This is a genomic window from Meiothermus hypogaeus, from assembly GCF_003574035.1.
Classification (GTDB): Bacteria; Deinococcota; Deinococci; order Deinococcales; family Thermaceae; genus Meiothermus; species Meiothermus hypogaeus.
Genome location: NZ_QWKY01000011.1, coordinates 1 through 54,728, shown reverse-complemented (window position 1 = coordinate 54,728; position 54,728 = coordinate 1). Strand labels below are relative to the sequence as shown.

Genomic DNA, 54,728 nt, shown 5'->3' with positions numbered 1-54,728 from the left:
AAGCGGGCGAAGTGTTGGTACGCACCACCCTCACGAGCCTTAACTACGCCGACGTGCAGGCCCGGCGGGGCGGCTACGAGGCCGGCTCGCTGCCCCCATTCATACCGGGACTGGATGCGGTGGGGGTGGTAGAAGCCCTGGGGGAAGACGTGGAGGGCCTGTGGGTGGGGCAACGGGTCGCGGTGTTTACAGCAGGCGGTTCATATGCCGAAAAAGTGACTGCTAAAGCGGCACTCACCTACCCCGTTCCCCCCCAGCTTCCGGACGAGGCGGTATCGGGCCTCACCGCGCTGGTCACGGCCTACAACACCCTGACCTGGGCCGGGCGGCTACAAAAAGGCGAGACCGTGCTGGTACACGCCGCTGCCGGAGGGGTGGGGAGCCTGGCAATACAGATAGCCAAAGCACTGGGCGCCGGACGGGTCTTCGGAACCGTGGGCAGCCCCGCCAAAGCCGAGTTTGTGCGCAACCTGGGGGCCGATGAAGTGTTGGGCTACGAGGACTTTGCGGAAAAGGTACTGGGCCTCACCCAGCAGCAAGGCGCCGACCTGATCCTGGACTCGGTGGCCGGCGAGGTCTTCAACCAGGGAATGCAGTGTCTGGCCCCCTTTGGCCGACTGGTGGTGTATGGGCACGCCAGCAGACAGGCTGGAACCTTCGAAACCCGCCCTCTGCACCGCCAGAACAAGGCGGTCATCGGCTACAGCAGCGGACACTACCGGCGCAGCCGACCCGAGCTGCTAAGGCCCACGGTGGAAGCGGTGTTTGAGCTGCTTAAGGCCGGGAAAATTCGGCTAGAAATTGGGGCCCGGTTCAAACTGGAAGAAGCCCCCAAAGCCCACGCCCTGATGGAGCAACGCCAAAGTGTGGGTAAAATTTTGCTTTATCCCCAAGCGATCCCATATAACACATAGATGCTGCTGTTGGAGCAAATAGCCAGGCCAGAAGCGGTCTGAGCTTCACGGGCGAGTAAACAAAAAGTCCTTGGCTTGCACTCCGGTATGACAGCCCACACAGAGCTGTTGTCCATTGGGGCCACCAAATTTCAACACATATCTACCGCCCTCGGGGAAATACTCTTCGTAGTACCAGCCACTCCGGCGCTTTTCCATGGTGGCGATCAGGGTGGGGGCGCGGGTGGGGCCAGCTGTTTTGACCACGATGCTACCTACTGGCAAAGCCCTGCCCGATTTCCATTCCTTGAGGGCAGCCGGGTTGGCATACACCACCTTGGCCTGGCCAGCGTGGGGGCCGCCGGTAGGCAAGCCGCTGGTAGCCACTTTCTCCCACTTGGCGAAGCCTGCATAGGCCGCTGGAACCCCGTTCAAGCCCTGTGCAATGGCTACACCCAGTAGCCCTGCAAGCAAAACATACTGCTTCATGCCCCACCTCCCTTTGCGCTATACTTACCACCAGAATCTATCGGCTGTGTCCGATAGCTTACTAAGCAGCGGGTTCATAATCCGCTCACGGTAGGGACACAACATAAGCACGGACATCCTGCGCTCTAACGGTCTGACCTATCAGATCTCCCGCTCGGTGCGCGAAAGAGGCCAGCTCGACACTTCGGCCAGCGCAGCTATCTCCTCCGGGCTCAACTGCAGGCGAACCGCAGGCATCAGGTCTTGCAGTTGTTGCACGCTGTTAGCCCCAATGATGGGCGCGGTCATGAAGGGACGGGAGAGGAGCCAGGCCAGTGCTACCTGCGCCGGGTGCGCCCCACGCTGCTGAGCGATTGCCAGAATCTTGTCCAGGATGTTCCAGTTCTGCTCACTAAAGCGCCCATTGGCAATGCCCTGGGCCCGCACGCTTTCGGGCAGGGGATGGTCGCGGCGGTACTTGCCGGTCAGGAAGCCACCGGCCAGGGGGCTGTAGGGAATCACCCCCAGGCCGTAGGTTTCGCACACCCTGGCCAGTTCCCGCTCGAAGTTCATGCGGGTGGGCATGGCCAGGCTGTACTCGGGCTGGATGGAAACAAAGCTTTCCAAGCCATGCTTGTCCGAGGCCCACAAAGCCTGCATCAAGCGCCAGGCCGAGAAATTGGAGCAGCCGATGTAGCGCACGTAGCCCCTGCGTACCAGGTCGGTCAGGGCCGATAGGGTTTCTTCGATGGGGACCTGGTTGTCTACCCAGTGCACTTGGTAAAGGTCTATATAGTCGACCTGCAAGCGGCGCAGGCTGTCCTCCACAGCCCGCATAATCCAGGCCCGCGAAAGCCCTTCACGCTGCAAGGGATGGTTGCGCCCTTCGGAACCGCCGGGCCCCATGGCCCCGCGCACCTTGGTGGCCACAATCACCCGGTCACGCAGCCCCCGGCTCTTGAGCCAGCGACCAATAATTTCCTCCGAAACCCCGCCGGGATTGCCAGCAGCCCAGGTGGTGTAGATGTCGGCGGTGTCAATCAGATTGCCCCCCGCTTCCACAAAGGCGTCCATAATGGCAAAAGCCGTGGGCTCGTCGGCGGTCCAGCCAAATTGCATGGTGCCGAGGGCGATAGGGTGAACAAACAGGCCGGATTTTCCCAGTCTACGGTAGCTCATAGGGTTCGATTCTACGTCGGCCGTGTTCTTGGTAAAGGGCACTGGCTGATATACCCAGAACGGCCTTGCAATGAGCGTGTATCTAGTGCAGCTCGTTCTTCAGCAGCGCAGTGCATGACGTACACCCGCCTCCACACCGTAGGGGTGTTTGTCCATCGTCAAAATCATCTTCGGTCAGGTGGAGGCTGGCAGGGTATGGGCGTTGGCCCGCAAGCGTTCGATAAGCGGGCGCAGCAGATCGCGCTTGAGCTTGAGGGACTGCCGGTTCACGATGAAACGGGCGGTGGAGTGGGCCAGCACCTCGAGCTCCACCAGACCCGCCGCCCGCAGGGTGGCCCCGGTCTGCACCACGTCCACCACGGCATCGGCCAGCCCGGTAAGGGCGGCCAATTCGACGTTGCCCGCCAGTTCGATGATGTCGGCGGCTAAACCCCGTTCGCGCAAGACCTGGGCGGTAAAGCGCGGATACTTGGTGGCAATGCGGCGGATGGGGCCGGTGGCCTGGGGGTGGCGAATCAGCGAGAGGCGGCAGGCCCCTGTGCCCAGGTCTACGGGCTCGTAGACATCGCGCCCCGACTCCAGGAGCACGTCGTTGCCTACCACGCCGACATCGGCAATGCCCAGGTCTACGTAGGTGGGGACATCGTGGTTGCGGAGCTCGAGGATCGCAACGCCCCCCTCCTGACCGTGCAACAAAGCCCGCTCGTTTTCGAGGGTCGGTAGGGCCAGGCCCGCCCCTGCCAGGGCGTTGTAACCATCGGCAAAATTGCGCCCTTTGGGCAGGGCTACGACCAGCGTGAAGCGTCCCCTTATCATTCAAGCTTTCTTATATCACAAAGCGCTCAATCCAAGCGTTGGGAAAACGTGGCAAAACCAGAGACTGCCCTGCATAACCTTGACGCATAGCGCATAAGACCATATACTTTTACTATCAGCCCCGAAAAAGCGGGGGTTTTTTATTTAACATGGCCAAAGAACGCCTCGACAAAGTGCTGGGACACCTGGGGGTGGGCACCCGCAAGGAGATACACCGGCTGGCTCGAGCAGGCCTGGTTACCATAGACGGCAACATCATCACCGACGCGGCCTTCAAGTTTGACCCCGCCATGTCGCGCATCGAGGTGGCGGGGGAGTTGCTGGAGTACCAGGCTTATTTTTACCTGATGCTCCACAAACCTGCTGGCTACATTACCTCCACCAAAGACCGCGACGGCATCCCCATCACTGCCCTGCTGCCCGAAGAATGGCAGCGCAGCGACTGGATGCCCGTAGGCCGCCTGGACAAGGACACCGAAGGACTCTTGCTGCTTACCACCGATGGCGAGTTGCTCCACCGCCTGACCCACCCGCGCTGGAAGGTAGCCAAGCGTTACTATGTCGAGCTGGCTGCCCCGGCCACGCCCGAAGATGTAGCGGTATTTGCATCGGGCACACTTGAACTCGAGGGCGAACCGCTCCAGCCTGCCGAACTGCACATTGGCCCCGACCCCCGCAAAGTGGAACTGGTGATTCACGAAGGCAAGTTTCACCAGGTCAAGCGGATGTTTGCCGCCAGGGGCAACCAGGTAACCTATCTCAAGCGTGTTGCTTATGGGCCGCTCTCCCTTCCCAGCGACTTACCTACAGGGAAATCCCGCAAGCTACTTCCCGAGGAAATAGGCGCTCTATACGAGGCCGTGGGTTTGAGGGAGAAGTAAAAAAAGCGGTATGCAGGAAACTTGCTTGAAGCGTTCCATAACCGGATTCAAACAGGCGGTCTATTGAGAATTTGCACCAGGTAACGCATGAAAGACGGTAGGCATCGAGTAAGGCCTTGGACGGGCTTGCTCAGCGAGAACGGAATGAGACAGACCTCAGGAATGAGGATGCGGCGGAGGTCATGGGCCAACTGACGCCAGTCTGGAAGAGTGATCTGGTGGATCCGAAGAGCGTGGAGAGGAAGAGGAAGCACGTGACCCTTAAAACCGTGCGTTGGCCAAACTGGTGAGCGGCTCAATGGATCTATTTTTCCTAATTGATTTTTGCTGCGATCAACTAACTTTTAGGATCCATCCTATGGGGTGCAACTGTTCCAAACGCTATGAATTGTAAAGTGTGGCATGGTTGACCACAGAAGATGGGCTACAGTAGGCCTTTATATGGAAGCCGTTAGCGAACGAATTCTCTCGGTCAAAGAAGCTGTACTAACCCGCCGCAGCATCCGCAAGTTCAAGCCCGAACCGATTCCTAAAGAGAAATTGGAAGAAATACTTGCTCTTGCCCTGAAGGCACCCAGCTCAAACAATCTTCAGCCCTGGCGGGTGGTAGTGGTGCAAGACCCCGAACTCAAGGAGCGCTTGCGCGAAGCTGCCAACAACCAGGCCCAGGTGAGCTCAGCACCTGCAGTGTTGGTGGTATATAGCGATATGAAGGACACCCTCGAGCGGGTAGAAGAAATCTTCCACCCTGGGTTTTCCGAAGAGCAAAAGCAAACCAGAGCCGCCAATATGCGCAAGGCCTGGGAGGGCAAAAGCGATGAAGAACGGGAAAACTGGGGCAAAGCTCAGGGCTTTATTTTGCTGGGTTTTCTAATGCTGATGGCCCGTTCGTTTGGTTACGATACTGTACCGATGGGCGGCTTCAATGCTGCCAGGGTTAAGGAACTTTTGGGCCTGCCTTCCTATGTGGCTATTACAGCCTTGTTGCCCATTGGCATTGCGGATGAAGCGGGGCACGAACACCACCGCCACAACCTCGAGCGCGTGGTGCAGTGGCGGTAAAAGCAGCAAGGGTGTTTTTATAGAGAAATTTGCTCTAGGCTAGAAGCATGTACGATCTGCTTCTGTCCGTCCACAACATCACCCGCTGGCTGGTGCTGCTGGCCGCCGTTTATCTGATCTACCGAAGCCTGAGCGGGCTCAAAAGCCGCACCTATGCGCCCGCCGACCGCCAGGCCGGCCAGGTTTATACCGGCTTGATGGATTTGCAACTGTTACTAGGCATCTTGCTGCTCTTTTTGAGCCCTCTGGTACAAAGCGCATGGGGCAACTTGGGCGCAGCCATGCAAAATAGCCAGACCCGCTTCTTCATTGCCGAACACTGGGTGTTGATGCTGGCAGCAGTGGTGCTCGCGCATGTAGGCAGCACCCGCGTCAAAAAAGCTGCCGAAGCCTTGATCAAACAGCGCCAGGCCTTGATCTGGTATGGGCTGAGCCTGGCATTGATGTTGCTGGCCATTCCCTGGTGGCGGCCCTTGTTGCGCTTGGGTTGAATAGCTGATTTCTTGCAGTTTTGCGTTTCGTGCATGAAATCTAACAACTCCGCCGTAGGTTATTCCGAGCGAAGCGAGGAATCTGATACGTCTCGCACAGCAGTAAGCTTCGGCTTGAATTACAAGTTTGAGACAATACCGGATTCAAAAAGACAGTTTACAAAACCAAAAACACTAGAGACTGTCTTTTTGAATCCTAGAGCACACCCCTCCCTTGAGTACCGGCGCTAGCCGGGGGCCGATGGCCCTTCACTGTCGGTCGGCGAAGAAAGCGTCTCCCTTCCAAGGGGCGGTATCGTCCTCCGCTACGCGGATAACTTCGGTCGGGTTGATTCGTTACCATTCAGTAACGAATCAACCGAATCTGGTATGAATCTGTAGTGAGGTACGGTAAAAAGCAATAGAGGAGGCCGGAGCCCCCCTCTATTGGAAGGGACTGCAATTTTATTTCTTGACGGTTTCCTTCAGGGCTTTGCCGGGTTTGAAGGCAGGATACTTGGAAGCGGGGATCTTGATCTTTTGGGTAGTACCGGGCTTCACGCCAGTACGGGCCTTGCGGCTGCGCACTTCAAAGGTGCCAAAACCGGTCAATTGCACTTTGCTACCGGCCTTGAGCGCATCTTCGACTTTGCTGAGGAAAGCGTCCACAGCGGCCTTAGCGTCTTTTTTCTTCAAGCCAGCAGCAGCGGCTACCTGGTCGATCAGGTCGGCTTTGGTTCTGGTTTTCTTGGATCCAGCTCTTGCCATACAGTTACCTCCTTTATTTTCCCTTCAGCACGGAGTGTATCACACCTTATCTCCAAATTGCAAGCACCAGGGCGACGTTGGTAGCCGTTTCGCCCTAGACAGAATGGCTAAACGGTGGGCTTTCTGTGATATTCGGGGGGCAAAAGCGCGGTTACAGCGGCCTCGAGCTGCCGGGTCACCTCTTCTAAGGTCTGGTGGTCGGTCTTTCCTGGGGGCAGGACAATGGGGTCGCCAAACACCACCCGAATGGACCGCCGCAGACGGGGCCCCTTGCCCACCGGCCAGGCTTTATCGCTTCCGATAATGGCGGCAGGGACGATCGGGGCGTTGGTGCGCAGGGCAATCGCAGCCGTGCCGGTCTTGAAGGGTTCGATAAAGCCGGTGCGGCTACGGCGTCCCTCTGGGAAAATGCCAAAAGCCATGCCGTTTTTAAGGGTACGAATGGCCGCTTTGACCGCCCCCAGGTCGCCCGCGCCCCTCGAGACCGGTATTACGTACAGCCGTGGCAAAAGCCAGCGCAGGATGGGGTATTTGAACACATCGTCGCGTGACATATAGCTCACCACCCTAGGGCAGGCCACCCCCATCACCACCGGATCGAGGAAGGACATATGGTTGGAGGCCAGGATGACCGGACCTTCCTTGGGAATTTTCTCCGCACCTTCTACCTCTAAACCAAACAGCACCTGAAGCAGCGCTTTAGCCAGCGCTTTGGTGTTGTAGTAGACCCTCAGACCATACTCGTACATGGCATCCCATAATAAGCAAATAAGCCCAAAGCCAGGAATCCGGCCATGAAGCCACATGGCTTCATGACAACCGCACCACCACCCGCCCCCGCACCTGGCCTTGCAGAATGGCCTGGGCCAGCCCCGGCACTTCCTCCAGGCTTACGGTCTGGATGGCCGCTTCCAGGAGGGGCTTGGGCAGGTCGTGGGCCAGGCGTTGCCAGGCCCGAAGGCGTTTTTCTCTGGGGCACATCACCGAGTCAATGCCCAGCAGGTTCACGCCCCGCAGGATGAAGGGGAAGACGGTAGTCTCGAGCTTCACCCCCCCTGCATTTCCGCAGGCCGCTACGCTGCTGCCGTAGGCCATGCGCGGCAAAACCCCCGCCAGCACCGCCCCACCTACGGTATCCACCGCCCCACCAAAACGCTCGGACTCGAGGGGCTTGGCTGGGGCAGCCAGCACGCTGCGATGCAAAATTTCACCAGCTCCCAATGACTTCAAATAGGCTTCTTCACTCGTGCGGCCTGTAGAGGCCACCACCCGGTAGCCCAGCCGGGCCAGCAGGGCCGTAGCCACGCTGCCCACACCCCCTGCCGCGCCGGTTACCAGTACATCGCGGTTCTTGTCTATGGTGTGGGCCTCGAGGGCCATTACCGCCAGCATGGCGGTAAAGCCAGCCGTGCCGATGCCCATGGCCTGTTGCAGGGTGAGCCCATCGGGTAGGGGCACCAGCCACTCGGCCCGCACCCTTGCCAACTCCGCCAGCCCGCCCCAGTGCCGCTCGCCCACCCCCCAGCCGGTCAGAATCACCGCATCACCCGGCTTGTAATCTGGCGAGGCCGACTCCAGCACCGTTCCGGCCAAGTCAATGCCTGGCACCATGGGAAAACTGCGGATAACCTTGCCCGCGCCGGTAATCGCCAGGCCATCCTTGTAGTTGAGGCTGCTGTAAGCCACCCGCACCAGCACGTCGCCGGGGGGCAGTTCGTCTACCGAAGCCTGCCGAATCTGGGCCGTGTAGGGGTCGCCGGTTTCTACTACCAAAGCCTTGAAGGTTTGCATGGCAACAACATACAGGATGGCACCTGGAGGCGTCTTGAAATGGCCCCAAAGCTGAACGCCCGCTGATCATTACCAAAAGGCGGATAGCCTCAAGCCGGGCACAAAAACACCATCCACCAGAGGCCCTAACCCGCGCTGTGGCCAGCGCCCTCGACCCCCGGCACCCTGCTCTGTTAGGCTGCTGCTATGAATCCCCTGGTCAGTGTCGAATGGTTGCACCAACACCTCGGCCAACCGCAGCTTCGCATTGTGGATTGCCGCTTTTCCCTACAAGACCCTATGGCCGGAAGGCGGGCCTACCAGGCGGGGCACATTCCAGGGGCCATTTTTTTGGATCTGGAGCAAGACCTCTGTGGGCCCGTAAGGCCCGACCGAAAAGGTGGCCGCCATCCCCTACCCACACCGGAGGCGTTGGCCAAGACCCTGGGCCGGGCTGGCATCGGCAACGAGCACTTTGTGGTGGCCTACGACGAACCCCCCGCTGGCGGCATGTACGCCCCGCACCTGTGGTGGCTGCTCCGGTGGCTGGGCCACGACCAGGTGGCTGTACTGGACGGCGGCATAAAGGCCTGGAAAGAGGCCGGCTACGAGGTTTCTACCCTGGCCGTCGAATACCCCACCATCTCCTTCAGGGCCCACCCCCGGCCCGAGATGGTGGTGGATGCCGAGGCGGTGGCCCAGCGTCCGCCGGGCACCATCCTGATTGATTCCAGGGCTCCCGAGCGCTACCGGGGCGAGGTAGAACCCATAGACCCGGTAGCCGGGCACATTCCCGGCGCCATCAACCGCAACTGGCTGGACAGCCTGGATGCCTTGGGGCGGTTCAAGCCAGCCGAGGCCCAGGCGGCACGGTTTGCCGGGCTCGAGGGTGAGGTGATTGCGTACTGCGGCTCGGGCGTCTCGGCTACAGCGAATGTGCTGGCGCTCGAGCTCATCGGCAAACCGGCCAGGCTCTACGCAGGTTCGTGGAGTGACTGGGTATCGGACAACAGCCGTCCGGTGGCGAAAGGCGAGGAGTGAAGAGCCGGGAAAAAGCGATGGAAACTCGTGTTGCCCCTTAGCAAAGGCCCCCACTCCTGCTCATAGCCTGTAAGTACGTTATTCTGGGGTAAATCGGTAAAAGGGCAGCGGCTTTGGCCGCGCCTTCGGGGGGGCGACACCGCGCACAAACAGCCGTATTGACGGACTTAACTCCAAACAGATTTAAACCTGCAAACAGCAGGATAAAGGCCCTCGAGTACGCGGGCAGGTGGTTGGTATGAGTGAGGCAGGTAGTAACCAAGCCGATGTGGTGGTGGTGGGCGCAGGAATTTCGGGGCTGGTGGCTGCACGGATGTTGCAAGAAGTGGGGCTTAAGGTGGTGGTGCTGGAGGCCCATCACCGGGTGGGGGGGCGGCTTTTGAGCAAAACCCTGCCCGACGGCTCGACCTTCGATTTGGGCGGGCAATGGGTCAGCCCGGATATGCCCCGGGTCATGGGGCTGATTCGGGAGTTGGGGCTAACGACCTTTGAACAACACAACTCGGGGCGGATAGACCTGGCCGTCCAACCGCTCTCCTCGATGGACCAGCTCACCCAGGCCGAGTGGGCCTGGGTCAAGGCTCAACTGGATTTTCTGGTCGAGAGTGTGAATGTGGAGAAGCCCTCGGCCACCCCCAATGCTTCTGCACTGGATGTACAAAGCGTGGAGGAGTGGAAGCGCCTGAACCTCGATAGCCCTTATCTACGCAACCTGTTCGACCAGATCATCCGCACCGAGTACACCATCGAGCCCAAGGACTTCTCGGTGTTGCACCTGCTTTATAGCCTCAAGAGCGCGGGCGGCTTTGAGGGGGTACTGGGCCTCGAGCGCGGCAACGAAACCCTGCGGGTGCGTGAGGGGATGCAGACCCTCTGCACCCAGCTGGCCGAGCAACTAGGCGATACACTCCGGCTGAACTGTCAGGTCTACGACATTCTGCACGACACCCAGGGCGTCACAGTCATTGCTGAAGGCCTGAGCGTGCGGGCCGAGCGGGTCATACTGGCCATCCCGCCCAATCAGGTCACCCGCATCGACTTTGAGCCGGTGCTGCCCCGCCGCCGCACCAAGCTCATGCAACGGCTCGAGATGGGCTCGGTAATCAAGTGTTTCGCCCTCTACGACCACCCTTTCTGGCGCCACAGACCCGCCACCCCCATAGACCCCGACCGGCTGCTCTTCGATGACACCATTGACGCCACCCCCTACGATGAACGCAACCCCGCCCTGGTGGCCTTCATCGGTGGGGATGATGCAGTGCTGTGGAGCGACAAGCCGTTTGAAATTCGTCGCCGGGCGGTGCTGGAAGACCTGGCCCTGGTTTTCGGAGAAGAAGCCCTTTACCCCAGACTCTACTTCGACCACGACTGGCTTACCGAGCCCTTTATCGGCGGAGGCTACCAGTGCTACGCCCCGCCGGGGGTAATGTCGGCAGGGTTCGAGGAATTGCGCCTCCCCATCGGGCGTATCCACTGGGCCGGAACCGAGACGGCGGTCCACTACTACGGGTATATCGAGGGGGCCATCGAAGCCGGGGAGCGGGCCGCCAGGGAGGTTCTGGAAAACCGGGCATAGCAGTCCAGCAGTCTGCAAAACCCCCACCTGCCCACATTGCCGGCTGGGCCTCAGGGTAAACTTGGGCAGACATATGGTGGCCCTGACCAGCCGACTCAAAACCTATCTCGATCTGGTTCGTTTCGAACATACGCTGTTTGCCCTGCCCTTCGCCTATGGCGGCATGCTGCTGGCCGCCCGGGGCTGGCCGGGCTGGGAGGTGTTTGGTTGGATTACTGTGGCCATGGTGGGCGCCCGCACTGGGGCCATGGCCCTCAACCGGCTCATCGACCAGCGCATAGACGCTGCCAACCCCCGTACCGCCGGGCGGCACCTGCCCAGGGGCCTGGTCAAGCCAAACGAAGTCCTGGCCCTGGCGGTAGTGGGCCTGCTCTTGCTGACCCTGGCCGCCTTGAACCTGAACCCCCTAACCGCACAACTGCTGCCGGTAGCGGTTTTTTTTCTGGTGGGCTATAGCTACACCAAGCGTTTTACCTGGCTGTGCCACTTCTGGCTGGGCCTCACCATTGGAGCGGCCACCGCAGGCGGCTGGATTGCCGTTACGGGTGCGTTTGAACCCGCTTTGTTTGCGCTGTGGGCCGGTACGGCCTTCTGGCTGGCAGGCTTCGATATCCTCTACGCTACCCAGGACTACCGCTTCGACCGCGAAAACGGTATTTACAGCATCCCGGCCCGCTTTGGCATTCCTGTGGCGCTGCGCATCGCTCAGGTCTCCCACGCCCTCACCTTTGGGTTCTTCTTACTTACGGGGGTTCTGGTCGGGGCAGGTTGGGTTTACTACCTGGGTGTACTGGGCGTGGGCGCGGTGCTCTGGTACGAACATTGGTTGGTAAAACCGGACGATTTGAGCAAGGTAGACCAGGCCTTCTTCCAGGCCAATGTGGTGGTGAGCCTGGGCATGCTGCTGATCATTTTGCTCGAGACCTGGATTTGAACCCTCCTTAAATCTCTTTTCGGCTATCCTCAGGGCTTAGGTCAGGCTGGTGGATTCACCAGTGAGGCTGCAGCACGATAAAAAGAGGCCTCCTAGCCCAGTAGCGAGCGCATCTGACGCTCTATGAAGCGGGTGGCCCAGGCAGGGGCCAGGCGGTAGAGGAAGTCCATCAAACGCGCATCGGAGCCCACCAACACCCGGAAGCGGTTCTGCTCCACGCCGGCGATAATGCGCCTCGCAGCCTCCTCGGGCGGGAGGGGTTTGAGCGAAGAGCGCCCCTGGCTTTCCATCTGGCGTATTTCTACTCCTGAGTTGGCGGTGATGTTGGTAGCGACCGCCCCCGGAAAAACCTCTGTAACCCGCACCGATGTACCCAGCAGTTCGGCATACAGCCCCTCGGTCAGGAGCTTGACCGCCGCCTTGGAAGCCCCATACAGGCTCTGCCCGGGTACCGGCAGAAAGCCGCCCATGCTGGAGATGTTCACAATATGGGCCTCGGGACGAGCCAGAAGGTGCGGCAAAAAAGCTTTGGTCATGTAGAGGGTGCCGTAGAAGTTGACGTTGATGACCCGCTCGATGGCCGCATAGTCCAGATCGTTGATGCGTACAAAGGGCTGGATGATGCCCGCGTTGTTGATCAGGCCATCCACCGCCCCGTGCCGGGCGACGACCTCGGCAGGCAAAGCTTCTACCGACGCACGTTCGGTAATGTTGAGCACGTGGGTGGAGAGGCGCTCCGGGTTTGCAGCCAGCGAAGCGGTTTCTTGTAAGCCCGCCTCGTTGATGTCCACCGCTGCCACCCGCGCTCCCTTAGAAAGCAGGTGTAGCACCAGGTGGCGCCCCATGCCGCTCCCTCCGCCTGTGACTGCTATCACCTTCCCCTGCACTTGCATAGTTCCACCTCTCAAGGCACTTTTACCACAAAGCGGCTGGCATGTTGTCCCAGAGAGTCAAGCAGAAAGCTCGGCCCAAACATCGCGTAGCATCTGGGCTACCGCGTAGGCATCGTAGAGGTCGGAGTAACCCATCAGCGAGAGCCGGAAGACCTTGCCCTTGAGCTGGCCCTGTCCGCCGATGATGGTGGCACCCCGCGCGGCAAAAGCGTTTTTGACCTGGCCATAGGAAACCCCTTCCGGCAGGTAAAAACAGGTGGTGGCAGGGCTTCGCGCCTCGGGCACCACTTGCAGGCCCAGTCCCTGGCCGGCAGCGTACAAAAGGTCGTTCTGGTGTTGCTTGAGGGCGATGTGCTCAGGCAGCCGAGGCAGCAGGTCTTCCAGCACCGCGGCGGTGGCAGCGACCAGGTTGATGGCGGGCGTCCAGGCCGACTCGCCGGTACTTTGCACCTTCAGCTCCGAGGCCAGGTTGAGGTAAAAGCCGCGGGGCTTCAGGCGCTCCAGGGCGCGGGGCGAGAGGGCCGCATAGGCCAGCCCGGGCGGGCACATGATGCCCTTTTGCGAGCCACAGGCGGCAGCGTCGAGGCCCCAGCCCTCGAGGGCAAACGCGCTCACAAACAGGCTGGTGATGGCGTCCACCACCACCAGCGCCTCGGGAAAGCGGGCCTTGAAGGCCTGGGCTAGGGTGCGCACGTCGTTCAGGGCCCCGGTGGAAGACTCGGAGTGGGTGAGCAGCAGCCCGGCAAAGGGGCCTGTGGCGCTTCCCAGATGCTCCGGGCGCACCACCTGGCCCCAGGGGAGGTCAATACGCTCTACTTCTAGACCAGCTTCCTTGGCAATCTTGGCCCAGCGCTCGGAAAAGTTGCCGTGCACCGGCACCAGCACCCGCTCGCCGGGGGCAAACAGGTTCTGCACCAGCGCGTCCATGGCCGCCGTGCCCGAGCCGGTAAGCATAAGCACCTGGCCCTGGGTCTGGAAGGCGGCCTCGAGGCCCGCTTTGGCCTGCAAGAAGACTTGTTTGGCAGCGTCCGAACGGTGGTGAAGCTGCGGCCGGGAAAGAGCTTCCAGGGCTTTGGGATGTAGTTCAACCGGGCCGGGGGTGAGCAGACGAGGGCGGTACATGGGCTCCATTTTAGAGGCCTGCAGTCGTCATACAAGCATTCGGCGGGCTTTTATCGTTTTTCCTATCCCTCTCCCCACTATGGGAGATGGCGGCGATGCCGCACGTTTGTTTGACATCCATTTATTGCCTGCCGCCTGGAACACTCCCAGCAATAACCCGATGCAGCGCAGCTTATACCGGATTCAAAAAGACAGCTCGCAAAATCAAAAAAAACCATAGGTTGTCTTTATGAATCCTAGAGCACACCCCTCCCTACGGTCGGCGAAAAAAGCGTCTCCTTTCCAAGGGGCGGTATCGCCCTCCGCTACGCGGATAACTTCGGTCGGGTTGATTCTTTACCGTTCGGGAACCGAATCAACCGAATCTGGTATTAGAGCGCGGCCAGATCCACCCGCTCGAGCACGTCCAGGCCCCGCAGGGCCTCCAGCACCGCCTCACTGGGGCGCTCGTCAATGGCCAGCACAAACAGCGCCTTGCCGCCGGGGTTGTCGCGGCCTAGCTGCATACCCGCAATGTTGATTCCGTTCTCGCCCAAGAGCGTACCCACTTTGCCCACCACGCCGGGCCGGTCGCGGTTGACACAGACCAGCATGTGCCCGCTGGGCACGGCCTCCACCATGTGGTCATCAATGCCCACGATACGGGGCTTACCGCCCAGCACCGCTCCCCGAACCTTGCGAACTTCTTTGTCGGTCTCGAGGCGCACCTCCAGCACCTGCCGGTAGTCGAGCGACTGCTCGACCTGGCGGGTAACGAGCGAGATGCCTCGGTCGCGCAGGAGGGGTCGGGCCGAAACCAGGTTGGCCGCACCTGCTTCCAACACCTGATCCAGCAGCCCCTTGGCCACCGCCGAAGCGATGGGGTCGGGGTTTTTCTCGAACTCGCCATAATACGAAACCTCGACCGTCTGGGGGCGGCCCTGGGTAATCTGGGCCAGCAGCTTACCCAGCGCTTCGCCCAGGGGCAGCCAGGCCGAGAACATCTGCAAGCCTTCAGCATCGAAGCCGGTGTTGAGGGCGTGGGCCAGGTTGCCCTGCAAGGTCTCGATGACCCGCTCCAGAACAGCCTCGCCCACCCGCTCCTGGGCTTCTTGGGTATTGGCCCCCAGGTGAGCGGTATGTACCACCCTGGGGTGGTGCACCAGGGGGTGTTCGGCGTTGGGCGGCTCATCCACAAACACGTCCAGCCCGGCCCCCCACAGGTGCCCCTCGTTCAGCACCTCCACCAGGGCCTTTTCATCCACAATGCCGCCGCGTGCTGCGTTCACCACCACCGCCCCTTTGGGCAGCAAGTAAAGCTCACGGCGACCAATCATGCCCCGGGTTTCGCTCGTGAGCGGGGTGTGAACGGTCAGGAAGTGGCACTGGCGCAGCATATCGGTCAGGTCATCGAAAAGCTCCACCCCCAGGGTCTGGGCCCGGCTGCGGGGGATGTAGGGGTCGTAGGCCAGCACCCGCATATCAAAGCCCTTGGCAAACTGGGCCACCTGCCCCCCAATGCGCCCCAGGCCCACTATGCCGATGGTCTTGTGGTTGAGCTCCAAGCCCAGGTACTTGCGATCCCACTGGCCCTGGCGAATCTTCTGATCCGACTCCACCAAGCCCCGCGCCACAGCCAGCAACAGGGCCCAGGCCAGCTCCGCTGCCGAGCGGGTGTTGGCCTCGGGTACGTTTACCACCAGGATGCCCCGGCGGGAGGCGGCCTCGAGGTCCACGTTGTCTACCCCCACCCCACCCCGGCCCACCACCTTGAGGTTGACTCCGGCCTCGAGCAGCCCGGCATCCACCTGGGTACGGCTGCGCGTAATGAGAGCGTCGTACTGCCCGATTACCTGTAGGACCTCTTCTCGAGCCATTCCGGGCCGATAATCGAGCCGAAGGTCTGGGTGCTTCACCTCACCCAGCCGCATTTCATCGGTTACAAGCACTTTCCACATAGTTTTGTCCTGGGAGCCAGCCGGTATACCCCGGCATTCGCCCCAACCTTATCACCTTGTCCCAGATGGCACAAGCTCCTGGAGAAGGCGGCAGGCTTTCATCTTCATGGCTGAGGTAGAGTTCCAGACAATAAAACAGGGCTCCAACAAACGTGTAGTGTCGCCCCCTCTCCTACCGTGGGGAGAGGAAAAGGGCAAAAAGATAACACCAAGTTCAATCCCGTACCGTGAGGCCCACAAAACAAACCCTGTGCTAGACTTACGGAACAGGTGTGACCTAACCCAAAAACCCTGGTGACGGGCTGATAGCCCGAACCACAAAGGAGAGACTGCATGAAAATAGCCATCGTAACCGACTCGACCTCCGACCTGCAGGCCCGCGCCGCCGAGATGGGCGTAGAGGTAGTACCCCTCTACGTCAACTTCCAGGGCAAAATCCACAAAGACTGGGTGGAAATCACCCCTGCCGACATCTTTGCAGGGGTAGCCGCCGGAGCGGGAATGCCCAGCACCAGCCAGCCCTCCCCCGCCGACTTCAAGGCCGCCTACGAACGCGCCCTGCAAAAAGCCGACCACGTGCTCTCGATTCATATCTCCTCCAAGCTTTCCGGCACGGTGGGTTCGGCCAACCTGGCCGCGCAGGAGTTCCCCGGCAAAGTCACGGTTTTTGACTCACTGGCCGCCAGCATGGGCATCGGGATGATGGTCGAACGAGCCAAGGAGCTCCTGGACCAGGGGGCCGACCTGAAGCAGGTACTGGTCGAACTCGAGCGCATCCGCGCCGACCACATCGTGCGCTTCACCCTGGCCACCCTGGACTACCTGAAGAAAAACGGGCGCATTGGGGGGGCTCAGGCCCTGCTGGGGGGCCTGCTGGGCATCAAGCCCATCCTGACCGTTAAGGAAGGCAAGGTCGAGGCCGCAGGCCGGGCCCGGGGCGAGAAAAAAGCCCTGGCCGAGATGGTCGAATCCCTCAAGACCTGGGCCGCAGGTCGCCAGAAAATCCGTATCTACTACCTCTACAACGCTGAAGAAAGCGATGTGGCCGCGTTCAAAGCTGCCGTACAAGCCACCGGGCTGCCCCTGGAAGAGCGCATCACCAGTAGCATTGGGGGCGTGATTTCCACCCACACCGGGCCGGGGCTTTACGGGTATTACGCCTACAGCCTGTAAAATCCAGAGTGGGTAGCCCAGATATCCGACCTGCGACAAAGAGCTGGCATCTTCGAGGTGCGGCCACACATAACCCGGCCTCCCTTGAAAGCCGTTGGGCCAGTAGCGCCCATCGCGTAACGCGTGCGATCAATACAACATCAGCTATACTCGGCTGAATCGGGTTTCTGGAAATACAGCAGGGAGGTGAAGATGGAACGTACCGCGTTTGTTGCCGATTCAACCCTGGGTTTGAGCCCCCAGGAAGCCCTCAAGCGGGATGTATACGTAATCCCGCAGCAAGTCATCATCGAAGGCAAGAGCTACCGCGACTATGTGGAGATGACCCCGGACGAGGTGATCCAGGCCCAACTCGCCGGCAAAAAGGTCAGCACCAGCCAGATTTCTGCGGTGGATCTGGAGGCTTTGTACAGGAATTTGCTCGAGAAATTCGACCGCATTGTTTCGGTACATGTCTCGAGCAAACTTTCGGGTACCTGCTCCACAGCCCGTATGGTAGCCGAGAAGTTTGGTAACCGCGTCAAGGTGATAGATGGCCTTACCCTGAACGGCGGGCTTTCTTTTGTGATCGAGGAGGTACAGCGCAAGCTCTCGGCGGGGGTGCCCTGGGACAAGCTGGAGGAGGCTATTGCCCCACTGGTGCAGCGGGTGCGTGGCTTCGTGCTACCGGCCACGCTGGAATACCTGCACCGAGGCGGGCGCATTGGCGGCTTGCAGCACTTCATTGGTTCCCTGCTCAAGCTACTGCCGGTGCTCGAGGTGCGGGATGGGCTGGTGAGGCCCCTCGAGCGGGCCCGGGGCTGGCACAAGGGCTTACAGCAACTTGCCCAGGCTTTCCACCAGGCCTTCCCCGAGGGGGCCCGGGTCATCCTAGCCCACGCCTACAACCCTCAGGGCATCGAAGAACTCCGCAAGCTGATTAGCCAGGAGGGTGTGGTGATTGAAGACTTGCGGGAGTGCGGCCCCGCTGTGGCTGCCCACACCGGCCCCGGCACAGTCGCGCTGTTTGCGGCACCAAGGTAAACCAGGATTCACACACCAGAGCAAGGCTCGAGGGCCTCTACACTGCGCCACATGGCGTTGGTCGAACCCGGGTTGCCCGTCTTCAGAGTGGCCTGACCTCGAGGTATCCCGAGTTGGATGTATTGAATGTAGTAACCAGTACGATGGAAGCACCCCGGCATTCAGCTTTCGGCTGACAACACCCCCCCTTCCCTGTTATCGTCTGGACGTGCGTGCCGTTGTGCAAAGAGTTAGCCAGGCCCAGGTGGTCGTAGAGGGTAAGGTTGTGGGCCAGATTGGACAGGGGTTGCTGGTGTTGCTGGGCGTGGGAAGGGGCGACACCCTGGACGATGCCGCCTACCTGGCCCGAAAAATTGCGGGGCTGCGGGTTTTTGCCGACGCCGATGGCAAGATGAATTTATCCCTGGCCGATGTGGGGGGCGAGGTGTTGGCCGTGTCGCAGTTCACCCTGTTCGGCGATACCCGCAAGGGCAACCGGCCCAGCTTTATCGAGGCGGCAGCACCCGATGAAGGTCGGCAGCTCTACGAGCGTTTTTGCGATCTGATGACCCAGCAGGGGCTTCACGTCGAGACCGGGGTTTTTCAGGCCCATATGGAGGTACACCTGATCAACGATGGCCCTGTAACAATCTGGCTCGACTCCGCCGAACGGTTCCAGCACCGACGTAGCTAGGCCCCAGGCAGTTGACAGGCCGCAATCGGATGGGATATAGTTCGTTCGCTGAACTTACTAAGTTAAGTGCTTTATTTGAGGTGCCATGGCCCGCAACGCACCCCTTGACCAGCAGGCCATCAAGCGGCAGAACCGCCGCCTGATTCTGGAAGCCCTGCGCCGAAACGGCCCCTCGAGCCGGGCGACGCTGGCCCGTGCGGTAGGCCTTACCAAAAGCACGGTCTCTTCGCTGGTTCAGGAGATGCTTGAAGAAGGCCTGCTGGACGAAGGTAACCAGCACAAGCCCGGCCTGGGCCGCCCCGGCACCGAGCTCGAGTTCTCCCCCGAGCACACCCTGGCCTTGGGGGCCGAGCTGGGCGTGGAGAATACCCAAATCGTCCTGCTCGACCTGAACAACAAAATCCACGGCGAGTGGGATTGGGTCGAAAGCCCCTACACCCCGCTGGCCGAGCGGATATCCAAACTGGCCGAACAGGTCAGAATCCGGCTGGTGGACCCCACGCATCTGCTGGGGGTGGGGCTTGCTGTCCCCGGCGTGGTCAGCGGACGAAATCTTATCTATGCACCGGGCCCGGGCTGGCGCAACGAGCGGCCTGCCGATTTGCTCGAGGCCCTGCTAAAAGTCCCCACAAACGTCGAAAACGACGCCAACGCTGCCGCCCTGGGCGAAACCTTCTGGGGCGAGAATCAAAGCCCGCTGGTCTACGTGGTCATGACCACGGGCCTGGGAACGGGGTTGGTGGTGGAGGGGCAGGTTTACCGGGGCCGCCTGGGGGCTGCCGGCGAACTGGGCCACTGGCTCACCGGCCAACCCAAAAGCCGCAGCGGCGGCGGGGATGTCGAAGACGCCCTTTCACTGCGCGCCATGGTACGGCACTACCAGGCTGCCAGTGGCCGGCAGGAAGGCTTTTGGGGCATCCTGCAACGGGCCGAGCAGCAAGACCCGTATGCCCTGCAGGCCCTGCAAAACCTGGCCTACGAGTTGGGGCGTTTTGTGGTTAACCTGTGTGTCACCTTTGACCCCGCTGCGGTGGTGCTGGGCGGGGCCGGGGCCGAGGCCTGGAAGTGGCTCGAGGCCCCCCTGCGCCAGACCATTCGTAACCTGGCTTTTATTCCCGAACACGCCGAAATACCCGTCAAGCCAAGCGCGTTCGGACATCTGGCCCCGGCTATGGGCGCCGCTGCCTTGGTGCTGCAGCGCTTTCTAGCAAATGGTGGAACCAGGGAGTGGAGCCCGCCAATCTCCACCCTGGGGACTCGGCCAACCATTGGCGCCCCATCTATGACGAGGAGGACATAATATGCGAAAGTTTCTCTTAGCCCTGGTAGCCGCAGCCCTTGGCTCGCTGGCAGTGGCCCAGTCGGGGAGGTTGGAAATCTTCTCCTGGTGGGCCGGAGACGAAGGCCCCGCTCTACAAGCCCTGATTGATCTGTACAAAAAACGCTACCCCAACGTGGAAGTCATCAACGCCACCGTGACCGGCGGCTCCGGGGTGAATGCCCGGGCCGTCCTCAAGACCCGCATGCTGGGCGGCGATCCCCCCGATAGCTTCCAGGTACACGCGGGTCAAGAACTCACCGGTACCTGGGTGGTAGCCGACCGCATGGAAGACCTGACCCCCCTGTTCCAGCAAGAAGGCTGGATGAACCGCTTCCCCAAAGGGCTCATTGACCTGATTTCCTACAAAGGCAAGATTTACAGCGTACCCGTCAACATCCACCGCTCCAACGTGATGTGGTACAACCCTGCCAAGCTGCGGGAGTGGGGGGTACAGCCACCCAAAACCTGGGCCGAGTTCCTGACCACCTGCCAGACCCTCAAAGGCAAGGGACTGGAAGCGCCCTTGGCCCTCGGTGAAAACTGGACCCAACAGCATCTGTGGGAGTCGGTGGCCCTGGGGGTGCTCGGTGCCAACGACTACACCAACCTCTGGAACGGCAAGCTACGTTTCAACGACCCCAAGGTAGTGGCGGTGTGGAACACCTTTGGCCGGGTGCTCGACTGCGCCAACAAAGACGCCTCGGGCCTCTCCTGGCAGCAGGCGGTAGACCGCGTGCTGGATGGCACTTCGGCTTTCAACATCATGGGTGACTGGGCTGCCGGCTACATGACCACCACCAAGGGCCTCAAACCCGGCGAAGGCTTCGGCTGGGCCCCGGCACCCGGTACGGCCGGCGTGTTCATGATGCTCTCCGACTCCTTCGGACTGCCCAAGGGTGTGAAGAACCGCGCTAACGTGCTCAACTGGCTGCGGCTGGTCGGCTCCAAAGAAGGCCAGGACGCTTTCAACCCGCTCAAGGGTTCGATTGCTGCCCGCACCGACTCCGACCCCAGCAAGTACAACGCCTACCTGCAATCGGCCATGCGAGACTGGCGCAACAACCGCATTGTGGGCTCGCTGGTACACGGTGCTGTGGCCCCCGAGTCCTTCATGAGCCAGTTTGGCACCGTGATGGAAATCTACCTCTCGGGCCGCAACGCCCAGGCTGCCTCCAATGCAGCCCAGGCCATTGCCACCCAGGTTCGTCTGGGCCAGTAGTTCACCTGGAGGGGCAGGTCTGCGAGCCTGCCCCTCCTTTCTGTCCTTTTTCGCACAATCCACCCTCGGCATTGCTCAACTGGTCGTTTTGCGGAGGCGTAGCCGACGGAGCCTTTAGAACACCCGATTCCTTGCTTCGCCCGGAATGAACCCGGCGAAATAACCCACCACGCTGCCACGCAAACAAAGAACTGCCTTTATAACTAGCGAGGTGCCAACCCCAGAGGTAAAGATGAACTGGCTCAAGAATAAAGACACCCTCTACGGCTTCCTGGTCATCCTGCCCTCGCTGGTGCTGCTGGGCATTTTCGTCTATGGTTTTATCCTCCAGACCTTTTATACCTCCCTCACCGACTGGGGCCGCGACCCGGCCCAGGCCCTCTCGGCCAACCCCCAGATTCGCTTCATCGGTTTTGAAAACTACCGCGAACTCTTTACCGGGTTTGTGGATGCGCGGTTTCGTCAGGATCTGGTCAACACCTTCTTCTTCACGTTGTTCTTCATTCTGGGCTGCCTGGGGGTGGGGCTGGGGCTGGCCATTGTGCTGGATCGCAGTCCTAAAGGCGAGGGCTTTTTCCGCACCATCTTCTTGTTTCCTATGTCGCTCTCGTTCATCGTGACCGGAACCATTTGGCGCTGGATGCTGCAACCGCAGGGCGGTGTCAACCAGCTCCCCACCCTGGTGGGGCTGCCCAAGGGCGAGTTCGCCTGGCTCACCAGCCGCGAGCAGATCTGGCAGGTAAGCTGGAACGACCTGCCCTTCCTTACCGCCCTGGTGGTGAGCGCAGTGCTGGTGTTCATCGCACTCGGGGCTTTTCGGAACGGTGAGCGCCGGCGGGGCTTTATCGCCTCCGGCTCGACGGCTTTGCTGCTCCTGTGGGCCTTCACACTGGGCCGCACCCTGCAACCTCTTCCCTACGACGAACCCCACGGCTTTAACCTGGCCTTTATCGGCATAATTATGGCCGCCGTCTGGCAGATGTCGGGCTACACCATGGCCCTGTACCTGGCCGGGCTGCGCGGTATTCCCGAAGAGTTGCGCGAGGCCGCCCGGGTAGACGGTGCCTCGGAGTGGCAGCTTTACCAGCGCATCATCTTCCCGCTACTGGCCCCCATCACGCTCTCGGCCATGATCATCCTGGGCCACATCTCGCTCAAAATTTTCGACCTGATTTTTGCCATGGCCGGGGCCGACAACGCCCCCACCGACGTACCCGCCCTCTTGATGTACCTGACCACCTTCCGCGCCAATCAAATTGCCAAAGGGGCGGCCATCGGGATGATTCTGCTCTTGCTGGTGGCTGCGGTGATTGTGCCCTACCTGTACAGCCAGCTCAAAAGCGAGGTGCGGCGATGATGGGTCGGATTGTGCAGTATGGGGTTTTGTTCCTGGCCACGCTGTTTTTTTTGCTGCCGGTTTATCTGGTCATCATCACTGCGCTCAAAGAACCCTCCGCCATAACCCTGAAGGACACCTGGCGGCTCCCCGAGCGCTGGTACTGGGAGAGTTTTTCCCAGGCCTGGACGGCCTTTTTGCCCAAGCTGCAAAATAGCTTTTTCCTGACCATCATTGCCACCATTCTCTCGGCCTTGCTGGGTTCGCTGAATGGCTATGTGCTAGCTAAATGGAAATTCCCTGGGGCCAATATCGTTTTTCCCCTGATGCTTTTTGGCATGTTCATCCCCTACCAGGCTGTGCTGATTCCGCTGTTCCAGTTTGTGCGCGATATTGGGCTGGGTGGTACGTTATGGGGGCTTATTCTGGTACACGTGGTGTACGGGCTGCCCATCACCACCCTTATTTTCCGCAACTACTACGCCGAAATCCCCGACGAGATGATCGAGGCGGGGCGCATAGATGGTGCGGGATTCTTTGGTATCTACAGCCGCATCGTGTTCCCGCTCTCGGTGCCGGGGTTTGTGGTGGTAATCATCTGGCAGTTCACCCAGATCTGGAACGAGTTTTTGTTTGCCGTGACGCTGGTGAGCAGCCCCGCCAACCAGCCCATCACCGTAGCCCTGGCCCAGCTTGCAGGCGGCGAGGCGGTGAAGTGGAACCTGCCCATGGCGGGGGCCCTGCTGGCCGCCTTGCCAACGCTCCTGGTCTACATCTTCCTGGGGCGCTACTTCATTCGGGGGCTGTTGGCGGGGTCGGTGAAGGGGTAGGAAGCTATCGCGTTCGCCACAAACACTCCACATGCGATGCGGAGTGTTTTACCCAGAACAGCAAAACCCGTTGTTCTGGGCATTCTTGGGAACCGCTCTAGCACTGCTGCGATACGCTTTGGGTGCAATGCCTATTAGCCGCTTGAATGCCTTGCTAAAGGCTGCTTCAGAGCTATAACCAACCCGTGCCGCGATCTCACCAACGCGCAAAGAGGGGTCTTCGGCCAACCATCGAGAAGCAAGCTGCATACGCCAGCGAGCCAGGTATTCGATCGGAGGTTCGCCAACCAGAGCTGTGAAATGTGCGGAAAACGATGAGCGGGAACAGCCCACAGCGCTGGCCAACGAGGCCACCGTCCAGGCATGATGCGGCTGTGCATGAATTAATCCCAAAGCTTTTCCAATAAGAGGATCGTATAGGGCACCCAACAAACCACTGTTTTTGCCATGCATTTCAACCCAACGCTGAATAATCTGTACAAATAAAATGTCCGCCAGACGGCGCAAAACCACTTCTTTGGCCGGGCGTTGCGCCTGGGCTTCATCTGCCATCAGTTCCAGAACGCGGTTGATGGGACTATCGGCACGGTACGGAATGTGAACGATGCGGGGCAGGTGTCTGAGCAAAGAGGTTGTCCTGGAATACTCAAAATTAAATGTCCCACACAGAATTACTACCGTGGGTGTATCGCTCCAACGCATGAGCGCACATTCACCCCACTGATCGAGTTCAAGGTTACGCAAGGTTGGAGTACCGGGTGTCTCCACAATGGAATGCGCCTGACCATCTGGTAACAACAGCACATCGCCCTCTTGGATGGGCCGTAATTCGGCCTCGTTCTCGAGTTGAAAATAGCCCTTGCCGCGATGCAAGACATGGAAGACTGCACCGGGGTGTGCTGCAAAGTGCAGTCCCCATGGAGAGCCGAGTTCAGAGCGGCAATACACGCTGCTCTTGAGACGGGCCAGATTAAGGATGTGGGTGAGCGAATCCATAATTGTGGACGATTGGCAAAGAAATTAGGACATAAAAACATAGACTGTCCATATTCCTTGGAGTATATTGACGGCATTCCACACCCGTCAAGGAGGTTTCATGCACGTACCCCCTGAAGGCGCCCATCCGTTTTTTTATACCCTGCTCGTCTTTGTACACATTTTTGTCACCATGGTTGCGGTGGGCCTGAATGCAAGTTATGCCATATGGATTTCGCGCGGCGCAAAAGACGCTGCCAGCCTGCCTTTTGCCTTGCGTGGAGTCAAGTTCCTGGATGACTATGTTGCCAATCCCTGCTATCTGCTGGGCGGGTTAACTGGGGTGCTCATGATTGCAATGGGCAAAGCCATTGCGCCTTATTTGTGGGCTGCCATAGGGCTGTACATCGTGGCCATGGCGGTCGCATATGGTTTCTATACCCCGTTGCTCAGTCGACAGATAAGGTTACTGGAGGCGAAAGGAGCAAGCGATGCCGAATATCAGGCCCTCGCACAGCGCTCCAACCGAGTCGGTGTAGCGATGGGTGTGATGGTTGTGCTGATCGTATTGCTCAAAATCTTTGAGCCGAGCTTGGGGTGACTTATTAAGCCAGGAGGGTTTCCATGAATAGCGTCCGGGTTGTTCATCTGGTCTACACCTATGGGATTGGGCTTTTTGCCGGTTTGCTCTACACCTTTGAACAGGGGGTCATTCCAGCCCTGATGACCCTCTCGGCCACAGAATATGCCAAAGTGCAACAGGAGTTGATTCGGTCGTTGGATGCATTCCCTACGGGGGTAATTGTGGTGGCCAACCTGGCCATGTTGCTGCCCCTGTATCCGCTGGGGCGCCTGTGGAAGGAGCGCCACACTGCGTACTGGCGGCTGACTGCACTGGGTTGGGTGCTTTTTTTCTTTGGGGTGGGGGTTTTTACCATAGCTTTGAACGTGCCCATCAACAACACTGTATTGACCTGGAATCCGGCTGCCCCGCCCACTGATTGGGAGAGCGCGCGCAACGCATGGAACAGCTTGAACGCTATCCGGACACCCATAAACTTCTTAAGTTTCTTGCTGATGATCTGGGCGGCCTTTGAAATACCCAAAGGTTAGCGAGTGTATGGCGCATAGCTCAAACACCCGCCTCTCAAGACGGGTGTTTGAAATTGGTTGGGGGAGTGGCCTAAGGTGCGGTGCTGAAGCTTCGGAGCACCGAGTTGGTCTGGAAAAACGACATATCCCAGCCAAACGCAGGGTAGCCCCCAGCCCAGGCGGGGCTGGCAAAGGCGTTGATGTTGTCGAAGGGGCCGTAGCATTGCACAAACCAGTTGTAGGTGCGGTTCGCCTCGAGGCCCGGAACTACCGTGGTGCGGTCGGTGTAGAAGGTGCGGGTGGGCTGGCCTGCGCTGCTCAGGAATAAAAGGCAGGTGCTATCGGCCGGCCGCGACCACTGCAAGGGGGTGTTGAGCGGGAGGCCGCTTTGGTTGTGGTTGGGGCTCGAGAGTCCGGGGGCTACAGGCAGCACGCGGTCAATAAAGCCGCTGGGCCCCAGGCCGTTTTGCTGGAAGCTGAGGGTGCGGCCATCGGGGGCGTCGGCATAGGCGGCGAAGGTGAGGGTTTTGCCCGGAATCACCGGGGTGGCCCAGGACAGGTTTAACGGGCTTTCGGCGTTGTTGGAGGCAATCAGGAAGAGTGAGTGGGCCTCGAGGTTCACATAAAGCTGCCTCGAGCGCAGAGTCAGGCCGCTGGGGTTGGTCAGGTTCACGCTCAAGGCCCCGGTGCTGATGGGGGCCACCGCCACGTTCAGGCTGGCGCTCTCCCCAGGGTCGAGCGAGACCACCCGGCTGCCGTAGGCCAGAAAGGCCTCGGGGGTGCCGGGCAGGCCGGGCACGTACTTCCACTGCAGGGCATACACCCGGCCCTGCACACTGCCGCTGCCGTTCCAGGCCGTGCTCAGGGTGTAGGCCGGGCCCTGGTCAGGAAAGAGGGCCTGCAGGTTGTGACCAGGGGGCACAAACTGGGTCGGCCTGGCCTGGGGCGCCCCAAACACCACCTGCACCCCGGTGTTGGCGGGGTTAGGGAAGGTGATGCCGCTGCCCGATTGGGGCAGTAGGCTACCGCTCAGGCTGGCGGTCTGCTCGGCAGGGGCCCCGCCCAGGCTGGTGAAGAGCAGCAAGAGGGGGTTGGGCCGGCTCAGGCCCAGGAAGGTGTGCTCCTGGGTAGCGGCGGGCCGCACGGTGAGGTCGTAGGGGGGCCGAACGCCGCTCAGGCTAAAGCGGCCTTCGGCGTCGGTGTTCACACACTGGCCACTGCGGCAGACCGGCACACCCACCAGCGGCTGCCCAAAGCGGTTCTTGGCCTGGCCGCTCACGGTAATCTGGTCGCTGGCCGAGACCCCCAGGGTGAGGGTGCGCTCACGCTTGAGCACCTGGCCGTTTACGCTGGCAGTAGCCCGCACCAGCAGGGTGTAGTCGCCCGCGGCCAACTCGCCGGAGGGGTTCAAGGTCAGGGTGCTGCTGCTCTGGATGGGGTTCTGGCTGAAGCTGGCACTGACGCCCAGGGTGCTGGGAACACGCACCAGCGAAAGCTGCACCTCGGCGTCGAAGCCGCCGGTTTTTTCCAGGGTGACCTCGAGGCTTCCAGTAGTACCGGCCTCGAGGTTGAGGGTGCCGGTCGAAAGGGCAATCTGAAAGTCACCTACCACGGGCGGGGATGGGGGTGTGGGGTTTCCACCCGCACAACCCGCAATCAGCAGCAAAGAAAGCAAGCGGTAGCGCATCGGAACCTCCTAGTTGATGCAGGGCGGCAGCCGGAAGTCCTGGGTGGCGACCGTGGGGCGGGCCGGGGGGCCGGCGTTGCCGTCGGTGACCTCGAGGGTCAGTCGGAAGTGAAAACCACAGGTAGCCCCGGGATAGAGCGAGGTCAGGTTGGCGATCATCACCGTGGGCAGGTCGGTGCCGCCGCTGGTAAAGCTAATGCTCCCCGAACCGCCCGGCACGTTCTGCTGCGTGCCGGAGATAGGGTTGCCGCTGCCGTCCAGCCGCTGGATTTTCCAGGTGTAGGTAAGCATCTGGTTCTCGTTGTCCTGCACCCAGCCCTTAAGGGCAATCTGGGTGTAGCCGATCTCGGGGTTGACCCCGGCGGGCTGGGTGATGAGGGCGCTCGGCGGGTAGTTGGCGGGAGCCGGGCTTACATTGACGTTCACCGTGGCGCTGCCCTTCTTGCCCCGGGCGTTGCTGACCTCCAGGGTCAAGGTGCGGGAAGTCGTGCTGCTGGCAAGGGTTATGGTAGGGTTGCCGCAGGCGTTGGCGGGCAGGGTGTCGGCGGCCACGCTGCTCTTCCAGACCGCATTGGCGCAGTTCTGGGTGCTAAGGCTGGGGTCGAGCCAGCTCCCCTGCAGGAGCACCGTCTGGCCGGCATAGAAGCCCTGACCCGGCTTGGGGTTGAGGATCTGGACGCTGGGCGGGGGGTCTTGCACGTTCAGGCTCAGGGTGGCGCTGCTGTTCAGCCCCGCGCTGTTGCTGGCGCTGGCGGTGATGGTGCGGGGGCCTTCGGTGGTGAAGGTGTAGACGAGGCAAGGCGGGTTGGCGTTGGCGGCAATGCTGCCCAGGCTGCCCTCCACGCTGCTGCTCAGGCTCACTGCCTTGGGCCCGTCCTGCGGGTCGTAGGCGGTGGCACAAAGGCTATAGGGCTTGAGGAGCTGCGGCGAGCCCAGGCCTGCTTGCGAGAGCGTTACGCTGGGCGGCTGAGGGGTGGCCTGGGCGATGGTACCCAGGTTTTTGTCGTAGACCTTCTGGTCGTAGTCCAGGCGGAACTCGGTCACCCCCAGGTCAATGCCCAGATGAAGACCCAGATAGGCCTCTACCCCGGCGGAAAGCCGCCAGACGGGATTGCGCGGCACCACCACGTCCATCTCGAGGTAGCCCCCCAGCTTGGCGTAGGGGCCCACAATGCCATAAAGCAGTACATCGGCCTTGCCCAAAAGGCTCCCCCGCGCCAAAGCGCCAATGTTGGCCCCGCTCAAGCTGGCGCTAAAGCTCTCACCAAAGCTGCTGCAGTTGTTGAAGCCGTTCGTGTACTCCAGGCAGGCCTGGGCGTTCAGGCTCTGGGTAGCGCCAAAGCTCAGGCCCGCGCTCACCTGCCCGGAGGCGTTCACCACCATCTTCAGACTGGGCACAAACACCAGCGGCAACGGCCCCACAAAAACCGTGATGGGCGAAAAGTTGAAGCTGGCCAGCTCTTTTTCTTTGTTGATGCTGTAGCCCAGCCCGGAACTCACCTTGACCTCGGCGCTTTGCTTTATGCCGTAGGCCGCCTTGAAGTAGATCCCGTTGGGGTAGGTGGGCACCCCAAAGACCTTCTTCCAGCTTACCCCGGTGCTAAAACCGTTCTGCACGTCGAAGAAGACCTTGCCCGAGACCCGCACCTGGTCGTTTGTGGTGGACGGGTTGTTGTCCTGGTCGTAGAGCACCTCGTCGAAGCTAAAGTCCAGGGTGGCCATGGGCCTTACCCCACTCTGGGCGCTGTAGGCGGTGAGGCCGCCGGCAAAGCGCACGCTCTGGGCCAGGGCCTGGGCCGATTGCAGGTCGGAGGGGGTGAGGGTCTTCTGGAAATCGGCCTCGCCTTGCTCGAGGGCCTCGCCGAGGTCGGCTTCCTCGGTCTGGACGGTTACGGTGTTGCCCGCGCGGCTGATGCCCTTGACCTTTTGCAGGAGGCCGTAGGGTGCCGCCGGGGTGGGCTCGCTCACCAGCACCTGTCCGACCTCGAGGGCCTGGAGCTGGGGGTTGTCGGCGCTAAAGGTGAGGGTGGCCTGGCAGAGCGGGCGGTTCTGGTTGGTGTAGTCCAGGCAGGCGGGGGCGTTGTGGAGGGTGAAGCCAGACAAAGACGCCCGGCTCTGGGAGTTTAGCACCCGGGTGTCGGGGTCGATTTTGGGCTCAATCCGGCTGGGGGGGCCACCCCCGCAGGCCGCGAGCAGCAGGGCTAGGGCTGCGATTTTAGCTGGGTAGCGCATGCTTCCTCCTTTGCGCGCTCGAGGGCCGCCACCAGATCTTCCAGACGGGCAAAGTTGTACCGGGCTCCGCCCCGCAAGAGTTCAAGGCTGTAGCGCCACTGCTGCTCGCCGTCGCTCCACATGCGGAGTACATAGCACTGTTCCTGGTGGCCCTCTGGCATGGCTACCAGTGTAGTAGGGGGGGCGTCAATTGGGTGTCAATTAGGGGCACGGGCGCATCGCCAAGTCATACCAAATCCACGTTAACCCCTTGCTTGCTCAAGGCAGGAGCGAACCACAACAAGGGTAATCCTGGCTTGCTGCTTGACTCTAGCGCAGGCTCCGAGGTAACCCTTCGAGCTGGCTTTGCCAGAGTTCCTGGGCCCTCCGCACCGCGGCAGTAGCCTGGAGGTGTTGCCCCAGGTGGGCATGGGCCTCGCCTAGCAGACGGTGGGCGGGCACGCTCAGGCATAGGGTTTCCAGGGCCAGGGCCCGGGCCAGCGGCTCGGGGTCGGGAGGACGCCGCAGGAGCGAAAGCCGTAGAGCACCCATCTGCCAGGCCAGGTGCTGCACCGGGGTCTGGGGCCGGCAGCAGGCGAGAAGGCGCTCGAGTAAGTTTTCCTTTCGGCCGAGCGCCAGCAGGTCGAACTCGGCCCCCATGGCCAGGTCGCCCAAGCGGGCTTCCCGCAAGCTGGGCAGCAGGGTCTCGATGGGCTCGGTTTCCTCTGGGCAGCGCCAGAGACCCAGCAAGGCCCGGTTGTAGCGGCAGGCCCACAAAAGCCGCTCGTCTTGGGCCGCCTGGGCCAGCCTCGAGGCCTCTTCCAGCCGGCCTTCGGCCTCCGGGAAGACCGCCAAATAGCCCAGCAGCTCGACCTGCACCAGCAAGACCTGGGCCTGCAAACCGGGGCCCAGGGGCCGGGCCAGCTCGAGGGCTTCCTCGAGGGTGTTCCAGGCCGGACCGAACTGCCCCTGCAAAAAGTACAGGTAGCCCAGGTTGCGATAGCTGGTGGTCTCGGTACGGGCATCACCCAAGCTGCGCGACAGCTCAATGGCCTCGGTAAAGCGTTTTGTGGCCTGGGCGTAGCGGCCCAAGCGCAAGGTAGTGGCGGCCAGGTTTTGCAGCAGACTTCCTGCCAAGGCCAGCTGTCCCTCCCGCCGGGCCAGGGTCAGGGCTTCCTCCAAAGAGCCCTCGGAAGCCTCGTACTCACCTCGCAGACCGAACAAGGCCCCCAGGTTACTTAGCGCCCGCAGGCGGGTCTGCGGGCTTTGGGCCCATGCGGCGGCCTCCAGATGGGGCCTGGCCTCCTCCAACGCCCCAGCTACCAGATGGGCCGCCCCTAAAGAAAGCCGGGCCAGAGAGATTCGCTCCCCATCGCCCAACCGCCGGGCCACCTCCAGGGCTTCCAGCGCCTCCAGGGCGGCCTCCTGGGGTCTGCCCTGCCGCAGCCGAAGCCCGGCCCTACGCTGATGGTGTTCGAAGTAGATCGGATCGCTCTGCGTGCGCCTTGCCAGTACACCCAGCCGCTCCACCAGGGCATCCAGCAAGGCCAGGTCGCTCTGCTGCTCGGCGAGCTGGCTCAGGTGTAAAATGGCTTCCACAGCCTCCGCTTCGCCGCTCACCCAGAGGGCCTGAAAGAAAGCAAGTTGGGCCTCGTTTGGCTTTCCCTGTTGCAACGCCATCCGACCTGCGGTCAACAAGTGGGCATAGGCTCGCTCTGGCTCCAAGGCCCACAGCCAGTAGCGAGCAGTGGCCATGGGCTCGCCCCTCTGCGCTTCCAAGGCCAGCGCAATCCGGCGGCATAGATGCTGGCGCAGGGCCTTGGGCAAATGGGGTGGGGGCGGGGCGGCCTCGAGCTCCACCAGTGCGCGCGCAACCGTGTAGGGGTCATCCTCCAGCACCATAGCCCAGAACTCGGGGCGAGCCTCTTCGGGAAAAAGACTTCGGGCCTCCCAGAGGCGCTGGGCCAGTGGGCTCAGGGCTGCGTGCTGGAATAAGGCCGCCTGGGCCTGGGTAGCCGCCAGGGGCTCTACACCCAGTTCCTGCCGCAAGGACTGGCGCAGGTTCTCGTAAAGCTGCCAGGCTGCCTGTACCCGCCCGGCCCTGAGCTCCAGGCGCATGGCCTCGCGCACCGCACTCTCGTGCAGGGGATCGAGCTGGATAAGCTCATAAAGGTACCCCAGCGCTTGCTCCGGCTGGGTCTGTGCAGTCTGCCAAAGCCGCTCGCGGCGCAGCTCTTCCAGCCTTTGGCGCTCGAGGGCCAGCCACTCCCAAAACGCAGGGGGCAGATCGTCCGGCAGACCCCGCAAAAGCGGTGCACGCAGCGCCTCCAGGGTAGGCGCCAGGGCGTCTACCTCGGCGTACAGTGCAGGCCGCTCCCCGTCGAGCAGCCACGTCTTGGCCCCCGGCAGCCGACGCAACAGGTACAGGGCCTGCCGCAGGTTTTGCGCCGCGTTTTTGTCCCACAGCAGTTCGGCCACCTCGCGACGGCTGAGACCCCCGCCCAGCGCCAGCACCCCCAGCAAGGCCCACTGGCGGCCCTTAAGGGAGAGAACTTCCCCCTGCCAGAGGGCTTCGGGCGAGCCCAGGAGCCTGAGGTGCAGCATGGCTTTCATCCTACTGGTGTTTGGCCAAAGTACCGCAAGGCCAGAACTCGAGGGGCTAAAAAAGGCGTTGTACGCTCCGGGAGAGCTCAAAGCCCCGCTTATCTTTGTTGATGCAGCGCAGCCGGGCCTGGGTCACATCGCAGCGAAAACCGCCTTCGCTCCAGACCTTGCCGTAGGCCAGCACCGGCAGGCGGGGGTCGGCCACGGTATCCCCTACGCAGAGCCGGGTGGCCTGGCCCCGCTCGCTCAGGCCAAAGGCATTGCCCCAGTCCAGCGAGCAGTCTTTGGGCTTGGCCGGAACGCGGGCCTGGTTCTGGAGCAGGTCGCAGCGCAGCACCGCTTCACCCGCCACCCGGTCCACATAGGCAAAGCAGTGGATATTGCCCGAGGGGGTCTTAAAGCCCCCCAGCTCAAAGTAGCCCTGGGCCAGGGCCGGAAACAGCAAAAACGCCAGGAAAATCAGGTTTTTCATCGGTTACCTTCGCAGCTTAAGCGAGTCCACAATGGGCTTGATGAGGGGGTCGTAGGTGGCCTTTTCGGTGGTGGGGTACTCGAGGTACACGGTGAAAAATACCCCGTCCCTGAGCTTTTTATACTCGTAGACCACCAAATTGCCCTTAAACCCCGAGACCGCGTAATAGTCCGGCTTCAGCACCTTGTAGGTCACACGCAGGTTCTTCTGGGCCTGCTCGTAGTACTCGGGCAGGGTCAACACGTAAGCATCCAGGGCTCCCGAAACCACCAGCCGGGCCGCTCCCCGACGAAAGGACTGACCATCGCCGTTCTCGGGTGGGGGTTCGGCGCTCATGAAAGCCGGGCGCTGGATGCAAAAACCAAAGCGGGCGTTGCAGTAGTTGGCCCACTCTGGCGCAGCCCAGGCCAGGCCCGTCAGCAAAGGCAGCAAAAACCAGCGGAGCATGGTCTACTTCTTCCCCGGGGCAAAGTCGCTGAAGAGGTTGGCCCAGGTGACCCCGTCCACCACCCCATCGGTACGCACCTTCAGCCCGCTCACGTTGGCCAGACGCTTCTGAAATGCGCTGACCGCAGCCTGGGTCTTAGGGCCAAAAAAGCCGTCGGCCTCGCCCACCTCGCGGTAGCCGAGCTCCAGAAGCCGCTGTTGCAGGCTACGCACCTGCACCCCGCTCAGGCGAGGGTTTTGCAGTTGCAAAGCACGCGAGAAGATGGGGGCTTTGATGCTGCCACTGTGAAACATGGCCACCCAGGTATTGGGCCCCACGATACCTTTTTCATCGCCCTTGATTCCCTGCATCTCCTGAAAGTTGATCACCGCCTGCCAGGTGCGGGGGCCATAGATGCGGTCGAGCTCGCCAACCTCGGGGTAGCCCGCATTGAGGAGGTAGCTCTGCACGCTGTAGACGTCCTCGCCTTTCATTCGGTTGGTTTGCAGGCCCAGGGGCCGGGCGTAGAAGCTGGCCTGGGCCAGGGCTTGCGAAAGCACCAGAAGGCTCAGAGCAACCAGAAAAAAAAGAATGTTTTTTCGCACAGAACTCCTCCTTGTCCGAGGTTAGCAAACCGGCGAAGTAGCCCCGGGTCATTTGCTCCACTTTCGGCCTACAAACGCCGAAAGGCGATATACTCGGGCTACTCGTTATGGTCGGCTATGTGGTTAATCGTCTTCTCGCGGCCATCCCCACCCTTTTAGGGGTGGCCATCATCACCTTTTTACTCATGCGGGCCGTGCCGGGCGATGTGGTCACCAGCCTGGTTGGCCTCGAGGCCAACGTCAATCCCGAGCGCATGGCCGAGCTGCGGCGCCTGTTTGGGCTCGACCTGCCCCTGCACGTGCAGTTCGGGCAGTGGCTGGGGGCTGTCCTGCAGGGCGACTTTGGCAGCAGCCTGCGTACCGGGCGCGAGGTAGCCCAGGACCTGGCCCTGCGTTTTCCGGTCACGCTCCAGCTCACCCTGATGGGCCTCCTGACCGCCCTCCTGATTGCGGTGCCCCTGGGGGTGCTGGCGGCCATCCGTCGGGGGGGCTTTGTGGACTACTTTGCCTCGTTCTTCGCCATTCTGGGCCTCTCGGTGCCGGGGTTTTTCCTGGCCTTGCTGCTCATTCTGCTCTTCGCGCTGGCTTTGGGCTGGCTGCCCCCGGCCGGTTTTGTGCCCCTGGCCGAAAACCCCGTGCAAAACTTTCGGCACATGGTTCTGCCAGCCCTCTCGCTGGGCCTGATTCTGGCCGGAGCGGTTACCCGCATCCTGCGCAGCTCGATGCTCGAGGTGCTCTCACGCGACTACATCCGTACGGCCCGGGCCAAGGGGCTCTCCGAGCGGGTGGTGATCTTCCGCCATGCCCTGCGCAACGCCCTGATTCCGGTGGTCACCGTGATCGGCATCCAGTTTGGCTCGTTGCTGGGCGGGGCGGTCATTATCGAGCAGGTTTTCAGCCTGCCGGGGGTGGGGCGCTTTGCCCTCGAGGGCATCAACCTGCGCGACTACCCGGTGGTGCAGGGCACGGTGCTCTTCGTGGCCACCGCGGCAGTGCTGGTCAACCTTTTGGTGGACTTGCTCTACTCGCTCATAGACCCTAGGATTCGCTATGAGTAAGCCAGCGCAGGGCCGAAAGGCTTCCTGGAGCTTCTTGACCCTCAGAGGCTGCAGACCGGGCCGCTCGAGTCAACTTCTTTTCACTATGACGCCAGCTCCCCACTCCGGAGGACAACCGTGACCACCCCCGCTTCGGCCAGCCCATCGAACTGGGCCCTGACATTCAGGGCCCTCCTGCGCAACCGCTCGGCGGTCATTGGCGGCACCATTACCCTGGTGGTGCTGCTGGGCGCACTCCTGGCCCCCATCATTGCCCCCTGGGATCCCCTCAAGTTCGACCCGCCCAACCGCCTCTCGGGCCCTTCCGCAGAACACTGGCTGGGCACCGACCAGTACGGGCGCGATTTGCTCTCGAGGGTGCTCTACGGGGCCCGCTTCTCGCTCTCGGTGGCGGCGGTCTCGGTGCTGGCCGGGCTGCTGGTGGGCGGAACCCTGGGCCTGCTGGCCGGCTACTTTCGGGGCTGGCTCGACCTCACCATCTCGCGCCTGGCCGACATCCTGATTGCCTATCCCGCCATCCTGCTGGCCATTGCTTTCCTGGCCTTTCTGGGGGGCGGTTTCATCAACCTGGTCCTGGCCATCTCGGTGGTGTTTGTGGGGCCTTTCATTCGGGTGGCCCGGGCTGCCGTGCTGACCGTGCGGGAAGAACTGTACGTGGAAGCCGGGCGGGCCATGGGGGCTTCGGACGGGCGGATGATTTTCCGTACTATCCTGCCCAACGCAGCGGCCCCACTGATTGTCGAGGTCACCCTGCGTTTCGCCTATGCCGTGCTGGCCGAAGCAGCGCTGTCGTTTCTGGGGCTGGGCATCCAGCCGCCCTTTCCAGCCCTGGGCTCTATGGTCTCGGAGGGCCGGGCTTTTCTCTCGCTCTCGCCCTGGGGCTCGCTGGTGCCCGGTTCTGCCATCGTGCTGATGGTGCTGGGTTTCAACCTGCTGGGCGACGGTCTGCGCGACGCCCTCGACCCCCGGCTGCGACAACGATAGCTCCTGACTAAACGGTACTACTGTGGTTATATACCGGTATAATCAGTTGCTACACAAGGAGGCGCGATGAAAAAACTGATGGTTCTGTTGGTTCTGGCCCTGGCTGCGGTATCGCTGGCGCAAAAGTCGGGCGGCATCCTGCGGGCCGGCATGCAAACCGACCCGGTAGGGCTCGACCCCCACACCACCAACGCCACCGCCAGCCGCAACGTGCTGGAAAACATCTACGACACCCTGGTGATGCTCGACAGCAAAGGTCGCATCGTGCCGGGGCTGGCCCAGTCCTGGACGGTCTCGCAGGATGGCCTGACCTGGACCTTCCGCCTGCGGCCGGGTGTGACCTTCCACAACGGCGATCCCCTCAAGGCCTCCGATGTGGCCTTCTCCATCAACCGTATCAAAGACCCGGCCACCAAGAGCCCCCGCGCCAACGACTTTGCGGTGGTGCGCTCGGTCACGGCGCCCAACGACAGCACCGTGGTCATCACCCTTTCCCAGCCTTTTACGCCGCTGCTGGCCAAGCTGGCCTTCAGCACCAACGTGATTGTTTCGGAGAAGGTAACCAGGGAAAACAACAACGACCTGAACAAAGCCGTTATCGGGACTGGCCCCTTCCGCTTCGTGGAGTACATCCCCCAGACCCGGCTGGTGGTGCGTAAGTGGGACAAATACTGGCAAAAAGACAACCAGGGCCGCCCCTTGCCCTACCTCGATGGCATCACCTACACCTTCTACCCCGACCCCGCCGCCCGCTCCACTGCCCTGCGGGCCGGGGCGGTGGACTGGATCGAGTACGTCACTGCTGCCGATGTGCGCCCGCTTAAGGCCGACCGCAACCTGACCGTGGTGGGCGGCCCCTCGGCCAACTTCCGGGCCCTTTACTTCAACACCACCAAAGAACCCTACAACAACCCCAAGGTGCGCCAGGCCATCGCCTATGCCATTGACAAAAAAGCCATTGTGGATCTGGCCCTCTTCGGTACCGGCGGCATTGTGGCCCGGGGCACCACCATCCCCGCAGGGGCCTACGCCTACACCAACAGCCCCTACAACACCCGCGATGTGGCCAAAGCCAAGCAGCTTCTGGCCGAAGCCGGCCTGGCCAATGGCTTCACCATGAACCTCTACGTCACCTCCACCTACGACTTCCTGCGCACCCCGGCAGACGTCATCCGCGACAACCTGGCCGAGGTGGGCATCCGGGTCAACATCCAGGCCGAAGACTGGAACGTCTATCTGCCCAAAGCCCTGCGCAGCGAGTTCGATGTCACCCTCCTGGGCACCTCGGGGCAGGCCGACCCCGACGACTACCTCTTCAACACCTTCCACCCCACCTCGGCCCTGAACCTCTCCAAGTACAAGAACGACCGCGTTACTCAGCTTCTGGAGCAGGGCCGCCGCGTAGCCAGCCAGGCCGAGCGCCAACGCATCTACACCCAGGTGCAGGAGCTGGTTTTGCAGGACAGCCCCATGGCCTTCCTGTTCCACTCGGCCCAGTACGAGGCCATGAACCGCCGCGTACAGGGCTTTTTGCATTTCCCCAATACCAGCTACCTGGCCTTCCGCTACACCTGGCTACAGTAGCATCTGATAGACACTGGGCGAACCCTCGAGTTCGCCCTTTTTTTTGCGCTCTTCACACCACATTTGCCGAGCAATTCCTCAGCGATAATCGGGCCATGCGGCTGCTGGCCTTTGGTTTGCTTGGACTGGGCCTGGCCCTGGCCCACTTCGCCACGCCCCTACCCGATGCCAAAATTGCTCCGCCAGCGCGTCAGTTTGGCCTGCCGCTGCAAGGTCCGCCGGGCCCCGATACCTGGCTTTTGGGGCAGCTTTACGGCAATACAACCGGGGCATATCGGCAACGCACCAGCGCCTACCGGGCCGGGCAGGGCATCCACTTTGGCCTGGACTTTTCGGCCCGTTGTGGCACCCCGGTGATAGCCATTGGGAATGGAACCGTGGTGGAGGTAGATGGGCCGCACGGTTCTCCGCCGCACAACCTGGTGATTGACCACGGCAACGGGCTGGCCAGCTTGTATGGGCATTTGTTGGAGCGCCCTCCTTTGCGGGTGGGCGCCAAGGTACGGCGCGGCCAGGTGGTGGGCAAGGTGGGCGATTCGCAGTTTAGCTGCACCGCTGCCCCCCACCTGCACCTGGAAATTCGGGACAGCTCCCACCAACGCTTTTTCAACCCGATTCCCTACATAGCCGCCGACTGGGAGACGCTCACTTTGCTGGGGGGGTTCTCGAGGGGGTTTCAGCGCGACCTGGACAACCCCCGCCGCTGGCAGTTCCCCGACCAGCAGCCCGAAGCCCGTCGCGGCGGCCCCCTGCTCAACAACTACGCTAAAGCCTGGCCAGCAACCCTGGCAAGCAAACCCCAGCCCAGCGCTGTGGCGAATAGTTTTGCCGATTTGCCGGGCCTCTCCTTGCTCTTTGGTGCGACCAGACTGGAGTTTACCCGCACCCCCACCCCCCGCCGCCTCACCTCCGGCGGCTGTTGCGTGAACCCCCTCTGGAGCCCCGATTCCAGCACGGTACTCTTTCTTGACAAGCCGGGCCCCCAAAGCCCCGTTGCCCTCTACGGGGTGTCTGTCCTGCAGCCCGGCACACCCAGGCCCGTGCTACCGGTTGCCCATTACAACAAAAACTTTACCTATGCCCTGCTCCCCGGCAGGCCCAGCCTGATCGAGCGCCTGTCCGATGGGCAAAGCTTTTACCTCAACACCCAGGGCGGCAACGTGGCCTGGTCGCCCGGCAGCCAGCGGCTGGCCTGGAACACCACCCAGCCCGAGGGCAATTTCGACCGCCGCCGCTCGGACATCTGGGTGGCCCCCCCTGGGGGTACGCCTCGGCAGGTAGCCACGGTTTTCGGCGGGGGCCTGACCGGCTGGCTGGACGAGGAAACCCTCTTGCTCACGGGCAAACGCGCCCCACAGGAGGCGCTCAGGAACCTCGAGACCCTTCACCTCCCCACCGGGGAGCGCCGCATCCTGGCCCGCGCCATGGCCCTGCGCAGCATCCTGCCCAGCCCCGATGGGCGCTGGATGGTCTACTACGTGGCCTTCGACCGCCCAGAGCGCAACGGTCTTTTTGCCGTCTCCCGCGAGGGCGAACAGCGCAAACTGAACTGGTTTGGCTCCTACCGCTGGCGGGATAGCCAACGGCTGGTCTACATTCCCCTGGTCTTGGGTCAGCCCACCCACCGCCTCTTTGAGTACGACCTGCAAAACAACACCTCCCGTCTGCTGGCCGACCTGGGTGCAAAGGTGCTGAACGATCAGTGGCAGGTGTCGCCAGACGGCGGGCGGGTGGTTTTTTTGAGTAGCCAAGACCGCAACCTGTGGCTGCTCGAGCTGCCCTAAACTTCAATCTGCGCGAAGCGGGCGTTCTCCTCGATAAACTCGCGGCGGGGCTGCACATCCGAGCCCATCAGGTCATCGAAAATCTGGGCGGCGTAGGAGGCGTCCCGCATGTCCACTTTTTTCAAGACCCGCCGGGCGGGATCCATGGTGGTTTCCCAGAGCTGATCGGCGTTCATCTCGCCCAGCCCCTTGAAGCGCTGGATTTCGTAAGGCTTGTCGCCAATGCTGGCCAGGGCTTTCTTGAGCGCCTCATCGTCGAAGATGTACTCGACATTCTTGCTCTTGCCCACCCGCAGACCATAGAGCGGGGGCTGGGCCACGTACAAGTAGCCATGCTCGATGATGGGGCGCATATAGCGGTAGAAGAAGGTGAGCAATAGCGTGCGGATGTGGGAGCCGTCCACGTCGGCGTCGGTCATGATGATGATCTTGTGGTAGCGCAGGTCTTCGATGTTGAAGTGGGCCTCTTCGTTGTCCTTGCCGCCAATGCCCGCACCAATCGCAGCCACCATGGCCCGCACTTCAGCGTTTTTGAGGGCTTTGTTGAGGCCTGCTTTTTCGACGTTCAGAATTTTCCCGCGCAAAGGCAGAATGGCCTGGAAGCGGCGGTCCCGTCCACTTTTGGCGCTGCCCCCGGCCGAGTCCCCCTCCACAATGAAGAGTTCGGCTTCAGCAGGGTCTTCGGACTGGCAGTCGGCCAGCTTACCGGGCAGGTCGTCGGACTCGAGGGGGTTGGCCCGACGTACCAGCTCGCGGGCTTTACGGGCCGCCTCACGGGCTTGCGCAGCCCGCTGGGCTTTTTCGTAGATGAGCTTGGCGATGCGAGGATTTTCCTCGAGGTACTCGGAAAACTTCTCGTACACCACCTTGCTCACGGCCGTGCCGGCCTCGGGGTTGAGGAGCTTGCCCTTGGTCTGGCCCTCAAACTGCGGCTGAGGTATCTTGACCGAAATCACGCAGGAAAGCCCCTCCAGCAGGTCATCGCCGGTAGGCTCTAAGTCTTTGACCAGCCCTGATTTTTTGGCGTAGGCGTTGATGGCGCGGGTATAGGCGGTCTTGAAGCCCGAAACATGGGTACCGCCATCTACGGTAGGGATCATGTTGGCAAAGCTAACCAGGTTGACGCTATACCCTTTGGTGTGTACCAAACCCACATCCACACCTACCGCCTCGACCTGACCTTGCAGCAGCACCGGTTTGTCGTATAGCAGTTCCTCGCCGTCGGCGCGGTACTTGGCAAATGAGCCTACCCCGCCTTTGTCAAAGAAGACCTCTTCCTTCTGGTGAATCTCGTCCTTAAAGACCAGCTTTAGGCCCGCCACCAGAAAGGACACCTCGCGCAGCCGCACCCGCAGCCGGCTGGCTTCAAACTTCTGCTCAGTCCCGAAAATTTGCGGGTCAGGCAGAAAGGTGACGCGGGTACCGCGCTTGCCCTTGGGGGCATTGCCCACAAGATGCAAGGGTTTGCTGACATCCCCCCGGCTGAACTCAATCAGATAGTGCTTACCCTCGCGAAAGACCTCCACACGGGTGTACTCCGAGAGGGCATTGACCACGCTGGCCCCCACCCCGTGCAGCCCCCCCGAGACCTTATAAGCCCCTTCTTCAAACTTACCCCCGGCGTGCAGCACGGTATAAATCACCTCTACAGCGGGCTTTTGTTCTTCCGGCATAATGTCTACTGGAATTCCACGTCCGTTGTCCTCCACCGTGATGGAGCCATCGGGGTGGAGGGTGGTGATGATTTCGCTAGCAAACCCCGCCAGAGCTTCGTCTACGGAGTTGTCCAGAATCTCTTTGAAGAGGTGATGGTACCCGTCGGCCTGGGTGCCGCCAATATACATGGCAGGACGATGACGAACCCCTTCCAAGCCTTTTAAAACCTTAATTGCGGATGCGTCGTAGTTGGCAGTGACTTCAGTACTCACTTCGTTAGTATAACACATTTCGCTATTTACATAATAGCCACAACCAACGCCCGAGTGGGCGAAAATACTCTCCGGAACTGGTTAATTCAAAGCAATTCGGAGGATGTTAAGGTGGTGTAAAAGCTCTAACTGGGTTACGGGCAAGCACTTTTACTTGTCTCGTACAAATTTTTACAAGTTACTGCAAATCGTGCACTCTGTACTAATTCCGATAGAAGCGAATTGAGATGCATCGTTTTTTACTGCAATCCTCAGAATTCCGCGTAGTCTTTGGGAGAAAGGGGTTGCTATGTCCATGAGAACCATTGTTATTATTGCAGGGCTGTTGGGGGTCGGGCTGCTGGGGGCTTGTTCGCAGATTGTGGGGGGTTTCAGTGCCTTCAACCTCACCGCGCCCAAAGAACCCTGCACCCTCTCGGGCAGCGTGCGCGAACTCAACCTATCCTTCAACTACACCGGAACCCTCAAGGGCGTGAACCTGCTCTTTACCCCCAACGGCAAGTCGTCTGTTGCGGTCAATATCGCCGATTTGAGCGCCCCACCCACCGGCCTGCGGGTCAACACCCTGACCGCTGGGGAAGCCCGGCTCTTCATTAACCTCGCCACCCTCGAGCCCAGCGGTGCCTCGGCCCAGGCCATCCCGCAACCCAACCCCCGCCAGGTCTACCCGATGGATATCGAACTACAGGCCATCGGCAGCAATGGGGAGCGCCCGGGTGTACTCAAGCTGCCCAATGTGGACGTAGCGAATTGTTACGCGCCCTAATTAGCGCTTGACCGATCCCACCGCGCTAATGGCGTGCTCGCCCGAGCTGGTGCTAAGCCGGAGGCGCCGGCCCAATTCGCGCCACCAGATGTAGGCAGGGCTATCCAGGCGTTTGATGTGCTCGAGGTCGGTTTCCTTGCGCCAGCTTTTCAGGCGCAGCAAAAACAGATTCAAGAACAGGTCGCGGTACTCGGCGCTCGCGCGATCCATGTGGAAATGGAAACGCAGCCCCCGTTGCTGCGAGAAAGAAATGAGGATGGGCACCCCTTCGGGGCCTTCTACGGGTATCTCCACGGTGCTATCCGGGAAGGTCGAGGAGGTGAACTCGTACTCTTCTTGAATCATGCCGAGCTCGAGCAAAATCAGGGCAAAAGCCCGCATTTCGAAGCCATTGATCTCGCGGTAGATCCGGTCAAAAAGGTCGTAGGTAGAGCTGTAGTGAAACAGCTCGCCAGGCGCTTGAGCCCACCACATCGCATACTGCCCTTTGGGGGCAGAGAGCGCAGCCTGGATGTAGAGGCGGTCGCGGCGGGTGACGGGCTCGAGGGTTTCGGGGTAAATGGCCAGCAAATCGTCGGTGCTGTAAAAAACCGGGCGAATACGCCCCCACTTCTGGGCCAGCTCGTGCACCGCCACATAGTGGGCGGCTGCTTTTTCATCGGCGATGGGGTAGAAAAACAGGTCGTATTCGCCGTCCTCGGCCCGCACCCGCAGGGGAATTTCCAGCACCCCCTCGCGGGTCAGGCGCAGCACATCGGCCTCCAGCACCTGGATGCCCGACTTACGAAAAACGGTCTCTACCGTGGTTGCAAACAACAGACGATTGGCCGCTTTCACCTCGGGAGCACTGCTTTTGATCAGGCCCTCGATATGAACCTTGGGCCAGTGCGCTGGAGCGTTGGAGAAAAGTTCTTGCATAAGAATCCGAAAGAAGTAGAGCTACTCCAACCAAGGGTAGCGAGATTTTCATGGGTGCCCTGTGATATTTAAGCCATAGCGGCGTTACGTGGCAGATGAGGCCCAGGTGCAGGTCTGTGGGTTGCCTTCAGGAGGGGTTATTCCTTCACTACACCCCCAAATGGGGGTATCCACATTATTGGCGGTCGGGTCACCGCCATACTGAACCCTATGCCCAGGAGGCTACAACTGTTCTCGGCCCTGGTTTTCCTGGGTTTGGGGCTGGTAGTGTGGTGGGCGATGAGCCAGGCTGCTGAAAAACGTCTGAATCCGAATAAACGCGACTGGGAAAGCTTTGTGGCCCGTCAGGTGGCCGAACAAAATGCCGAGCACAGCTATCCACTGCGGCGTCCACTGGACTTTGGCCCCTTCGAGGCGGCGCTGGCGCAGCTTGAGACACCCCTGCTCGAGCATTTGCAAACCCTGACCCAACGGGCCACCATCTCAGAACTTCAGGCTGAAATGCAGACCGGACGCCTCACCTCTGAGCAGCTCACGCTGTTTTACCTGTGGCGCATCCGGCGCTACAACGACCGGTTGCGGGCTTATCTGGAACTGAATCCGGCGGTGCTCGAGGAAGCCCGCGCCCGCGACGCAGAGCGTCGGCAGGGGAAGCTGCGCGGGGTACTCCACGGCATTCCCCTCAGCCTCAAGGACAACATCTCCACGGTAGGCCCCCTGCACACCACCGCAGGCGCTGCCGTGCTGGCCGAGCACATGGCCGACCAGGATGCCTTTATTGTGCAGAAGTTGCGGGCTGCCGGGGCAGTGATTCTGGGCAAGAACAACCTTTCGGAGTGGGCCAATTTCATGACCAGCCAGTCGGTAAACGGCTACAGCACCCTGGGCGGCCATACCCGCAACCCCTACGGCCCCTTTGACGTGGGGGGCAGCAGCAGCGGCACCGCCGTAGCAGTGGCGGCCAACCTGGCCGTGGCCGGCATCGGCTCCGAGACCTCCGGCTCGCTCATCTACCCCGCCGCCCAGAACAGCGTGTTCACCCTCAAACCCACCCTGGGCCTGGTGAGCCGCGATCGCATCATCCCCATCACTGCCGCCCAGGACACCGCCGGCCCCATGACCAAAAGCGCCGCCGACCTGGCCGTGCTGATGTCGGTGATAGCAGGCCACGACCCTACCGATACCACCACAGAAATTGCCGCCCGGTTCTCTTTCCCTGCCACCCCTCCCGCTTTCTCTCTGCCCCTTCGGGTGGGCTGGGTACAGCACACCCAGCGCAAGGGCGACGCGGAAGCCCTGGCGCAGGTGGCCCAGGCGCTCTCTACGCTGGGCGTAGAGGTGGTGGAAGTGCCTTTTCCGGAAAGCTCCATCCAGATGATGCCGGTGTTGCACGCCGGCATGCGGCGCGATCTGGCCCGGTATCTGCAAACCACCGGGGCAGCCATTCGGGGTCTGCAAGACGTGATCGAGTACAACCGTCAGCACCCCGAGGCCATGCGCTATGGGCAGGATTTGCTCGAGGCCTCACTCGCCCACCCGTTTTCCGAGGCCGAGTACGAAGCCCTGGTTTCCAAGAACCGCCTGCAGGGCAGCGAACGTCTCCTGGACGTGATGCAAACGAGCCAGGTGGAGGTGCTGCTGACGGTGAGCAACAGCTTGAGCGTGCTCACCTCCACCTCGGGTTTCCCGGTCGTGAACCTACCCGCAGGTTACCGCGAAAGCGGCGAACCGGTCGGAGCTTCACTGGTAGGGCAACCCCTGCAAGATCCGCTGCTCATCGGGCTGGCCCAAGCAGTAGCAGACCAGCTTAACATCCACAAACCCCCTGTTCTTCCGTAAATTCTCGCTGGCATGGAAATTCCCCTTCCGGTTTATATCATCGGGCTGCGCGGCCTGCTCAACCTGATTGCGCTGCTCCTGATTGGGGCTTCGTTGCTTAATAACCTGCCCCTGCTGGTGCGGGAACCCAACCCCAGGCAGTTGCGCTTTTTCAAGTTCACGGCGGGGTTTGCCGTAGTGGCCATTGGGGTGGAGCTGCTGGTGCGCACGCTCTTTATGGGCGGCGTGACCTGGCTGCACGCCGTGTATGGCCTCCTGGCCGCCAGCATTTTGTGGTTTGTGAGCGGCCTGGGGCCTGGGGGCTGGTTTCGCAAAAGCCTGGAAAAAGCGCCCGAGCAGGTAGGGCCTTATTTTTTCTGGGCCAGCCTGGTGGGCTTGCTCTTGTGGTGGCGTTTTATCGAGACCGGGATTGCCCTTGGCCCGAATCCATAGCTTGCAACTGCCCGTGAATCTCCAAGGCAATTCGCCGGGCCGCCCCAGGCACGCCCATGGCGGCCTGTCCGTCGGCCCGGGCTTGCTGCAGGCGTTCGGGCGAGGCCAGCAACTGCCGTACACCCTGGGCAATGGCCTGGGGGTGGGGTTCTACCAGCAGCAGGGCTTCGCCCAGCAAGCGCTTCTGCTGTGCGGCAAAGGCCGGGGTATACTGCGGCCCACCGGTGGGAAACCCCACCAGCGGCACCCCAAAGCCGGCGGCCTGTTCGGCGGCTGTGCCGCTGGTGGAAATACCGACAGCAGCCCCTTCCAGCACAGTTTTGAAGGCTTTTTGCACCAGGTAGACCACCGTGCCGTCGGGGTGCTGAAAGCGGTGGGTCAGGCCCACCGCTTTGCCGGTGCTCTCCAGCCACCACCCGGCCACGGCCTCCATAGGCAGGCCGGCCCAGGCCACCACCGGTGTGAGGCCCAGGTCGTTCAAGAGACGAACCGCCTCGAGCATTTTGGGCAGGCTTTCGTAGGCATCGCTGCGCGAGCCCGGCAGGAGCAGTAAATAGGGTGGGGTCAGATCGAGCGGCCCCTGTTCCGGCGCATCGAGCATGGGGTTACCCAGGTAGCGGGCCTGGGCTACGCCGTGGGCCTTGAGCCAGCGCTCGCCCTCCGGTTCGCGCGGATACACCCCCGCCGCCCGGCGCATCAGAAAGCGCTCGAGGGCGCTGTAGGGCCGGCTCCAGCCCTGCGGCTGCCAGGCCCGCAGCGAGGAGCGGCACTGCATCAGATAAAGCGGGGGCCGCCCCATAAAATGGCCCACCAGCAGGGCATAGACATCCCCCACCACCAACGTAGCCGCCGCTTCTCGCGCGGCCTCCTTCACGGCGCGGTAGTGCGCCAGACTCATCGAGACCCAGCCCGCTTTCAGGTCGGCCCAGACGGCTGCCGGGCTTTGCAAGGCGAAGCCGCCCGAGGGCATCTCCTGGCGCGGCCCCAGCACAGCAAAACCCGCCTGCTCGTAGGCTTGGCCGCGGCCCACCAGCGGTACCGCCTGTAGCGCATAGCCCAGCCTTTGCAGCTCCCAGGCCAGCACCGCCCCGATGATGTCCTCGCCGTGGCCATTGGAAACCACCACAATTTTTCTCATGCCTGGGTGAGCTTGACCAGGCGCTCGAGCACCTCGAGGCCCGCCCCACTGTCCAGCAATGTCTGGGCCAGCGCAACCCCCTCGGCGATGCCGGAGGCTTTACCAGCTAAGTAAAAAGCCGCTCCGGCATTTAAAGCCACTGCATCACGTTTGGGGCCTTTTTGCTGGCCGCTCAGAATGGCCCGTGCCTCCACAGCATTTTCGGCTGCGGTGCCTCCACCAATTGCGTCGTAGGGGGCCGGTGGCAGCCCCACTTCCTCAGGACGGAGCTCATACAGCCGAATCTGTCCGTCTTTTAGTTCGGCCACGGTGTTTTCACCCAGCACCAGTTCGTCGATAGCCTCGAGGCCCCCCCCGCGGGCCATCCGGCCATGCACCACCAAAGCCCGGCTCGAGCCCAGATCGCGCAGCACCCTGGCAAACGGTTCTACCAGCCCGGGGCTGCTCACACCCACCAGGTTCAGGCTGGCAAAAGCCGGGTTGGTCAGGGGGCCCAGCAGGTTAAAAACGGTGCGCACCCCCAGCTCGGCCCGCACCGGGGCCACATAGCGCATGGCCGGGTGGTGGTTGCGGGCAAACAAAAAGCCCAGGCCCAGGGTCTCGATGGCCTCGGCCACTTTTTCAAGCGGAAGATCGATGCGCACCCCCAGGGCCTCGAGCAAATCAAAAGACCCCGACCGGGAAGATGCGGCGCGGTTGCCGTGCTTGGCCACCGCGACCCCGCCCGCAGCCACCACAAAGCAGGTGGTGGTGGAAATATTGAAGGCATCCGGGGCCACCCCCCCGGTACCCACGATGTCCATAAGGGGCTTGCGCCGGGTTTCTACGCGCAGCGCTGCTTCGCGCATCCCCGCGGCAAATCCAGCAATTTCCTCGGCGGTTTCGCCCCGGGTGCGCAAGGCCATCAACACCCCGGCGGTCTGCACCGGGGTCAGGTCGCCCGACATGATGCGCTGCATCAGGGCATGGGCCTCGGTCTGGGATAGGGGCTCGGCCAGTAGGGCTTTTTTCAGTTCGTCCACATCTCCTCCAAACGCATTTTTCTCCATAAAAGCTTATACCGACAATGGAAGCCGCCAGCCGCGCCTTAAACCCCGCCACAAAGCCCCCAGCCTGTCGAAGCGGCCCCGCAGGCTGTACTCGACCAGCCAAAAGAGGGCATACCCTGCCACCGCCAGCCCAGGCCAGGGGGCGTGCTTGCGAAACAGGCGAATGTTGTATGCGGCAAAGTGCTCGTCGGCCTTCAGGCTTCCATGCCAGGAAGTGCCTCCCTTGTGCCACACCCGCGCCTGGGGCACCACGGCCAGCTTGAAACCGCTTTTCAGCAGCCGCAACCCCATATCAGCATCCTCGCCGTACATGAAAAAACCTTCGTCCAGCAAGCCCACCTGCTCGAGTGCTTCCCGCCGCAGCAGCAGGCTGGCCCCACTGATGTAGTTCAACCGAGGGGTCTGCCCAGGATGGTTCAGCAAACGAACTAGACCCCAGAGCAGCACCACCTCGCCCCCACCCCAGGCCTGCACCTGTTCGGGCCTGTCCATCTCGTAGAGCACCGATCCCACCGCCCCGATCTGGGCATCCTGCTGGGCTAGTTCAACCATGGCAGCAAGCGCCTGGGCGTCGGGCAGGGTATCCGGGTTCAGGAGCCAGACGTACGCGGCCCCTTCGGTCAGGGCCTGCCTTAGACCCACGTTGTTGCCGCCTGCGTACCCCAGGTTACGCCCCAGTTCCATGACCTCTACTTTTGGAAACGCCGCCCGGATCTGCGCCACCGAGTCGTTGTCGGAAGCGTTGTCCAGCACCAGCACCCGGTAGTTGGGGTACTCGAGTTTTTCCAAAGCCCCCAGGCAGGCCACCGTGTCGCGCCAGGCCCGGTAGTTGAGAATCAGAATGTAAACCAGAGGCTCAGCCACCCCTACCCTCCAGAAGCCCCTGGGTATAGGCGGCCTCGAGCAAAAACCGGTACCGCCTGAAAGCCCCTGCCCCCTGTTCCCAGCCGCGTTTTTCCAAAAGCCTCAGGGCCCTGTCCCACGGGTAAAGTCGGCGCTTAAGGGCCAGCGAGGCGGGATTGGCCCCGGTCCAGAGGGCCACCTGCGGGCTGGGGTGCATCCGGTAAAACTGCCAGGCCATGCGCCCCATGCTCCGCGCTTTTTTCATCATGGTTTCCAGGTTGACCCGGTCCTCGTGCGCGGCCCGTGCCCCCAAGGCCAGGCGGGGCCATAGCCCTTTGCGCCAGAGCCGAAGGCCCAGCTCGTGTTCTTCCCAGCCATAGCCCCCAAAAGCAGCGAAGGGCTCGGCCAGCCTGCACGGCAGGGAGAGGCTGGCAAACCAGTACCCGCCCCAGCCTAAAGGCGAGCCGTCGGCCCTACCTCGCACCCCCGACTCGGCCCTCTCCCGCCAGAAACGGGTGAAGGGGTCTTGCCCCAGCGCTTCGGGTATATAGGTGCGGCTCACCGCTACCGAGCGGGGATAACGCTGGTGCAGTTCCAGATGGGCCCGCAAAAAACCCTTTTCTGGCACCACGTCGTCGTCGTTGAAGAGCACGTACTGGGCCTGGGCCTGGGCCAGCCCCGCGTTGCGCGCAGCGGCCAGCCCTGCGTTCGGCTGACGCAGCACGCGCAGCCGGGAGTCGCGGAGCGCACCCAACACCTGGGGGGACTCGTCGGTAGAGCCGTCGTCTACCACGATTACCTCAAAATCGACCCCCTGCTGCGCCAGGAAAGCCGTCACCGTCCGGGTGATCAGTTCAGCCCGGTTGTGCGTGGGAATTACGACACTAAAGTCCATCAGGTTCGCGTGTTCTTGCTGGCCTCGAGGGCCTCCCAGGCCCCCCAGGCAAAGGCCAGCTCATAATCGCCCCGACCTCCCAGCAGCCCTTTCAGGCTGGGCAACAAGGCCATCTTCACAGCCAGCAGGGTGGGATGTACGCCCAGGGCCCAGGCAATCCGGGGGTCGCCGTGCTTTTGCCAGACCCGCACATGGGCTGCACCCGCCTGCCGCGCTTTCTGGACAGCCCGGGTGCGGTGCTCGGGGGCTTCGTGCAACGCTACCGCCTCCCGCACAAAAACCAGCCGCATCCCTGCTCTCATCAGACGGTAGCCCAGGTCGGAGTCCTCGCCGCCGTAGGCGCTGAAGGCGGGGTCGTAGCCGCCCACCTCCTCAAACAGCGCTTTGGGCATAGAGGTGTTGTTGCCGGTCACGTGCCACCAGAAGACCCTGGGCCCCTTCAGCTCGGCGGCCCCGCTGCCCCGCAGCTCGGGGGGCAGTATCAGCCGCCCTACCGCCACCGTGCGGGGGTGGGTATGGGCCCGCCGGTGGGCCTCGATCCAGCCCGCCTTGGGCATCACGTCGTCATCGGAGAAGAGCAATAGGTCGCCCCGAGCAGCCTTTGCCCCCTGATTGCGGGCATTCGCGGCCCCAAGGCCCTGCCCATAGCCCTGGCCGGTCTGAAGTACCTGCAGGGGATAGGGCGGATGGTAGTCCTGCAAAAAGGTCAGGGTATCGTCGGTGCAGCCGTCGGCCACCACAATGACCTCGAACTCGCCCGCCTGGGTTTCCAGGCCGCGCAGCTTTTTTTCCAGCAAGGTGCGCCGGTTGTGGGTCGGCACAATAACCGAAATCATGTTAGATAGCTTATAGCGGGAAGATATCAGCAAAAAAACTTATTGGCACATCTGCAGAAAATTGCCCAGCATCTGCTTCCCCCCCTCGGTCAAGACCGACTCGGGGTGGAACTGCACACCGTGGGTCGGGTAATGGCGGTGGTGCAGGCCCATCACGGTGCGGCCTGAGGCCTCCTCCACCCAGGCGTTAACCTCGAGCTCCTCCGGCAAATCCTGCACCACCAAAGAGTGGTAGCGGGTGGCCGTCAAGGGAGTGGCAAGACCGGCAAATACCCCGCTGCCGTCGTGCTCGATGCGACTGGTTTTGCCATGCACGATGACCCGATGTCGCAAAACCCGAGCCCCAAAGGCCTCACCAATGCTCTGGTGGCCCAGACATACGCCCAGGATGGGATATTTGGGCGCGTACCGCTGTATCAGCGGTACCGACAGACCCGCCTCCCTGGGCGTACAGGGGCCGGGCGAGACCACGATACCGTCGGGGTCAAAGTCTTCCACGTCCTTCAGCTCGAAGCGGTCGTTCCGCCAGACCGTCAAATCTGCACCCAGCTCGCCCAGGTACTGCACCAGGTTGTAGGTGAAAGAGTCGTAGTTATCAATCATCAAAATGCGCTTCATAGACCTGCCTCCCGCTTTTCTAGCGCCACCATCTCGGCCAGGATGCTCCGGAAGATCCGCTCCGCCATATGGGGCGGCAAGCCCTGGTGCTCGGCCATATAACGCACGTGCTGGATGATCTGTTCCTGGCGCTCCCGGGCCTCGATTTGCTCTGCACCATACCGGACGGCATCCCGCACCAGCCGGGCCCGCTGGGCCAACAACCCCACAATCCGGGCGTCTATGGCATCGACCTGCAGGCGAATGTCCTCGAGGTTCATAATCCCTCCTCCGCCAGCCGCACAGCCTTAAGCATGGCCTGGGCTTTGTTCAAACACTCCTGGTACTCTGCCGAGGGGTTGGAGTCGTAGACCACCCCGGCCCCGGCCTGGATGTGCAGCTGCTCCTTGGCAACCACCATCGTGCGCAAGGTCAGGGCTACATCCATGTGCCCGTCGTAGGCCACATAGCCAAAAGCCCCACCATAGGCTCCTCGACGGGAGGGCTCGAGCTCTTCGATAATCTCCATGGCCCGGATCTTGGGCGCTCCCGAGACGGTGCCCATCGGCAGGACCGAGGCCAGGGCGTCGAGGGGGGTTTTGTCCTCGCGCAGCTCGCCCTCTACCGTAGAAACGATGTGCATCACGTGCGAGTAGTGCTCCACCGCCATGAGCTGGGTGGGCCTGACGCTGCCATAGCGACAGACCCGGCCCAAGTCGTTGCGCGAGAGATCGACCAGCATCACATGTTCGGCCCGTTCTTTTTCGTCGGAGAGCAATTCCTCGGCCAAGGCCTGGTCTTCCGCTGCGTCTTTGCCCCGCCGGCGGGTGCCCGCAATGGGGCGGGTAACCACCCTCCGACCGTCCGAACGCAAGAGGCTTTCGGGGCTGCTGGAAATGAGCGTTACCTCGCCCAGATCCAGGAAACCCATGTAGGGGCTGGGGTTCACCGCGCGCAGCGCACGATAGACGGCAAAAGGGTGCACATTGAGGGGAGCCGATAGCCGCAGACTGGGCACCACCTGGAAAATGTCGCCCGCCCGGATATACTCCAGCGCCCGCTCCACCATGCCCTCATACTCGGCCTGGGAGACGTTCTGGCTAAAGTCCAGGCGGCGTCCTGCCCGCTCACCGGGTACGCCGGGCAGGGGGCCGTGGAGCTTTTTCTCAGCCCAGGCGATGCGCTTCAGGGCCTCGGCCCGCTCTTCTTCCAGGGCAGGGGCTACGATGTGCATCTGCTGCTTGAACTGGTCGAAGACCACCACCACCTCGGGCTCGACAAATAAGAGGTCGGGAACCTCGAGCAAATCGGGCTTCTGGCTGGGTAGCTGCTCGTAATAGCGAATCAGGTCGTAGGCCGCATAGCCCACCGCGCCGCCCCAAAAAAGGGGCAGGTCGGGGTCGGGTACGATGGGCCGGTGGATGGCCTGGTAGAGGGTGCGCAGGGGGTCGGTGGTCTTTAGGGTTTGCCCATTCAGGGTAAACACCCCCTCCTTCAACCGCCATACCTTGCGCGCTCCCACCCCCACAAAGCTCCACCTCGCCCAGGCCTTGCCCCCCTCCACCGACTCCAGCAGAAAGCTGGGGCTGCTTTTTTCGGAAAGCTTCAGGTAGGCCGTAACGGGGGTCTCGAGGTCGGCCAGCAGGGTTTTCTTGACCGGAACTGTGGGCATGGTTTTTGCCGAGATTTGCATGGCTTCTCCTTACAGTGCAATAAAAAATCCCCTGAGAAAAAAGCCCCAGGGGTACTGACCGCTACCGTCCCAGGGCTATCCGGGCCACCACCAACCCTTGACTTGTGCAGTTCGTACCATCTGGCCTTTAGTCTGCGGTATGGTGCCCCAGAATGCAAGCCACCTCTTTACGCTGTCCTGTACGCCGAACCACAAACCCGATACGCTAGGGCCTATGCGTTGGCTGACCTTCGACCTCGATGGAACCCTGGCCGACTGGCCCTTCCGCTACCTGATGCGGCCGCACATGGAACCCCTGCTGGCCCAACCGGCCATCCGAGCGGCCCTGCGCGAGGAGTACCTGAATCGGCTTGCCCAGGGCGACCCCACACGGGTCTACGACTGGGGCGACATTCATCGTGCCGTGCGGGAAAAACTGGGACTGCCGCCCATCTTTCCTAATCTCCTTGAGGTGCTGGCGGAGGCCAGGTTTGAACATGGAATGCTCTACCCCGATGTGCCCGCAGGGCTGGCGGCGTTCCGCAGCCAGGGCTACCGTATTGCGGTCGCGACCAATGGCCTGGCCAGGTATCAGCAAATTCTGGTAGACAAGCTGGCCATCCCCTACGACCGGATGCTGGCCCCGGATATTTCGCAAGCCCTCAAGCCCGACCCGGCTTTCTGGAACCCGGTGCGAAACGAACTGGCAGACACCATTGTGCACATCGGCGACCTGCTCAGCCAGGACATCTGGGGAGCCAACGGAGCGGGCCTGGTAGCGGTGTGGATCTGGCGCACCATGCCCCAGGACTGGCGAGCAACGCCCGTACATGAGCGCACCCGCCGCCCAGATCTGGACGCCGTAATCGCAGCCAGGGTACAGAGTGAACTCGAGGAGCACGGCTTTGTGGGCCGCGTTCGCCCCGAGGCCCCGCCCCGGCCCGATTACATCGTGGCCGACCTGCACGAACTGCAGGCCGTGCTTCTGCAGGCAGATTAGCGCTCTTCACAAAAACTGAGCCATCCTGAATCAAGAGTCTCTTTTCCTGCGTAGAACCGTGGCCATCTGGATGGGCGGCCACGCTGGAGAAGGTCACGATGGTCAGTCCTCAGGGCCACCCCAGCCCAAACGTGCCGTGCAGGCTGCGAAACCAGCCTTCGGCATAGCCTCCCGCAATGTTGAGGCGGCTATAGCCAATCGTGAGCTTGCCCTCGAGGCCCGGTGTCACCACCCAGGGGGCTTCCAAACCCACCGCCCACTGCCCACCCAGGCCCCCCAGGTGATACCAGCGGGGGTCGCCATCCACCCCCCAGCCCTGGCCGCGCACCATGGTCTCGGGGTGGACCACCAGCGCCCCCAGACCCACCCTGGGTACCACCCGCAGCGGCCCCGCTTCCAGCGCGTAGGCCAGGTTAAAGAGCACGTAGTTGAAGCCATCGGTCACGTTGAACTGCTCAAAAATGCCCCCGTTGCGCTCGGCTGCGGCAAAGTAGAGCTTCTGGTGGATGAGCTCGAGCTCATATCTAAGGCCCACCCTTTCGCCGTACCACAGCCGCACCGTGTAGTAGGGGAACCCTTCCAGGTCGCGTCCCTCAAACCGAACCCCCTCCACCACGGTGGAGGGATACCCCTGCTGCACGACGCGCAGATCGGTGGGCGCATTGCTGGTCAAGCCCAGGGAAATTTGGAGGCCCAGGCTCTGGGCCACGGCGTTTCCCAGCAACACCAGCAGGGCAAAACAACCGCGCATACCCCAAGGTAGGGCCGCCTCATGAGGGGCTGCTGTTGAAAGGATGAACGGCTTGGGTTTGGGGGAATAAAAAAAGCGGCTTTTGCCGCTGATAAAATCAATATATCATGCTATGCACTATGCGTCAAGCATATGCAGAGAACTCCCTCTAGAACGGCCATTCCGCCCATATCAAATCCCCAGGACTCGAGACATTTCACCCGCTCTGACCCCTCTTTTACTTGAAGTCTGGGGGGTGGACTGCCTACCGCCTGGCATACCAGAGAAGCTCGTGCTGCACAGGCCCCTCGTAGCCCGCCAGGTGAAAAGTCTCGCTGGCCAGACGGTGGCTGAAACGGTCCATAAAGTTAAGCACCGAAAGCGCCTGGGTGCGGTGTTGGGCCATGGCCCGTAGTTTTTGCAGCAAGACCTCCATGGGCAAATGGCGCACATGGGTGGGGGGCAACCAACCCTCGAGGTACTCCGGCAGGGGTTGAGGCGGTGCATAAAAAAATAGTTTGATCTTTTGCCCCGACTTCCGGGCCGCTTGTACCACGAACTGGTGGGTGGCCACGTGGTCGGGGTGGCGGTTGGAGCCATTGGGGGCAAAGGTAATAATGGCCCTGGGGCGCAATACTTCAAAGCGCCACAGCAACAAGTCCACAATTTCAGGATGATCGGCCACCCCATTGGGGGTTGCAAAGCCGTGCCCCCTGGCCTCCCCTTCCAGCGAGCTATTGGGCCGCCCATTGGGAAAATCGTGGAGTTCGAAATGGCCCACCTTGAGGATGTCCACGGCACGCTTCAGCTCCTCCGCACGAAAATCCCCCAGCCTCTCGGGCGCGCACAGGCCCAGGGTTCGCCCCGCTTCGCCTTTGGTCAAAGTGATCAGGCCCGTTTCCAGACCCCAGTCGGCATATTGAATGAGCGTCCCCCCCGCACCAAACACTTCATCATCAGGATGGGGAACCACCACCAGCAAGTCCATGCCTCTATACTACCCAGAGCAACTCCCTGTATTTAGTAGTGCGATGCTCCGCCAGGCCCTGAAGATCAGGCCAGTAAATGTCTTGGGTAGTTCGGTAGTTCGAGTCATATAAAAAATTCGGTTGAGCAAAGGAAGGGGCTTCTAAACTGGATTTGTGAATAACCCAGAGAAGCCCAAAGATAGTGTAGCTTGCCAGAACTGCGGAAGTGTGAAAGTCGAATGTGGCGGC

At 61.5% G+C, this 54,728-nt stretch carries 55 protein-coding genes (1 of these 55 running past the window's edge); 25 read left to right on the top strand and 30 right to left on the bottom strand.

Annotation, left to right across the window (positions count from 1 at the left end; all coding sequences use genetic code 11):
• Window positions 1–914: the 3' portion of a quinone oxidoreductase family protein gene (locus tag Mhypo_RS04730; protein WP_119340152.1), read on the top strand. The gene continues 76 nt to the left of window position 1, outside the view; only the last 914 of its 990 coding nucleotides appear in the window; the start codon falls outside the window, past its left edge; the stop codon is at window positions 912–914.
• A gap of 45 nt (window positions 915–959) precedes the next feature.
• Here the strand turns inward: Mhypo_RS04730 and Mhypo_RS04725 are convergent, their stop codons facing one another.
• The 3 genes from Mhypo_RS04725 to hisG all read right to left on the bottom strand — a co-directional run bounded on the left by Mhypo_RS04725 (window position 960) and on the right by hisG (window position 3,356).
• Window positions 960–1,382: a cytochrome P460 family protein gene (locus tag Mhypo_RS04725; RefSeq protein ID WP_119340151.1), complete on the bottom strand. Its 423-nt coding sequence runs from the start codon at window positions 1,380–1,382 to the stop codon at window positions 960–962.
• A 141-nt stretch (window positions 1,383–1,523) separates the two neighbouring features.
• Complete coding sequence (locus tag Mhypo_RS04720; RefSeq protein WP_119340165.1) at window positions 1,524–2,540, bottom strand: aldo/keto reductase; 1,017 nt, start codon at window positions 2,538–2,540, stop codon at window positions 1,524–1,526.
• Between the two features lie 174 nt (window positions 2,541–2,714).
• A complete protein-coding gene (hisG, locus tag Mhypo_RS04715) occupies window positions 2,715–3,356 on the bottom strand; it encodes an ATP phosphoribosyltransferase (RefSeq protein WP_119340150.1) in 642 nt (213 codons plus the stop codon).
• 149 nt (window positions 3,357–3,505) lie between these two features.
• Between hisG and Mhypo_RS04710 the strand changes: the two genes are divergently transcribed.
• From Mhypo_RS04710 to Mhypo_RS04700, 3 genes are all read left to right on the top strand, one after another.
• The gene (locus Mhypo_RS04710; protein WP_119340149.1) at window positions 3,506–4,237 is read left to right on the top strand and encodes a pseudouridine synthase; all 732 of its coding nucleotides are present in this window, start codon (window positions 3,506–3,508) and stop codon (window positions 4,235–4,237) included.
• A gap of 441 nt (window positions 4,238–4,678) precedes the next feature.
• Complete coding sequence (locus Mhypo_RS04705) at window positions 4,679–5,299, top strand: nitroreductase family protein (protein WP_119340148.1); 621 nt, start codon at window positions 4,679–4,681, stop codon at window positions 5,297–5,299.
• A gap of 47 nt (window positions 5,300–5,346) precedes the next feature.
• Window positions 5,347–5,790: a hypothetical protein gene (locus tag Mhypo_RS04700; RefSeq protein WP_119340147.1), complete on the top strand. Its 444-nt coding sequence runs from the start codon at window positions 5,347–5,349 to the stop codon at window positions 5,788–5,790.
• A gap of 444 nt (window positions 5,791–6,234) precedes the next feature.
• Here Mhypo_RS04700 and Mhypo_RS04695 read toward each other — a convergent pair whose 3' ends face one another.
• From Mhypo_RS04695 to acuI, 3 genes are all read right to left on the bottom strand, one after another.
• Complete coding sequence (locus tag Mhypo_RS04695) at window positions 6,235–6,537, bottom strand: HU family DNA-binding protein (protein WP_119340146.1); 303 nt, start codon at window positions 6,535–6,537, stop codon at window positions 6,235–6,237.
• 107 nt (window positions 6,538–6,644) lie between these two features.
• On the bottom strand, window positions 6,645–7,286 hold the full coding sequence (locus Mhypo_RS04690) for a lysophospholipid acyltransferase family protein (protein ID WP_119340145.1): 642 nt from the start codon (window positions 7,284–7,286) through the stop codon (window positions 6,645–6,647).
• Between the two features lie 61 nt (window positions 7,287–7,347).
• Window positions 7,348–8,328: an acrylyl-CoA reductase (NADPH) gene (acuI, locus tag Mhypo_RS04685; RefSeq protein ID WP_119340144.1), complete on the bottom strand. Its 981-nt coding sequence runs from the start codon at window positions 8,326–8,328 to the stop codon at window positions 7,348–7,350.
• 186 nt (window positions 8,329–8,514) lie between these two features.
• Here acuI and Mhypo_RS04680 point away from each other — a divergent pair, with 186 nt between their 5' ends.
• From Mhypo_RS04680 to mqnP, 3 genes are all read left to right on the top strand, one after another.
• A complete protein-coding gene (locus Mhypo_RS04680) occupies window positions 8,515–9,348 on the top strand; it encodes a sulfurtransferase (RefSeq protein ID WP_119340143.1) in 834 nt (277 codons plus the stop codon).
• A gap of 238 nt (window positions 9,349–9,586) precedes the next feature.
• Window positions 9,587–10,924 (top strand): flavin monoamine oxidase family protein, encoded by a 1,338-nt coding sequence (locus Mhypo_RS04675; RefSeq protein WP_119340142.1) that lies wholly within the window; start codon window positions 9,587–9,589, stop codon window positions 10,922–10,924.
• 73 nt (window positions 10,925–10,997) lie between these two features.
• Window positions 10,998–11,858, top strand: a complete 861-nt coding sequence (gene mqnP / locus Mhypo_RS04670) for a menaquinone biosynthesis prenyltransferase MqnP (protein WP_119340141.1) — start codon at window positions 10,998–11,000, stop codon at window positions 11,856–11,858.
• Between the two features lie 92 nt (window positions 11,859–11,950).
• Here mqnP and Mhypo_RS04665 read toward each other — a convergent pair whose 3' ends face one another.
• On the bottom strand, window positions 11,951–12,751 hold the full coding sequence (locus tag Mhypo_RS04665; protein ID WP_119340140.1) for an SDR family NAD(P)-dependent oxidoreductase: 801 nt from the start codon (window positions 12,749–12,751) through the stop codon (window positions 11,951–11,953).
• 57 nt (window positions 12,752–12,808) lie between these two features.
• Window positions 12,809–13,873, bottom strand: a complete 1,065-nt coding sequence (locus tag Mhypo_RS04660; protein ID WP_119340164.1) for a pyridoxal-phosphate-dependent aminotransferase family protein — start codon at window positions 13,871–13,873, stop codon at window positions 12,809–12,811.
• Between Mhypo_RS04660 and Mhypo_RS17895 the strand changes: the two genes are divergently transcribed.
• Window positions 13,872–14,093: a hypothetical protein gene (locus tag Mhypo_RS17895; protein ID WP_147075264.1), complete on the top strand. Its 222-nt coding sequence runs from the start codon at window positions 13,872–13,874 to the stop codon at window positions 14,091–14,093. The genes Mhypo_RS04660 and Mhypo_RS17895 overlap by 2 nt on opposite strands.
• A 151-nt stretch (window positions 14,094–14,244) precedes the next feature.
• On the opposite strand, the gene serA is transcribed toward Mhypo_RS17895, so the two are convergent.
• Entirely contained in the window at window positions 14,245–15,810 is a 1,566-nt protein-coding gene (gene serA / locus Mhypo_RS04655) for a phosphoglycerate dehydrogenase (RefSeq protein ID WP_119340139.1), read from the bottom strand.
• Between the two features lie 333 nt (window positions 15,811–16,143).
• Between serA and Mhypo_RS04650 the strand changes: the two genes are divergently transcribed.
• From Mhypo_RS04650 to Mhypo_RS04620, 7 genes are all read left to right on the top strand, one after another.
• Window positions 16,144–16,983, top strand: coding sequence for a DegV family protein (locus tag Mhypo_RS04650; RefSeq protein WP_119340138.1), 840 nt, complete (start codon window positions 16,144–16,146; stop codon window positions 16,981–16,983).
• Between the two features lie 192 nt (window positions 16,984–17,175).
• Window positions 17,176–18,006: a DegV family protein gene (locus tag Mhypo_RS04645; RefSeq protein ID WP_119340137.1), complete on the top strand. Its 831-nt coding sequence runs from the start codon at window positions 17,176–17,178 to the stop codon at window positions 18,004–18,006.
• Window positions 18,007–18,214: 208 nt separating this feature from the next.
• Window positions 18,215–18,679: a D-aminoacyl-tRNA deacylase gene (gene dtd / locus Mhypo_RS04640; RefSeq protein WP_119340136.1), complete on the top strand. Its 465-nt coding sequence runs from the start codon at window positions 18,215–18,217 to the stop codon at window positions 18,677–18,679.
• Window positions 18,680–18,764: 85 nt separating this feature from the next.
• Window positions 18,765–19,979, top strand: coding sequence for an ROK family transcriptional regulator (locus Mhypo_RS04635; protein ID WP_119340135.1), 1,215 nt, complete (start codon window positions 18,765–18,767; stop codon window positions 19,977–19,979).
• Between the two features lies 1 nt (window position 19,980).
• Entirely contained in the window at window positions 19,981–21,219 is a 1,239-nt protein-coding gene (locus Mhypo_RS04630; RefSeq protein WP_119340134.1) for an ABC transporter substrate-binding protein, read from the top strand.
• Window positions 21,220–21,451: 232 nt separating this feature from the next.
• Window positions 21,452–22,576, top strand: a complete 1,125-nt coding sequence (locus tag Mhypo_RS04625; protein ID WP_119340133.1) for a carbohydrate ABC transporter permease — start codon at window positions 21,452–21,454, stop codon at window positions 22,574–22,576.
• A complete protein-coding gene (locus Mhypo_RS04620; RefSeq protein WP_119340132.1) occupies window positions 22,576–23,385 on the top strand; it encodes a carbohydrate ABC transporter permease in 810 nt (269 codons plus the stop codon). Before Mhypo_RS04625 ends, Mhypo_RS04620 begins: the two co-directional genes overlap by 1 nt.
• Before the next feature lie 48 nt (window positions 23,386–23,433).
• Here the strand turns inward: Mhypo_RS04620 and Mhypo_RS04615 are convergent, their stop codons facing one another.
• The gene (locus tag Mhypo_RS04615; RefSeq protein WP_119340131.1) at window positions 23,434–24,381 is read right to left on the bottom strand and encodes an AraC family transcriptional regulator; all 948 of its coding nucleotides are present in this window, start codon (window positions 24,379–24,381) and stop codon (window positions 23,434–23,436) included.
• Between the two features lie 100 nt (window positions 24,382–24,481).
• Between Mhypo_RS04615 and Mhypo_RS04610 the strand changes: the two genes are divergently transcribed.
• Both Mhypo_RS04610 and Mhypo_RS04605 read left to right on the top strand, forming a co-directional pair.
• On the top strand, window positions 24,482–24,961 hold the full coding sequence (locus tag Mhypo_RS04610; protein ID WP_119340130.1) for a DUF2269 family protein: 480 nt from the start codon (window positions 24,482–24,484) through the stop codon (window positions 24,959–24,961).
• Between the two features lie 23 nt (window positions 24,962–24,984).
• Window positions 24,985–25,473, top strand: a complete 489-nt coding sequence (locus Mhypo_RS04605; RefSeq protein ID WP_119340129.1) for an anthrone oxygenase family protein — start codon at window positions 24,985–24,987, stop codon at window positions 25,471–25,473.
• A 70-nt stretch (window positions 25,474–25,543) separates the two neighbouring features.
• On the opposite strand, the gene Mhypo_RS04600 is transcribed toward Mhypo_RS04605, so the two are convergent.
• The 7 genes from Mhypo_RS04600 to Mhypo_RS04575 form a co-directional block, all read right to left on the bottom strand.
• A complete protein-coding gene (locus tag Mhypo_RS04600; protein ID WP_119340128.1) occupies window positions 25,544–27,139 on the bottom strand; it encodes a COG1470 family protein in 1,596 nt (531 codons plus the stop codon).
• Window positions 27,140–27,148: 9 nt separating this feature from the next.
• Window positions 27,149–29,371, bottom strand: coding sequence for a hypothetical protein (locus Mhypo_RS04595; RefSeq protein WP_240637115.1), 2,223 nt, complete (start codon window positions 29,369–29,371; stop codon window positions 27,149–27,151).
• Window positions 29,341–29,532, bottom strand: coding sequence for a hypothetical protein (locus Mhypo_RS17890; protein ID WP_147075263.1), 192 nt, complete (start codon window positions 29,530–29,532; stop codon window positions 29,341–29,343). Before Mhypo_RS17890 ends, Mhypo_RS04595 begins: the two co-directional genes overlap by 31 nt.
• Window positions 29,533–29,680: 148 nt before the next feature.
• Window positions 29,681–31,963 carry a tetratricopeptide repeat protein gene (locus Mhypo_RS04590; protein ID WP_119340127.1) on the bottom strand — a complete coding sequence of 761 codons (2,283 nt, stop codon included), beginning with the start codon at window positions 31,961–31,963 and terminating at the stop codon, window positions 29,681–29,683.
• A 46-nt stretch (window positions 31,964–32,009) separates the two neighbouring features.
• Window positions 32,010–32,426, bottom strand: coding sequence for a DUF6636 domain-containing protein (locus Mhypo_RS04585; protein WP_119340126.1), 417 nt, complete (start codon window positions 32,424–32,426; stop codon window positions 32,010–32,012).
• Between the two features lie 3 nt (window positions 32,427–32,429).
• Window positions 32,430–32,873, bottom strand: a complete 444-nt coding sequence (locus tag Mhypo_RS04580; protein WP_119340125.1) for a hypothetical protein — start codon at window positions 32,871–32,873, stop codon at window positions 32,430–32,432.
• Between the two features lie 3 nt (window positions 32,874–32,876).
• A complete protein-coding gene (locus Mhypo_RS04575) occupies window positions 32,877–33,458 on the bottom strand; it encodes a peptidoglycan-binding domain-containing protein (protein ID WP_119340124.1) in 582 nt (193 codons plus the stop codon).
• A gap of 107 nt (window positions 33,459–33,565) precedes the next feature.
• Here Mhypo_RS04575 and nikB point away from each other — a divergent pair, with 107 nt between their 5' ends.
• The 4 genes from nikB (at window position 33,566) to Mhypo_RS04555 (ending at window position 38,868) form a co-directional block, all read left to right on the top strand.
• Window positions 33,566–34,516 (top strand): nickel ABC transporter permease, encoded by a 951-nt coding sequence (gene nikB / locus Mhypo_RS04570; RefSeq protein WP_119340123.1) that lies wholly within the window; start codon window positions 33,566–33,568, stop codon window positions 34,514–34,516.
• Window positions 34,517–34,633: 117 nt separating this feature from the next.
• Window positions 34,634–35,500 (top strand): ABC transporter permease, encoded by an 867-nt coding sequence (locus Mhypo_RS04565; protein WP_119340122.1) that lies wholly within the window; start codon window positions 34,634–34,636, stop codon window positions 35,498–35,500.
• Between the two features lie 66 nt (window positions 35,501–35,566).
• Entirely contained in the window at window positions 35,567–37,084 is a 1,518-nt protein-coding gene (locus Mhypo_RS04560) for an ABC transporter substrate-binding protein (protein WP_119340121.1), read from the top strand.
• Between the two features lie 95 nt (window positions 37,085–37,179).
• The gene (locus Mhypo_RS04555) at window positions 37,180–38,868 is read left to right on the top strand and encodes a M23 family metallopeptidase (protein ID WP_119340120.1); all 1,689 of its coding nucleotides are present in this window, start codon (window positions 37,180–37,182) and stop codon (window positions 38,866–38,868) included.
• Here the strand turns inward: Mhypo_RS04555 and Mhypo_RS04550 are convergent.
• The gene (locus tag Mhypo_RS04550; RefSeq protein ID WP_119340119.1) at window positions 38,865–40,814 is read right to left on the bottom strand and encodes a DNA topoisomerase subunit B; all 1,950 of its coding nucleotides are present in this window, start codon (window positions 40,812–40,814) and stop codon (window positions 38,865–38,867) included. The two genes, Mhypo_RS04555 and Mhypo_RS04550, sit on opposite strands and share 4 nt — an antisense overlap.
• A gap of 277 nt (window positions 40,815–41,091) precedes the next feature.
• Here Mhypo_RS04550 and Mhypo_RS04545 point away from each other — a divergent pair, with 277 nt between their 5' ends.
• Complete coding sequence (locus tag Mhypo_RS04545) at window positions 41,092–41,562, top strand: hypothetical protein (protein ID WP_119340118.1); 471 nt, start codon at window positions 41,092–41,094, stop codon at window positions 41,560–41,562.
• Here the strand turns inward: Mhypo_RS04545 and Mhypo_RS04540 are convergent, their stop codons facing one another.
• The gene (locus Mhypo_RS04540) at window positions 41,563–42,480 is read right to left on the bottom strand and encodes a hypothetical protein (protein WP_119340117.1); all 918 of its coding nucleotides are present in this window, start codon (window positions 42,478–42,480) and stop codon (window positions 41,563–41,565) included. It abuts the gene before it with no gap.
• A gap of 210 nt (window positions 42,481–42,690) precedes the next feature.
• Between Mhypo_RS04540 and Mhypo_RS04535 the strand changes: the two genes are divergently transcribed.
• Complete coding sequence (locus Mhypo_RS04535) at window positions 42,691–44,319, top strand: amidase family protein (RefSeq protein ID WP_240637114.1); 1,629 nt, start codon at window positions 42,691–42,693, stop codon at window positions 44,317–44,319.
• 12 nt (window positions 44,320–44,331) lie between these two features.
• Window positions 44,332–44,751, top strand: coding sequence for a hypothetical protein (locus tag Mhypo_RS04530; RefSeq protein WP_119340116.1), 420 nt, complete (start codon window positions 44,332–44,334; stop codon window positions 44,749–44,751).
• On the opposite strand, the gene Mhypo_RS04525 is transcribed toward Mhypo_RS04530, so the two are convergent.
• Genes Mhypo_RS04525 through trpE form a run of 8 tightly spaced genes read right to left on the bottom strand, consistent with a single transcriptional unit; the run spans window position 44,714 to window position 51,781 of the window.
• Window positions 44,714–45,889, bottom strand: a complete 1,176-nt coding sequence (locus Mhypo_RS04525) for a lipid-A-disaccharide synthase-related protein (RefSeq protein WP_119340115.1) — start codon at window positions 45,887–45,889, stop codon at window positions 44,714–44,716. The genes Mhypo_RS04530 and Mhypo_RS04525 overlap by 38 nt on opposite strands.
• The gene (trpD, locus tag Mhypo_RS04520) at window positions 45,886–46,911 is read right to left on the bottom strand and encodes an anthranilate phosphoribosyltransferase (RefSeq protein ID WP_119340161.1); all 1,026 of its coding nucleotides are present in this window, start codon (window positions 46,909–46,911) and stop codon (window positions 45,886–45,888) included. Before trpD ends, Mhypo_RS04525 begins: the two co-directional genes overlap by 4 nt.
• A gap of 33 nt (window positions 46,912–46,944) precedes the next feature.
• Window positions 46,945–47,802 (bottom strand): glycosyltransferase family 2 protein, encoded by an 858-nt coding sequence (locus Mhypo_RS04515; RefSeq protein ID WP_119340114.1) that lies wholly within the window; start codon window positions 47,800–47,802, stop codon window positions 46,945–46,947.
• Window positions 47,795–48,676: a glycosyltransferase family 2 protein gene (locus Mhypo_RS04510; RefSeq protein WP_119340113.1), complete on the bottom strand. Its 882-nt coding sequence runs from the start codon at window positions 48,674–48,676 to the stop codon at window positions 47,795–47,797. Before Mhypo_RS04510 ends, Mhypo_RS04515 begins: the two co-directional genes overlap by 8 nt.
• Entirely contained in the window at window positions 48,676–49,512 is an 837-nt protein-coding gene (locus tag Mhypo_RS04505; protein ID WP_119340112.1) for a glycosyltransferase family 2 protein, read from the bottom strand. Before Mhypo_RS04505 ends, Mhypo_RS04510 begins: the two co-directional genes overlap by 1 nt.
• A 39-nt stretch (window positions 49,513–49,551) precedes the next feature.
• Entirely contained in the window at window positions 49,552–50,130 is a 579-nt protein-coding gene (locus tag Mhypo_RS04500; RefSeq protein WP_119340111.1) for an anthranilate synthase component II, read from the bottom strand.
• Complete coding sequence (locus Mhypo_RS04495; protein WP_240637113.1) at window positions 50,127–50,390, bottom strand: chorismate mutase; 264 nt, start codon at window positions 50,388–50,390, stop codon at window positions 50,127–50,129. The genes Mhypo_RS04500 and Mhypo_RS04495 overlap by 4 nt, the downstream gene beginning before the upstream one ends.
• Window positions 50,387–51,781 (bottom strand): anthranilate synthase component I, encoded by a 1,395-nt coding sequence (trpE, locus tag Mhypo_RS04490; RefSeq protein ID WP_119340160.1) that lies wholly within the window; start codon window positions 51,779–51,781, stop codon window positions 50,387–50,389. Before trpE ends, Mhypo_RS04495 begins: the two co-directional genes overlap by 4 nt.
• A 235-nt stretch (window positions 51,782–52,016) precedes the next feature.
• On the opposite strand from trpE, the gene Mhypo_RS04485 reads away from it, so the two are divergent.
• Window positions 52,017–52,781, top strand: coding sequence for an HAD family hydrolase (locus Mhypo_RS04485; protein ID WP_119340159.1), 765 nt, complete (start codon window positions 52,017–52,019; stop codon window positions 52,779–52,781).
• Between the two features lie 109 nt (window positions 52,782–52,890).
• Here the strand turns inward: Mhypo_RS04485 and Mhypo_RS04480 are convergent, their stop codons facing one another.
• From Mhypo_RS04480 to Mhypo_RS18310, 3 genes are all read right to left on the bottom strand, one after another.
• Window positions 52,891–53,532, bottom strand: a complete 642-nt coding sequence (locus Mhypo_RS04480; protein ID WP_119340109.1) for a hypothetical protein — start codon at window positions 53,530–53,532, stop codon at window positions 52,891–52,893.
• 244 nt (window positions 53,533–53,776) lie between these two features.
• Window positions 53,777–54,499, bottom strand: a complete 723-nt coding sequence (locus Mhypo_RS04475; RefSeq protein WP_119340108.1) for a PIG-L deacetylase family protein — start codon at window positions 54,497–54,499, stop codon at window positions 53,777–53,779.
• Window positions 54,500–54,503: 4 nt separating this feature from the next.
• Window positions 54,504–54,728: hypothetical protein (locus tag Mhypo_RS18310; protein WP_206074893.1), on the bottom strand; the 225-nt coding region annotated here is incomplete at its 5' end.

Excerpts from the sequence above, each read along its gene's own strand:
- Mhypo_RS04720 (WP_119340165.1), bottom strand. The coding sequence starts at position 2,540 with ATGAGCTACCGTAGACTGGGAAAATCCGGCCTGTTTGTTCACCCTATC.
- Mhypo_RS04690 (WP_119340145.1), bottom strand. The coding sequence starts at position 7,286 with ATGTACGAGTATGGTCTGAGGGTCTACTACAACACCAAAGCGCTGGCT.
- Mhypo_RS04615 (WP_119340131.1), bottom strand. The coding sequence starts at position 24,381 with ATGGATTCGCTCACCCACATCCTTAATCTGGCCCGTCTCAAGAGCAGC.
- Mhypo_RS04505 (WP_119340112.1), bottom strand. The coding sequence starts at position 49,512 with ATGATTTCGGTTATTGTGCCGACCCACAACCGGCGCACCTTGCTGGAA.
- Mhypo_RS04500 (WP_119340111.1), bottom strand. The coding sequence starts at position 50,130 with ATGAAGCGCATTTTGATGATTGATAACTACGACTCTTTCACCTACAAC.
- Mhypo_RS04550 (WP_119340119.1), bottom strand. The coding sequence starts at position 40,814 with ATGTGTTATACTAACGAAGTGAGTACTGAAGTCACTGCCAACTACGAC.
- Mhypo_RS04625 (WP_119340133.1), top strand. The coding sequence starts at position 21,452 with ATGAACTGGCTCAAGAATAAAGACACCCTCTACGGCTTCCTGGTCATC.
- Mhypo_RS04665 (WP_119340140.1), bottom strand. The coding sequence starts at position 12,751 with ATGCAAGTGCAGGGGAAGGTGATAGCAGTCACAGGCGGAGGGAGCGGC.
- Mhypo_RS04680 (WP_119340143.1), top strand. The coding sequence starts at position 8,515 with ATGAATCCCCTGGTCAGTGTCGAATGGTTGCACCAACACCTCGGCCAA.
- hisG (WP_119340150.1), bottom strand. The coding sequence starts at position 3,356 with ATGATAAGGGGACGCTTCACGCTGGTCGTAGCCCTGCCCAAAGGGCGC.
- Mhypo_RS04485 (WP_119340159.1), top strand. The coding sequence starts at position 52,017 with ATGCGTTGGCTGACCTTCGACCTCGATGGAACCCTGGCCGACTGGCCC.
- mqnP (WP_119340141.1), top strand. The coding sequence starts at position 10,998 with ATGGTGGCCCTGACCAGCCGACTCAAAACCTATCTCGATCTGGTTCGT.
- nikB (WP_119340123.1), top strand. The coding sequence starts at position 33,566 with ATGGTCGGCTATGTGGTTAATCGTCTTCTCGCGGCCATCCCCACCCTT.
- Mhypo_RS04725 (WP_119340151.1), bottom strand. The coding sequence starts at position 1,382 with ATGAAGCAGTATGTTTTGCTTGCAGGGCTACTGGGTGTAGCCATTGCA.
- Mhypo_RS04585 (WP_119340126.1), bottom strand. The coding sequence starts at position 32,426 with ATGAAAAACCTGATTTTCCTGGCGTTTTTGCTGTTTCCGGCCCTGGCC.
- Mhypo_RS04630 (WP_119340134.1), top strand. The coding sequence starts at position 19,981 with ATGCGAAAGTTTCTCTTAGCCCTGGTAGCCGCAGCCCTTGGCTCGCTG.
- Mhypo_RS04530 (WP_119340116.1), top strand. The coding sequence starts at position 44,332 with ATGGAAATTCCCCTTCCGGTTTATATCATCGGGCTGCGCGGCCTGCTC.
- Mhypo_RS04545 (WP_119340118.1), top strand. The coding sequence starts at position 41,092 with ATGAGAACCATTGTTATTATTGCAGGGCTGTTGGGGGTCGGGCTGCTG.
- Mhypo_RS04495 (WP_240637113.1), bottom strand. The coding sequence starts at position 50,390 with ATGAACCTCGAGGACATTCGCCTGCAGGTCGATGCCATAGACGCCCGG.
- Mhypo_RS04605 (WP_119340129.1), top strand. The coding sequence starts at position 24,985 with ATGAATAGCGTCCGGGTTGTTCATCTGGTCTACACCTATGGGATTGGG.
- Mhypo_RS04560 (WP_119340121.1), top strand. The coding sequence starts at position 35,567 with ATGAAAAAACTGATGGTTCTGTTGGTTCTGGCCCTGGCTGCGGTATCG.
- Mhypo_RS04525 (WP_119340115.1), bottom strand. The coding sequence starts at position 45,889 with ATGAGAAAAATTGTGGTGGTTTCCAATGGCCACGGCGAGGACATCATC.
- Mhypo_RS04620 (WP_119340132.1), top strand. The coding sequence starts at position 22,576 with ATGGGTCGGATTGTGCAGTATGGGGTTTTGTTCCTGGCCACGCTGTTT.
- Mhypo_RS04580 (WP_119340125.1), bottom strand. The coding sequence starts at position 32,873 with ATGCTCCGCTGGTTTTTGCTGCCTTTGCTGACGGGCCTGGCCTGGGCT.
- Mhypo_RS04590 (WP_119340127.1), bottom strand. The coding sequence starts at position 31,963 with ATGAAAGCCATGCTGCACCTCAGGCTCCTGGGCTCGCCCGAAGCCCTC.
- Mhypo_RS04675 (WP_119340142.1), top strand. The coding sequence starts at position 9,587 with ATGAGTGAGGCAGGTAGTAACCAAGCCGATGTGGTGGTGGTGGGCGCA.
- acuI (WP_119340144.1), bottom strand. The coding sequence starts at position 8,328 with ATGCAAACCTTCAAGGCTTTGGTAGTAGAAACCGGCGACCCCTACACG.
- Mhypo_RS04540 (WP_119340117.1), bottom strand. The coding sequence starts at position 42,480 with ATGCAAGAACTTTTCTCCAACGCTCCAGCGCACTGGCCCAAGGTTCAT.
- Mhypo_RS04695 (WP_119340146.1), bottom strand. The coding sequence starts at position 6,537 with ATGGCAAGAGCTGGATCCAAGAAAACCAGAACCAAAGCCGACCTGATC.
- Mhypo_RS04480 (WP_119340109.1), bottom strand. The coding sequence starts at position 53,532 with ATGCGCGGTTGTTTTGCCCTGCTGGTGTTGCTGGGAAACGCCGTGGCC.
- Mhypo_RS04710 (WP_119340149.1), top strand. The coding sequence starts at position 3,506 with ATGGCCAAAGAACGCCTCGACAAAGTGCTGGGACACCTGGGGGTGGGC.
- Mhypo_RS04595 (WP_240637115.1), bottom strand. The coding sequence starts at position 29,371 with ATGCGCTACCCAGCTAAAATCGCAGCCCTAGCCCTGCTGCTCGCGGCC.
- Mhypo_RS04555 (WP_119340120.1), top strand. The coding sequence starts at position 37,180 with ATGCGGCTGCTGGCCTTTGGTTTGCTTGGACTGGGCCTGGCCCTGGCC.
- Mhypo_RS04650 (WP_119340138.1), top strand. The coding sequence starts at position 16,144 with ATGAAAATAGCCATCGTAACCGACTCGACCTCCGACCTGCAGGCCCGC.
- Mhypo_RS17895 (WP_147075264.1), top strand. The coding sequence starts at position 13,872 with ATGGGCTCCATTTTAGAGGCCTGCAGTCGTCATACAAGCATTCGGCGG.
- Mhypo_RS04635 (WP_119340135.1), top strand. The coding sequence starts at position 18,765 with ATGGCCCGCAACGCACCCCTTGACCAGCAGGCCATCAAGCGGCAGAAC.
- Mhypo_RS04645 (WP_119340137.1), top strand. The coding sequence starts at position 17,176 with ATGGAACGTACCGCGTTTGTTGCCGATTCAACCCTGGGTTTGAGCCCC.
- Mhypo_RS04600 (WP_119340128.1), bottom strand. The coding sequence starts at position 27,139 with ATGCGCTACCGCTTGCTTTCTTTGCTGCTGATTGCGGGTTGTGCGGGT.
- Mhypo_RS04700 (WP_119340147.1), top strand. The coding sequence starts at position 5,347 with ATGTACGATCTGCTTCTGTCCGTCCACAACATCACCCGCTGGCTGGTG.
- trpE (WP_119340160.1), bottom strand. The coding sequence starts at position 51,781 with ATGCCCACAGTTCCGGTCAAGAAAACCCTGCTGGCCGACCTCGAGACC.
- serA (WP_119340139.1), bottom strand. The coding sequence starts at position 15,810 with ATGTGGAAAGTGCTTGTAACCGATGAAATGCGGCTGGGTGAGGTGAAG.
- Mhypo_RS04535 (WP_240637114.1), top strand. The coding sequence starts at position 42,691 with ATGCCCAGGAGGCTACAACTGTTCTCGGCCCTGGTTTTCCTGGGTTTG.
- Mhypo_RS17890 (WP_147075263.1), bottom strand. The coding sequence starts at position 29,532 with ATGCCAGAGGGCCACCAGGAACAGTGCTATGTACTCCGCATGTGGAGC.
- Mhypo_RS04660 (WP_119340164.1), bottom strand. The coding sequence starts at position 13,873 with ATGTACCGCCCTCGTCTGCTCACCCCCGGCCCGGTTGAACTACATCCC.
- Mhypo_RS04610 (WP_119340130.1), top strand. The coding sequence starts at position 24,482 with ATGCACGTACCCCCTGAAGGCGCCCATCCGTTTTTTTATACCCTGCTC.
- Mhypo_RS04705 (WP_119340148.1), top strand. The coding sequence starts at position 4,679 with ATGGAAGCCGTTAGCGAACGAATTCTCTCGGTCAAAGAAGCTGTACTA.
- Mhypo_RS04510 (WP_119340113.1), bottom strand. The coding sequence starts at position 48,676 with ATGGACTTTAGTGTCGTAATTCCCACGCACAACCGGGCTGAACTGATC.
- Mhypo_RS04475 (WP_119340108.1), bottom strand. The coding sequence starts at position 54,499 with ATGGACTTGCTGGTGGTGGTTCCCCATCCTGATGATGAAGTGTTTGGT.